Here is a 57,671-nt window from a genome sequence, read left to right on the forward strand (position 1 = left end):
GACTTGTCAGCTGGTCAGTGTCTTGACTAGAAATACAGGCTAAACCGTAGTCATCATAATGATATTGAGTTTTTATGTCATTTTTTACGGAAAGAAATGATAGAAGATAAATTTTTGAATCAAATTCGGCTGTGTCACTGCCTTTTATAAACTGATCCCACCCTGGCACTATATTACGGACCAGCTCTATTACGAAAAGAACATTTTTTTCTTCATATAAGATAGTTGCTTTTGATTCATGGCCAAGGTGAATGCGGGTGGCATCTCCGCCGGTAAATGTAATAGCATCAGCCAAAGCGAGGTCATTTAGCTCGATTCGGATGGTAACGATGCCAAGTTCATAGGGACAGAGGATCACGTCAACTGAGTGAATCTGGAACGGAATCATGCTGTCGTTAATCGCAATGGCGCTTTCGTCGGAAAGTTTCTTTGAGTATCTATGGTATCCTTTATCCTTTCCGGATGACGGGAACAGGATCTTATTAGTCATCGGGAGAAAAAATGACTCCAAATTTCGATGGGAAATCGTAAAACCCCCATAATATTTGTCTTCCTGTTCTAAATCATTTAATTGAAAGCTGGTAAATTGATGGTTTTCTAGACTTTTCCGCAGCTGCAGCTCACTGTCAGCCTTGTATGTAAAGGGAAGGAAAAATTGAAATAGAGCTTTCGAAACCTGCGTTTCTGTTGTTGTGAAATCCGCCATAAAAGATAATTCCCCTTCGTAAAATGTTTCTAAACTAAACATTCCCGAAATATTCCCACCTTAATCAAATAAAAAACGCAATCCAATGCCGGATGTTTAACCCTAGAATAATCTGCCAACTTCGTGGGAAATTAATGGAAAGCAGTCATGACAGTGTGGTGTAACGTACATGCCTATCCCAAAGGTTGAGTTAATTAAAGAAGACATACTAAGCAATATTCAAAGTTCCGAAGATTTGGTTTTTAAAGAGTACTTTACAAAGGAAAAATATCTTGAAGTTTTATATATTAAAACAATTAGTGATGAAGCGGTACTACACGATAATATCTTGAAGCCTTTTTTTGAAATTCAGGGAGCGGAGGAATTCTCGGCCTATCTTCAATCGCATCCGAAAGTCAGTAAGTACGAAACCGAGAAAAAAGCGATAGACGACCTGTTAAGAGGGGTTGCCATTATCTTTTTTCAAGATTTTGTTTTTATTTTTGACAGTAAAGTGGACCGGAATAATCAAGTCCAGGATACGACGGTCGAAACAACCATCCAAGGCCCGCAATCAGGGTTCAGCGAAAGCCTTCCAACAAACCTTGGACTAATCCGCCATCGCTATCCATCTGCCACCTTAACCGTTGAGTCCTCGAATGTCGGCTTGATTTCCAAAACCCAGGTTATGCTGGTTTATGATACAAAGCGCGCAAACAAGGATACGCTGGATCGGATAAGAGAGTTTCTGGCATCAATCGATGTCAATATGTTTCAGTCCGGAGAACAGTTATTGGATATTATTAAAAAGAGTTATCGGGCCTTATTTCCCATTATGCTGGCAACGGAAAGACCTGACCGGGCCGCGATTAATTTGGCGACAGGTAAAATTATTCTACTTGTCCATGGCTCCCCATTTGCCATTATACTCCCGACTGTAATGAAAGATTTTATGGTTTCAATGGCAGATATTTATCAAACCTATTGGGTTGGTAGGTTCCTGCAGGTAATCCGTTATATTGGCCTATTGATTAGCCTGATAACGCCTGGATTGTATGTTGCCGTAACCAGCTATAACCCAGAGTTATTCCGCGTTCAATTGGCGCTTTCCATTGCCGGGAGCAGAACGGCCTTCCCGTACCCATCGTTTGTAGAAGTGCTGCTAATGCTGTTTATGATGGAAATGCTCACAGAGGCAAGGATCCGTCTGCCAAAGGCGATCGGCCCGACTGCCACGACAGTAGGCGGTTTAATTTTGGGCAGGCGGCAACAGAAGCTGGGCTGGTCAGTAATATTATGATAATCATTGTCTCGGTTGTTGCAATTGCCAATTTTGTGGTGCCGATCAATGCCTTCAGCTTCTCCATTAGGGTGGTCAAATATTTTATTTTGCTATTGGGAACATTGTTTGGATTAGTGGGGGTTGTACTTGGCTTTTTCATGTTTGTTACCTATATGGTCAAGCTTGATAGTTTTGGTGAGCCTTATTTCACGTTAATACAAGACACAGCAAAGGATAAATAGGTCAACTGGGAGGGAGGCTGTTGAATCGGTATTTTTTATATTTAGTTGTTTGTAACATGATGATCAATGTTATTATGTTTGTTCCGCGAACCCTGCTTCAATCGGATTCGCTGCGCCTGGTTTATAGCCCAATTGAGCGGGTAATTTTTCTTTTCCTCATGTTTTATATAAGCATTTCCTTGTTAAGTATCTCGATTCACTGGCACGTAGCATTGGAATTGTTAAAGGGAATCAATAAAAATTGGGATTATAAAAAGATAAATTGGATTGCTATGGCAGCCTTCACTCTTATTTCAATAGCAGCAGTGGAAAAATTAAATACACTGCAGCTTAATAAAATAACGGTTTATTGGCTGATTGTTCGGTTGTTCATTGAAAGTGCCCTTGTAGTGATTACGGCTTTTTGGTTGAGGAGGCGGGCAGCTTGAGGAATAGGGGGTATTGGAAACAAATTGTAGTCATACTGGTTTCAATACTGTCCTTGACCGGATGCGGCTTTAAGGACATTGATAAGCGCTTGTTTGCTGTTACTATTGGTGTGGACGCAGCGAAGGACAGTTCAAAAAAATATTTGATCAGTCTTAAGTTTGCCATCCCAAGCGCTTCCAAGGAACAGCCAAATCAATTTACAGTTGTTTCCCAAGAAGCGGATTCTATGTCAGAGGCGATCAGAGCGATTAAAACAAAAGTTGATAAAGAAATTGATTTCAGCCATAACAAAGCCGTTATTTTTAGTCAGGAAGTTGCAAAAGGCGGAGGAAATGCCGGCATTTACTATTGGTTATCGCGAAGGCGGGATATTCAGCAAATTGCTTAGTTGGCTGTCTCCAGTTCAACAGCATTGGAAGCTCTTAAAGTAAGCCAAAGTTTGAACATTTGCCGTCAGATTCGATATTCCTTGCCCTTGGGAGAGATGGATCGGAAACACCATATGTGATTTCAGAATTTCTGTTTGATTTTAAAAAACGGCTGATAGAAAAGGGGCTCGATCCGATGCTCCCGGTTATTGAACCCAAAAAAGAGATATTCGAAATCAATACGGTCGGACTTTTTAATAAGAGCCGTCTTCAGTTAATCCTCTCCCAAGAAGAAACCAAGTTTTTAAGCTATTTTCTGAACCAGCAGGAAAAAAGCGCGTTATGGGCAAATAAAGGAGAAACAACATTTACAATTGACACCAATAAGGTAAAAACGAAATACTGGATTCTTACACCGAAGGGAAAACAGCCATACATAGATGTTCAAATTTTAATAGAAGGGAGAATTGAGGAAACCAGCCAGAAAATAGACAACAGCCAGCTATCCATATACGAAAAGGCAGCGGCAAAACAAGTGGAACAGCAAATGAAGGCATTGCTGGAGAAAATCCAATCAGCCAATCTTGACCCCATAGGGTTTGGCCTGCACTACCGTGCCCGCCATTTCAGCAAAAATGATTGGGAAGAGTGGAAGAAAATTTATCCAACCATAAAATTTAAGGTGAAATCCAAAGTCCAAATCTCAGATACAGGTCTAATTGAATAAACAAACAGGCAGCCCTTGGGCTGCCTTTTGTTTGCTAAACGGTTGGTGCCGTCTCTTTTTTACGCATTGCCTGCGGGATATAAACGCAGAATGGTTCACTTTCCAAATAATCGCCTGTTACGGCATAAGTTCTGGAGCGGGAACCGCCGCAAATTTTGTTATATTCGCAAACGCCGCATTTTCCTTTATAGTTGTCAGGCTGACGCAGTTCTTTAAACACTTTTGCCTCACGGTAAATTTCGGCAAGTGGAGTTTCTCTGACATTGCCACCGACAATCGGCAAGAGGCCGCTTGGCATAACATCGCCGATATGGGAAACGAAGGCAAAGCCATTTCCATCGTTAACGCCCTTTGGTGCCCGCTTTAACCCGTCATGCATTGAAGCGAAGTCGGTGGTAATCGTGTCCTCGTAGTGAATATCGCCTCTTTCAATCAAATGATCGCGCATTTTCTCCTGAAGGACAACGCGGCGGTAATGCTGGGCTGCAGTTGTCTTAATATCATACGGTGCTGTTTTGCTTAATTCATATAGCCAGCGGAATACCTTTTCATGTTCAGCAGGGGAAATACAGGCATCCAATTGGCCTCTTCCGGTCGGTACCAGCAAGAAGATATACCACATCACAGCGCCAAGTTCCCCGACAAGCTTCGACATTTGTTCAAGTGAATCATAGTTGTAACGTGAAATAACTGTATTGATTTGCACCGGCATTTCCAACTCATTCAGGTATTTGATTTTCTCAACTGTAAGATCGAATGACCCAGGTGTACCGCGGAAATGGTCATGAATTTCCGGTGTCGGGCCGTCGAGGCTGAAACCCCAGCGGGATAGTCCAACTTCTTTGGCGCGTTTCATTTTTTCGATTGTAACATTAGCAGTGGCACTTGGTGTCATCGAAACACGCATACCTTTTCTAACTGCATAATCCGCAAGGTCAAATAAGTCCTCACGCATCATGCAATCCCCGCCGGTAAATACCAGCATCGGATTATCCATTTCATAAATCTGGTCAATCAGATTGATTCCTTCCTCATGAGACAGCTCGCGAGGGTCAGGCGTAAGCTGTGCATCAGCACGGCAGTGAACGCACTTTAACTGACAAGCCCTCGTCACTTCCCAAATAACAATGAACGGGTTTTGGTCATAATCGATTGTCTTGCTCATTCCGTGTGGATGTCCTTTACTAATTCCTTGCATTTTCATCACCATGCTTTATTTGATTTTTGTATAGGAAAATATGTCTATAGGTTTATTATAAATTTGTTATTAAAATGTGCATGGCAGGTTTGTTACAATATTTCTACATTATGAAAGCTAGAAATAAAAAAATCCGCTTAGATGAAAGCGGATTTTTTTGTTAGCTAATTTTTTGTACAGACTGGTCGTTTTGATTTTCAATGACGATAATTTCTTTAAAGTAACTTTTAAGAATCAGCCATTTTGCTGGATAGGTAAACATGAAATCTTCAATTACCTGCTGGGAATAATGGATCAAGCAGTCAAATTGACTTTTGACCTTTTTTAAATCATATAAAAGGGCATGCGGAATGGTGTAATAGTCATTTAATTGATAGGGATTCAGCTTGATGGCTTGAATTTTTTGTTCTCTCATAAAATTCTCGATAGCATGTTCTTGCAATCTGATGCTTTCTTCCTTGGACAATCCGTTAATAGTGATACGGTCATTTATAAAATAAATTCCCTTCAATCAATAACACCTGCTTTTCAACCTTTTTTACTGTTATTGACAGGGATTGGTAGAAGTATACCTAAAAAAATAGGCCCGGCATATGCCGGGCTTCAAGCAACATCTATATAAAAGGGGGCGGAGGTTGAAGGGCTCTAACTGAGAACCCATTACCATCATAGCGGTTAAATATGAACAAACTATGAAGGAAGCATGAAGAGTTTAAGAAATATTAGACACGCTTTATTTTAAAAAGGTTTAGTGTTTCTCTTGAAAACCATAGGCTCATTATAAAACTCACGGTGCCTGTAAAGATTAGCACTTTCCCGACGGTTATTATACTTTCTGAGGAAATATTTTCACCAAAAATCAAGCCAAGGATAATGGTCGAAAAAATCGACCCTAAATAGCGGCAGGTTTGAAACAATCCCGATGTCGTGCCAACAATTTCCTTCGGGCTTTCCCTCAGCATCGCGACTTGCAGTACGACATTGCCAATACCATAGCTTAACCCCATTAGCGCCAAGATGAATCCTAACACCAGATAGGAAGCCCCAGGAAAAAAGAAGGTAAACGCAGTCGCGCCAATAATAGAAATAAACGCACCGATCATGATCGGTTGGTATACGCCTGCTTTATCAATCCACTTTCCTGCAATGGTTGAAATCAAAATACTGACGCCAGACATGAACAGCATCAATACTCCGCTTTTTTCAACACTTAAGCGCAGCACCTCTTGAAAATAGCTGGGGAGACCAAAAAATAAACAGTAAAAAAAGATATTTAACACAATAAACTGCAAATAAACCATTGTCAGTTGCGGATGGGTTTTAAAAATCCGAATATCGATAAAAGGTTCTCGAACTCTTAATTCCCGCCAGGCAAACAACCCAAAGAAAAATAGTCCTGCGAACCCCGTCAAGTAATGGACCTTTGCATTAAATGACAACAGAAACCATAATGTCAGTACCATTCCGGCCGCAAAAAATCCCATTCCCCAAAAATCAAGGCTTGAGAATAATCTACTAACAGTATCTCTGTCCCTCTTAACATCCTTAGGGAACATAAACCAGCCAAGGAGAAAACTGATCAGAACAAAAGGAAAGTTCACCCAGAAGATGGCCGGCCAGCTTCCCCAGACAATCAGGAAGCCTCCGATGGTCGGCCCGAGCGCCACCATTGCCGATGCAAAAATGGAGAGGACAGCAAGAGCAGAAGCTTGTCTTTCTTTAATATGCTCACGAATTAGCGCCATTCCTGAAGGATAAATCGCACTGCTGCCGATGGACTGAACAAGCCTCATGGCGAGCAGCATGAGGAATGTACCGGATAATGGGGCACCAAATGCCGAAAGCGCTACGAGACCAAGACCGATTAAAAATGTCTTTTTTCTTCCGAATATGTCTCCAATTTTTCCTGTAACAGGCTGGGCTACGGCACTTGCCAAATAAAAGCTGGAAATCAACCAGGACGCTGTTGCGAAAGAAAGCTGAAAATCTTTTTGAATACTGTGAAGTGCCAGGGCAATCATCGAAGAATTTAGTGGATTTAACATTGTCCCGGATGCAACGGCAGTAATAAATAGTGTTCTTTTACGTTTCAATTCTATTCATTCCTTTCATCTCTTCAGAGGAGAAAAAGGCATCTGTTTTATAGTTTGACTAGTTTAGCTTTTCCCACCGGCTTTTTAACTATTAAAGAAAATTACCATTCTAGGAATAGCCATCTCATCCATATAAATACGGTAGGAGTTTTTGTATTGGTTCATATTTATAGATGGCAAGTCTCCGGAGAGGGGGAAAGATGTTGAAGGTTGTTGGCAAAAGTGTCATCCGGAAAGAGGCTTACGACAAAGTAAGCGGAAGGGCAAAGTATACGAATGACTATCAATCCACCGGGATGTTGTCAGGGAAAATAGTCATCAGCCCCTATGGTCATGCAAAAATAGTCAATATCGATACATCAAGGGCCTGGAAGGTGCCCGGTGTCAGGGCCATTTTAGCGGGGAAGCATTATCCGCTGACCGGCGAGGCCATCCGCGACAGGCCGCCAATCGCTGTCGGTAAAGTTCGCTATCATGGAGAGCCCGTTGCACTTGTTGTTGCCGATACACCGACGCAGGCAAAAACGGCAGCCGACCTAATCCATGTTCAATATGAATTGCTTCCGGTGGTGAATTCACCGACACAGGCGTTTCAGCGGGATGCGCCTTTGGTTCATGAGCACCTCGGGGAATATGAAAAGGAAGAAGATTCTCATCCGGTGCCAGGCACGAATATCGCGACACATATCAAGATCCGCAAAGGGAACATGGAGCAGGGCTGGGCGGAAAGTGAAACAGTAGTTGAAGCGAGTATTTCGTTCTCGCCTTCCGACCATGCAGCCATGGAAACCAGGTGTTCTACAGCCGAGATTACGCCTGACGGCAAGATTATCATCATGACCTCGTCGCAGGCACCGTTTATGGTCAAACGATTGATTTCCATGTATTTTGATGAAGACATGGGCAAAATTATCGTCCATACGCCGCTCGTTGGCGGTGCATACGGCGGAAAGGCCTCCGTCCATCTAGAGGTGCTTGCATACTTGGCCTCGAAGGAGGTAGGCGGAAGACCAGTAAAAGTATGGAATACCCGGGAAGAGGACATGATTACTTCCCCTTGTCATATAGGACTTGATGCCACCGTCAAATTGGGGGCCGGACGTGACGGAAAACTAAAGGCGGCATTCATTCAATATTTATGGGATGGCGGGGCCTATTCTGACAAAGCCATCGATGTAACAAGGTCCGGCGCGGTGGACTGCACCGGCCCCTACCGCATTGACAATGTGTGGTGCGACTCCTACTGCATGTATACGAACCATCCATTTGCCGCTCCATTCAGGGGCTTCAGCCACTCCGAACTTTCGTTTGCCATCGAACGGACAATGGATCTTCTGGCGCAAAAATTAAACATGGACCCGCTCGAGCTGCGCTATATCAATGCCATCCGACCAGGAGATACAACACCTACGAGAGTGAAGTTAAATAGCAGTAACTTGGGTGATTTGCCAAGTTGTATTGAAAAAGTAAGAGAGTTAATCAAATGGGATGAGGGGCAGATCCAAGAAATCAATGAACGGCTCGTCAGGGTAAAGGGGGTAAGCTGCAGCTGGAAAACCTCCACAATCGACACTGATGCCCCGTCCGGTGCGATTTTGACATTCAACCGGGACGGAAGCATCAACCTAATGTCTGGTGTAGTCGAAATCGGGACCGGCACGAAAACCATTTTGGCACAAATACTGGCGGAACGGCTGAAAATGGATGTGGATAAAATCCATGTCCGGATGGAGGTCGACACACAAACTACACCTGAACATTGGAAAACGGTGGCAAGCCGTGGAACATATATGGGCGGCCGGGCTGTATTGGAGGCTGCAGATGATGTGATCCGCCAGCTAAAAGAGGTAGCCTCTTGTGCCTTAAGGGCGCCTGTAGAGGATTTCGAGGTGGCGGACAGCCGCGTCTTTTTGCGAGATGATCCTTCGATTGGGCTTCATTTTAAAGAGGTAGGCTATGGGTATAAATATCCGAACGGCAATACGATTGGTGGACAAATCATTGGCCGGGGCAATTTTGTATTGCGGCATTTGACCCATCTTGACCCGGAGACCGGAGCGGGGAAGCCTGGGCCGGAATGGACACCAGCAGCCTATGCAGTTGAAATTGAATTTGACCGGCGGGATTGCACCTACAGGATTTTGAAGGCTTGCTCGGTGGTGGATGCCGGCAAAGTCATGAATGAAAAAGCAGCCCTTGGCCAGGTGATGGGGGCCATGAGCATGGGGCTGGCATTTGCCGGCCGGGAAACATTTTATTTTGATGAGCTTGGCAGGGTATTAAACACGCAGCTCCGTACCTATCGGCCGCTCAGGTACGGTGAAAATCCCGACTACTTAGTCGGATTTGTAGAAAGACCGGCGCTTGATTCACCGTACGGGGCAAGGGGATTGGGCGAGCATGGCCTGATGGGAATGCCCGGCGCATTGGGCAATGCCTTGTCGATTGCTGCAGGTGTTCCGCTAAACAATCTGCCGCTGATTCCGGAGTTAATCTGGAAAGCAAGGAGGGGAACCCACCATGCTTCCCTTTGACTTTGATTACTACCGCCCGAAAAATTTGCAGGAGGCAGTGGAGCTTTATCGGCACTTGCGACAATCCGGCCGGCAACCAATGTACATTTCCGGTGCGACAGAGCTGATCACGCTTGGCAGGATTGATCTGGTTTTTACCGATGCCGTTATTGATATCAAGGATATTCCTGAGTGTCGAGAGATCGGTTTTGACGGTGATTATTTGGTTTTGGGAAGCGCCTTGACATTGACGGCAATCGAAGAGGCCAATCTGTTCCCGTTGTTGACCAAAACCTCAAGCGAGATTGCCGACCATACCGCCCGTGGAAAAATAACGCTGGGCGGCAATATTTGCGGACAAATATTTTACCGTGAGGCCGTATTGCCGTTTCTCCTCGCTGACAGTCAAGCTGTAATCATTGGACCGGAGGGGGTTAAGGTCCACTATATTGATGAACTTTTTCAAAAGACGCTGCAGCTAGGGAATGGTGAATTCCTTGTTCAACTGGCCACCGATAAGCGTCATGTCGATGTCCCATTCATTAGCATTAAGCGTCGCCAGCAATGGGAGACCGGTTACCCGTTAATTACGGCGGCCGCCCTAAAAATTGGCGGGGAAATACGTGTTGCCATCAGCGGGCTATGTCCGTTTCCGTTCCGTTCCAACCAGATGGAAGCCGCCATAAACAGGGATGGCTTGTCAGTAGAAAATAGGGTGTCTGCTGCATTAACCGTGCTTCCGGAGCCGATTTTGAATGATATTGAGGGATCAGCCGATTATCGGTTGTTTGTTTTGCAAAATCTGTTAAACGACATTTTGGCCGAACTAGATGGGATCAACTCATAATGGGAGGAGCGTTGCGACTTGGGCTTACAGTCATTAACCTTACACATAAATGGAGAAAAACGTGTTGTAAATGTCAGGTTTGCCGACACATTGTTATATGCGCTCCGCGGTAACCTGGGTTTGACCGGTGCCAAGCCAGGTTGTTTGAACGGGGATTGCGGGGCGTGTACAGTAAATGTAGATGGTTGGCCAATGAAATCGTGCTTGATGTTAGCGGTAGAGGCAGTAGGAAAGGAAGTAACAACAGTGGAGGGAGTGAAGGGAGAGCCAATCCAACATGCCTTTGTTGAGAACTTCGCCTTTCAATGCGGCTATTGCACTCCCGGGTTTATTATGAATTGCCGTTCATTAATCCAGCACCATCCCGATGCCGACGACGCCAAAGTCAAAGAGTGGCTTGAATCCAATATTTGCCGCTGTACTGGCTATGCCGAAATTCAACAAGCGGTGAAATCGGTGATAAATAAAGAATAAAGGGTGCCAATCGGCACCCTTTATTGGTTCTTTAATTGAAAGTAAGTATCCATCACTCTCCGGCCGATTTTAAAATTGAGCTGGTTGTTATTGTCTCCCTGGTAGGCCCAGGGAACTAATACGGCCATAGCCACCTCCGGATTGTTGCTAGGTGCATAGCTAACCAGGCTGAGATTTATGACAGAAGGGGGCTCTTTGCCAAATCTGTGCCGCTCCGGGCCATCATAAAAGGCTTCGGCGGTTCCAGTTTTTCCAGCGGGGGCGTAGGGAACATCTTTAAAATGTTTATAGGCAGTTCCGCCCGGCTCCTGCATCACCTTTTTAAAGCCTTTCTTGACTCGGTTGATCCATTCCTTTTTGACATCAATCGTATTCAGGACAACGGGATGAATCTCTTGCGAAACAGGTCCCAAATGCCCAGAATCATCGGAAGGATTGCGAATTTCCTTAACCACATGAGGCTGCATTCGATTGCCCCCATTGGCAATCGTGGATATATATTGTGCCAATTGCATAGTGGAATAGGTATCATACTGTCCAATGGCTAGGTCAAGCAAATAACCAGGAAGCCGGCTTTGGCCTTTAAAACCGGCTTGTTCATTAGGCAGGTCGATGCCCGTTCTTGTTCCAAGACCAAATGACGCAAAATGGTTTCTGATAATTTCAAAGGCATTATTGTTAAAATTGAGCGGCTGATCGTATTCATAACGTCCATTTCCAATTCTGATTGCTGTATGGAACATGTACACATTGGAGGATTTCTTTAAGGCATCCATTTCATTCAATCTTCCCAAATAAGCATAGGATTTTTTTACCTTTGTGTCTTTAATCTTAATACCGCTATCATCAAAGACCATTCCCGGAGAGATGGCACCTGTCTTATAGCCGGTTAAAATGGTTGCCCCCTTCACGGTTGAGCCCACATTATAGGTGGTGGTAAAGGTGCCAAGGGCATCGTCCTCCATCACTGGTTTTCCTGTCGCCCGGTCTTTGACAATTTTTTTTCCCGCCATTGCCAATACCTCCCCGGTAAAAGGCTCCAATAGCACAACATAGGCCCGGTCGGTTAACGCTGTTCCCGACATACGTTTCGCTGACCAAAGCTCCTCCTCAATAATCTGATCAACGGCTTTTTGCAGCTTCATATCCAATGTCAGGATAAGATCTTTACCTTTTTGGCCACTGGTAACAGGCATGGTTTCAATGACATTCCCGGTTTTATCGGTGATATTTTTCACTTTAGACTTATAGCCTCTTAATACTTCCTCATACTGCAATTCCAGTTGGCTTTTGCCAACCCGGTCATTGCGGCTGTAGCCCCTCGCCAAATAATAATCTAATTGGTCAGCGGGAAGCCCTTCTTCCGATTTGGTTACCTTGCCTAAAACAGAGCGTAAAGTATGTTCAAATGGATAGGCCCGTTCCCAATCCGTGGTGGTATCAACACCGGGCAGAGATTGAAGATTTTCGCTGACAACCGCAACTTCCTCATCGGTGACATCTTCGTTTTTAACTATTTGCGAGGTGAATTTATAGCCACTGGTAAATTCCTTGAATATCGCCATCACTTCAAGATCCTCATCAGTAAATGCCGCTAATTCTTCTGGGGTAATCCGGTCACGCTTTAATTTATATAGTTCACTGTCCGTTAATTTTTTTGCTATGTATAATTGCTTTTCTTCTTTCGTAATTTTGGCTTCGGCAAGTTTTGGGTTCTTCATGATCCAAAAATGACGCTTATCCATATCTGTTACTTTATCGGTTTTTTTATCAATCAGCTGGGCTAATTTCCCTGCGGTTTCAAGCATTTCTTTAGTGGTGAAGCCTTCATTTGTAAACGTAATCGCCCTAACCGGAACATTGTTTACGACCACTCTCAGGTCACGGTCAAACATGACTCCTCGCGGCACCGGATTGCTCACCGTCACATCTTCCTTCCGTTCCAGGTCCCGCTTAAAATTCTCCCCGTAAACAATCTGAACAAAACCAAGGCGCAAAATTAGAACGGAGAATAATAAAAACACGCTAAAAAAAAGCAAATTTAACCGAAAGGGAAAATGAGATTTTTTCTTTTTTTGGTCCTCCACAGAATGCCACTTCCTTTTTCGTACAGCTGTTTCCTTTTTAGTATGCCTGTTTCAACGAAAAATAAAATTTCTAAATCTTTAAAACTAATATTGACATCTGGCTTAGATGATAATATTCTATTAGTAACAAAATAGTTCCTTTTTAAAGGGGAGTAGCTGCTACAATAAAGTCGTCATTTCGAGGATTCTTCCTCCGGCTTTGTTGGCAACTTTAACGTTGTTAGCAAGACCTTTACTTTACAGGTAAAGGTCTTTTCTGTGTTTATTTAGGCCTTTACTGTAATCGGTAAAGGCCTATTTTTATGGCGAGAGGAATATTTTAAAAAACCGTACTATTAAGGAGGAAACATTCATGGATTTCGCACTATTATTGGAATATGGCTGGGTTTTACTTGTATTGGTGGCACTGGAGGGTCTTCTCGCTGCGGATAATGCATTAGTTATGGCGATTATGGTTAAACATCTGCCGGAAGAGGAACGAAAGAAGGCATTATTTTATGGGTTGGCGGGAGCGTTTGTGTTCCGCTTTGCCTCGCTATTTGCCATTTCTTTTCTTGTCGATGTATGGCAGGTTCAGGCAATCGGCGCCATATATTTATTATTCATGGCCGGAAATCATATTTTCCGAAAGCTATTCGTGAAAGGGAAAAACGAGCAAAAAACAACAGAAGTAAAAAAAGCAGGAGGCTTTTGGAGTACGGTATTTAAAGTTGAATTAGCAGATATTGCTTTTGCAGTCGACTCCATCCTTGCAGCAGTCGCAATGGCCGTCGTTCTTCCGAATACGCCGCTGCCAAATATCGGAGGACTCGACGGCGGCAAATTCCTGGTCATTTTTGCCGGCGGAATCATCGGCCTCGTGATTATGCGTTTTGCGGCAAACATGTTCGTACAGCTCCTGGAAAAAAAGCCCGGTTTGGAAATTGCCGCCTTTGCCATCGTTGGCTGGGTGGGCGTCAAGCTTGCCGTCTATACCCTATCACATCCGGCGCTGGCAATCCTTAGCGAAGAATTTGCCCACTCCACAGAGTGGAAACTGAGCTTTTATCTTGTTCTTGTTGGAATCGCGGCAGCAGGCTGGTTTTTTTCAAAGGATAAACAACCTAACGAGGCGGAAAATAAATCAACGGCATCTTAAAATAGTCATAATGGGCAATCCTTTATAACATGGGATTGCCCTCGATTGTTAAAAATATATCATTCTAAACATAAAAAGTGTTATGATTTATGGGGAAGCTATTATGGAATTGTTTATGAAAAGCTTATATTTATAAGGGTAATTGGAAAATGGAGTGATACATATTATTAAGAACAGTATTCCAAATTTATTTACGCTGTTTAATTTATTTTTCGGCTTTTTGTCGATCATGTATTCTGCACAGGGAGACTATAAAAATGCCGCCATCCTCATTTTAATCGGGATGATGCTGGACAGTATGGACGGGCGGATTGCTAGGATCCTGCGCGTGCAAAGTGAACTAGGCAAAGAATTGGACTCGCTTGCCGACGTTGTTACCTTTGGAGTTGCTCCGGCAATGATGGCCTATTATTCCTATTTTTCAAACTTTGGCATTTTCGGGATGGCGATTGCCGGGTTGTTTCCGCTGTTCGGTGCCTATCGGCTGGCCCGCTTCAATATTAATGCGGTCAAATCTTCACTTAAATATTTTACCGGGGTCCCGATTACTGCCGGCGGCGGATTGTTAACCCTATTAACACTGTTTCACGGAAAAATGCCTGCGTTCATTCTGCCAGTCTCATTTTTTGCCATTTGTTTCTTAATGGTCAGTACAATTAAAATACCAAGCTTAAAGGAAATTCCGCTCCCAAAATACGGCATTATTGTCACTGCCTTTTTGGCCTATGCGATTTACCTAAGTTTAACAAGAGAGCGCTATCCTTACTTTATTTACGTCGCCGTCCCGCTTTATATCGCCTTCATCGTGTTTCAGCAGGTGCGGCGTAAACGCAAGCGGAAAACCAAGTAATGTGGTGGCAGAATAGGAAAATGATTAAAAAAGCTGGTAATTATTACGAAATTTGTCTATTTTATATAGGTATGGGTTTACACCCGATTTTCGCAGAAAGAAGGAACAGCCATGAAAGTAAAAGTTAATCGAAGTGCGGCAAAAGCGTTGAAGGAAATGCTAGCTCAGGAGGAAGCACAAGGAAAATTGTTTAGAGTTTACGTGACAAGCGTTCACGGCGATCATGCCCATTATGACTTGATGCTTGATACTCCAACCGAAAATGATACTGTGGTCTCATCCGATAAGGAGATTGATTTCATCATTGAAAAAGGCAATGAATACTTAGAAAATATTTGGATTCAATACTTCCAGGTTCCCCAGGAAGAATGGGTCATTACCAATCCTGCCAAGGGCCACCACCACCATCATTAATGTTACGAAAACATTTGGACTCCGGTTCAAGTGTTTTCTTTTGTTTTTTAAAAGATTCAAAATTGTTGAAAAAGCTGCGCACTTTTTCATATAATCCAATTATTGCAACTTCAGACAAAAGGGGATTTTTCATGATTCGACGTTTCTTCTCTTATTATAAGCCGCATAAAAAGCTGTTCATCCTCGATTTTAGCAGTGCCGTGGTGGTGGCAGTTTTAGAATTGGCGTTTCCGCTTGCGGTCCAATGGTTTATTGATGACCTGCTGCCAGAGAGTGACTGGCCGGCGATTGTCTCGGTCAGTATTGGGCTGTTTTCATTATATTTAATAAGTACGTTTTTACAGTTTGTTGTGAATTATTGGGGACATAAACTTGGCATCAATATTGAAACAGATATGCGGCAGGAATTGTTTGAGCATGTCCAAAAGCAGTCATTCCGCTTTTTCGATAATACAAAAACAGGGCACATCATGAGCCGGATCACCAATGATTTGTTCGACCTTGGCGAGCTAGCCCATCACGGCCCTGAAGATGTGTTTATCGCCATTATGACGTTCATTGGCGCATTTTGGATTATGTTTACCATCAATGTCAAACTGGCGCTTTCCATTCTTTTGATTCTTCCGCTGTTAATCGTACTGGTTATTCTTTGCAATTTGAAAATGAACAAGGCCTGGTCCAATATGTATGCAAGTATTGCCGATGTAAATGCCCGGGTGGAGGACAGTGTCTCCGGCAGCCGCGTTGTGCAATCTTTTACAAATGAAGATTTTGAGATTGCCAGTTTTAGGAAAAACAACCAACGATATCGCGCCGCGAAACTGGGCGGTTATCGCGTCATGTCGTTCAGCCTGTCTGGAATTTACATGATGACCAGAATGATTACGATTATTGTGTTGGTTTACGGGGCATGGCTCAGTTTTACTGGTCAGCTTTCATATGGTGAGTTAGTCGGTTTTGTCCTTTATGTGAATGTTTTGGTTAAACCAATCGATAAAATCAGCGCGATTATGGAATTGTATCCAAAAGGAATGGCTGGGTTTAAACGGTTCATCGAACTGATTGATTCCGCGCCTGAGATCCAAGATACAAAGGATGCCGTGGAGGTTGCTTCGTTAAACGGAAATATCGTGTTTCATGACGTGTCTTTCCGTTATGATCGGCATAAAACAGTCCTAGAAGAGATTAATTTGGAAATTCGTGCCGGGGAGACGGTGGCCTTTGTTGGTCCTTCAGGTGCCGGCAAGACCACGATTTGCTCGCTGATACCAAGGTTTTATGATGTGACTAGCGGCGCGATTACGATTGACGGACTTGATCTTCGGGACATGACGAAAAAATCATTGCGTTCTCAAATCGGGATCGTCCAACAGGATGTGTTTCTGTTTACCGGAACCATCAGGGAAAATATCGCTTATGGAAAACGGAATGCTACTGATGAGGAGATTTATGATGCCGCCCGCCGCGCCCATCTTGAACAATTTATTGCCTCTCTGCCGGATGGCTACGAAACGGAAATCGGCGAGCGGGGCCTAAAGCTGTCAGGCGGCCAAAAGCAACGGCTGGCCATTGCCCGAATGTTCTTAAAAAATCCGCCGATTTTAATTCTAGATGAAGCCACATCGGCACTGGATACCGAGACAGAAAAGGTGATCCAAGAGGCATTGAATGAGCTGGCCCAGAATCGGACGACGTTAATCATTGCCCATCGTTTGGCCACCATCCGCAATGCTGACCGGATTGTCGTCATAACAGAGGACGGCATTGCCGAAGAGGGGGCCCATGATGAATTGATTGAACAAGGAGGTATATTTGCCAATCTTCACCGTGTACAATTTCAACAATAAACAGATGTGAACCTTGCGACCCGTTTCGCAGGGTTTATTTTTTGATTCATAACTATAAATATATTATGTCAACTAAGTTTCGCATTTTGGCTCTTTTTGATTAAAAATGGTAATCTTATATGTAGATTTCGTCTGAAGGGAGAATGGAAACAATTGAAAGAAGATATTATAATCAAGCTAATCGCACTTGATATGGATGGAACATTGTTAAATAATCAACATGAAATTTCCGATGGTAATCGACAAGCGATCAAGGAAGCGCAGGAGAAGGGCGTTCATGTGGTGCTAAGCACTGGGCGGTCTCTTCAAAACTGCCGGCCGCATGCTGATGAACTGGGACTGGCATCTTACTTAGTAACGGTCAATGGCAGTGAAATCTGGGATGAAAAGTGCGAGCTTGTTGAGCGCAATTTGCTGAAAACAGACCATATCGAATGGATGCTAGAGCTGGCCAAGCAGCACAATGCGACGTTTTGGGCAATCAACACCGAGCGAAATTGGCATAATGAAATTCCGGAGGATTTACATAATGTGGACTGGTTGAAATTCGGTTTTAATGTTCACGACGATGCTACAAGAGAATTAATTCTTCACGAGCTTAAGGCAAAAGGTGAATTTGAATTAACGAACTCCATGCCGCACAATATTGAGGTAAACCCAATTGGCATCAGTAAAGCGAAGGGACTCCAACTCGTCTGCGACCGGCTTGGCATTGAAATGAAAAATGTGATGGCCGTTGGAGACAGCTTGAATGATTTAGCGATGATTATGGAAGCAGGAATTGGTGTCGCAATGGGGAATGCCCAGGAGACGTTGAAGAAAGCGGCAGACTGGGTTACCGCAACAAATGAAGAGGATGGCGTGGCCCAGGCGATCCGGAAATGGGTTTTAAGCGAATAATAATTTTTTTGAATAAAAGCAGCCATCGCCGGAAAACCTATAAATAAGCTTTTTTTAAAAGCTTATTTATTTGTGGGAGGCTACAACGAAATGGAACGCGGAAAAGTAAAATGGTTTAACAGCGAAAAAGGGTTTGGCTTTATTGAACGTGAGGGTGGCGAAGATGTCTTTGTCCATTTCTCCGCCATTCAAGGCGAAGGATACAAATCTCTGGAAGAAGGTCAAGAGGTCAGCTTTGACATTGAAAATGGCCAGCGCGGGCCGCAGGCAGTAAATGTCCGTAAAGAATCTTAAGACTATGAATGAAACAGACTCTACTCAAGGAAGTCTGTTTTCTTCAATTTTGGCCGTTCACGTATGGGTGAGCGGCCTTTTTGTGTGTGCACTGTCGGTCGATTGGCATTTTTGCTATCAAGAGTAGGTCGGTTGACTTTTTGTGTGTCTATCATTGGGCGGGTTTTTTCAAAAAAGGAGTAATTTTGGGTTTGTTGTGTCCTCAAAAGGAGTTCTGAGCTTGAAATTGAGATTTTTTTTAAAAATTACTTAAAATTGTGGGCGCAGCCGGTAAATTTAAGTAGAAACCGGATGAATAATGTGAGTAACAAATTATATCTGCGATGTTTCGGCGGATATCTGCGCTAACCGAGAATATATCTGCGATAAATCCATTTTATCTGCGGAAAACCAAATATATCTGCGATAATTGAATTTTATCTGCGATAGCCTCTTTTTAAGACTTTCTCCAAGGGATTTCATCTGGATAATAGATCCGTCCCTTGTTGGTCCCCGAACAATTTAAATTGGCTGAACGGAGTAATCTTCCAGAAACATCCGGTGAATCAACCCGAGCGAACTCACGGAACTGCTTGTTAGTTATTGTTGGCCCAATCAACAAAAAATAATCTTGCAGAGCAGTGACCAGAGCATCTTCTTTCACGCATTTATCACAAGAGGGGCAAAACCAATTTTTATCCTTGCGTTGGATGGGAAGATGATTGCAGACCGGGCAATGGACCCCGAGCAGCAACTCCCACTTTTGGATTCCATATCTCTGAAGGATGGCAATAGTTGGAGGTGTATTGAGCTTTAACAGCAGTTTGCTTAACCTGCGGAGATCCTTCGGTGAGAGGATTTCTGTCTTGTAAAGATTTTCAAATGTCTTAATTTTATTGAATAGGCTCGGGGATTTACATATATGCTGCTGGACCTTGTAAGAATTTCTTCCGGTAAAATGGAGAATTGCATTGGTGTTACTAAAGACAACAAGGTAATCAATCAGGATGGCAGGAAAATTATATTCGGCCAACAGCTTCCTTATAAACCTCTGATGTCTCTCCACCTGCGCAATCGGATAAGGATAAGGTTTCTCCCGATCTTCTGTTTTTTGAACCAATTGTTCGGTGTCTGTGTCGATGAAAATTTTTGCAGTGTAGTTTTTTACGTCAATAATAATACCTCGTTGGGGTGATAGAAGGAAGGTGTCAATTTGGTGGTGAAAATCTCCGTCTTGAAAGTTTAGGTCGTGGAAAATGTGGTAATCTTTTTCCGGGAGAGCGCCCAAATAAAAGTCAATGGACTCTTCGCCCCAAAATCCTGACCGCCATTTCTCCAAATCTTCCATTATAATTGGCCGCTTCGGATGATTTTTTACAAGTCTTCGTAATAACGCCTCCAAAATGAGAATAATTAGAGGAATATACCGCTTTTTGATGATCAAATGAATCACTCCTTTTTTTGTTTGCTGATAGAATTCTAATTTTAGTTAGAGAATCCTGCCGAAATTTGTAGGATTTTATCAATTTTTTGTGACAATTTTATGGATAGAGGTTCGGCGAAAAATTATATCTGCGATGTTTCGGCGGATATCTGCGCTAACCGAGAATATATCTGCGATAAATCCATTATATCTGCGGAAAATTAAATATATCCGCGCAAAACCAAAATATATCCGCGGTCACCCTAAAACTACTATAATATAAAAAAAGGAGGCGGCTATTATGAACGAACAGATTGCGATTGTGACCGGGGCTTCGAGTGGATTCGGCTTGCTTACAACACTAGAGCTGGCCCGAAAAGGATTCAAAGTGGTGGCTACAATGCGGAATCCTGACAAGAGTCAGGGACTATTAAACGAAGCTAAACTGCACGGCCTTGAACAAAAGATCATTATCCACGAACTCGATGTCACCTCGGAAACCTCTATAAAAAAATTAACCCCGCTGCTGGAATCGCTTAACAGGGTCGATGTTTTGGTTAATAATGCCGGCTATGCAGCGGGAGGGTTTGTCGAAGAATTGCCTGTGGATGAATATAGAAAGCAATTTGAAACAAATGTATTCGGCGTAATTGCTGTCACGAAGGCTGTGCTGCCGTTTATGCGCAGGGAAAGGCGAGGAAAAATTATCAATGTCAGCAGCATCAGCGGAATAGTAGCGTTCCCGGGGTTATCGCCATATGTGGCCTCCAAGCATGCACTTGAGGGGTGGAGTGAAAGCCTCCGCCTGGAAATGATGCCTTTTGGCGTGGATGTTGTGTTAATTGAGCCTGGATCCTACCAAACCAATATTTGGACATCTGGCAAACAAGTAACGAGTTCTTCAGCAGAATCTCCATACTATGACTTTATGAGGAATTTAGAAAACTATATTGAATCGGGGAATGACCAGTTCGGTGACCCGCGTGACGTGGCCAAGAAAATTGCCGAGGTATCAATAATGAAGAGGCCGACGCTTCGCTATCCAATAGGAAAAGGAGTAAAAGCAATCATTATTCTGAAAAACCTTCTCCCTTGGAGACGCTGGGAAGCAATTTTTTCTAAACAGCTTCCAAAATAAACCATATTCCCTTTTTTATACTTAATTTATCCAACTGCATGAAAATGGAATTTTGTTCCAAGTTTTTCCGAAATAATATATTTTGAAAAAGTCGAAATTTTTTAGCAGGAATTTGTGGATATTGTGAGAATAATAGAAATAAGATAATACAAAAGGGGGGCTTCATTTGGATATAAAAGTAGTAGAGAAGGATAGCCTAAAAGTAGTAGGTATTAGTTGGAATGGAACATATTCACAGACGAGCACAATTCCCCGCATGTTCACAGAATTGGAGGAACGTCTGGAGGAAATTCCATATAAGGCGGAAGAACCTGTGCTAATTGCCCCATTTCATAGCCGGGAGACAGAATTTACCTATTATGTAACTGCGCCTGTTGAAAAAATTGAGCGGGTCCCTGCTGGCATGGTAGGTTTCACGATTCCACCAAAGAATTATGTTTTTACTACCTACCTCGGTAAACCCGAAGAAGTTGAAAATACATATCTTCAACTGTTCAAGTGGATGCAGGAATACGGTTATGATCATGACCAAAATGCTTTAAGCCTCGAAATTTATAAGGATAAACCACAAAATACCAGCGGAGAACTTCATTTTGAAATTTATCTGCCTGTAAAAGTATATAAGTAGATCTTGGAAATAACAGATAAGGAAAGGGAATGCCTCTTCTTTTTGTTATTTATGGGCAATAAATTTCCTATCTAATAATAAGTAGGGTATAATACTATAAAAGTAAAGTTTAATATGAATTCCTTCGGGGTCAGGTGAAATTCCGAACCGGCGGTGATGAAGCTTTAGCTTCTTAGTCCGTGACCCGGTTAACCTTTGGTTAAACGGTGGATCTGGTGAAATTCCGGAGCCGACAGTTAAAGTCTGGATGGGAGAAGGAAAAATGCAGGTTTAAGACTGGGCAAAAATTGTCCATTTTTAAGCCTTAATTTGCTATTGCCATTTTCTGACCCCTGAAGGAATAATCTTCAGGGTTTTTTTCGTTTAAAGGAGAACTAATGATGGATGATAAACACTACATGAACTTGGCGTTAAACCTTGCCAGAGGAACATTGGGACAAACCACGCCCAACCCTGTAGTCGGGGCAGTCGTTGTAAAGGACAATCAAATTATCGGGATGGGGGCCCATCTAAAAGCCGGCGAACCTCATGCGGAGGTACATGCGCTTCACATGGCCGGTGATAAGGCAAAAGGTGCAACCCTTTATGTCACACTTGAGCCATGCAGCCATTTTGGCAGGACTCCGCCATGCTCGGATTTGGTCACCAAAACGGGGATTAAAAAGGTCTTCGTAGCCACGACAGACCCTAACCCGCAAGTGGGCGGGCAGGGAATCGAGCGGATGAAGCGTGCCGGAATTGAAGTGGAGGTGGGATTACTTCAAGAGGAAGCCAGGGAATTGAACAAGGTCTTTTTTTATAACATCAGGACCGGGCTACCCTACGTCACTTTGAAATCGGCCGTAAGCTTGGACGGGAAAACTGCGACGGTTACAGGTGAGAGCATGTGGATCACCGGAGAAGCAGCGCGGGCCGATGTCCATCAATTCCGCCATCGTCATGATGCCATATTAGTTGGAGTTAATACGGTTCTTAAGGATAATCCGTCGTTAACAACGCGACTGCCAGCCGGCGGAAGAAATCCGATCCGCATTATCCTCGATACTAAATTACGGACACCGCTTGACGCAAATGTGATAACAGATAATCAAGCTCCTACTTGGATCATCACCGGAGCGGACGTGGATGCGAACCGCGAGGCGGCATTTCGCAAATCAGGGATTCACATATTAAAAATGGACACTAAACAAATTTCTATCAAGGAGATGTTGAAGGCGCTAGGCCAGCGAGGGATTAGTACCCTATTTGTCGAAGGGGGCGCTGAAGTGCATGGAAGTTTTTTGAAAGAAAGAGCTTTCCAGCAAATTATAGCCTATATCGCTCCAAAACTGATTGGTGGGAAGGGTGCTCCAACTTCCTTTGGCGGCGAAGGGATTGCCAACATTGCGGAGGTCGTCGATTTGACGATAAAGCAAGTGGGCATGATTGGCCCGGATATCAGAATTATAGCGGAACCAAGTTAGGAGAAGGTGTATGTTTACCGGAATTATTGAAGAAATTGGTGTAATCACAAATATTCAGCGGACGGGGTCATCATTTGTTTTAACAATTGGAGCCAAGAAAATTCTGGAGGATGTGCATCTCGGTGACAGCATTGCCGTGAATGGGGTGTGCTTGACAGTGACGTCGTTCACAGGTAATCGCTTCACCGTTGATGTAATGCCGGAAACCGTTAAGGCCACGAGTTTACAGTCATTGACCCGTGGATCCAAAGTCAATCTGGAGCGGGCGATGGCAGCCGGCGGCAGGTTTGGCGGTCATTTTGTCAGTGGTCATATCGATGGCACTGGAATTATCAAGAGGAAGGAATCACACGAGAACGCTGTGTATTATGAGATAGAAGCTGCCCCTGAATTATTGCAATACGTGATTTTAAGGGGATCGATTGCCGTAGACGGGACAAGCCTGACTGTATTCGGAGTTTCGGACGACAATTTTACATTGTCACTGATTCCCCATACGTTGTCGGAAACAGTATTGGGGCAGAAGGGTCCGGGTGACATTGTTAACCTGGAATGTGACATGATTGGTAAATATGTCGGCCATTTTTTGAAAAATCAATCAAGAAACCCGCAGAAGTCGAAATCCGGAATTACCGCCAGTTTTTTAGAGGAGAATGGCTTTTATTAAATTCAAAAAAAGGAGTGATGGATCATGTTTGATACCATTGAGGCTGCCCTTGATGAGTTAAAACAAGGGAAAGTTGTAATCGTGTGTGATGACGAGGATAGAGAAAACGAAGGGGATTTTGCGGCGTTGGCTGAAAAAGCTGTACCGGAAGTGATTAACCTGATGGTGACCCATGGGCGGGGACTTGTCTGTGTTCCGATCGAGGAAGAACTGGCGCAAAAACTCGACTTGATTCCGATGGTCTCGAAAAATACGGATCCGCATGGGACAGCTTTTACAGTAAGTATTGACCACGAATTTTCCACAACGGGGATTTCGGCATACGAACGATCGGCGACCGTTTTAAGCATGCTGGACCCTGATGCCAAAGGGGCTGACTTTAAACGGCCGGGCCATATTTTTCCGCTGATAGCCAAAAAGGGCGGGGTCTTAAGAAGAACGGGACATACCGAAGCGGCAGTCGACTTGGCAAAGCTGTGCGGGGCGAAGCCTGCGGGAGTCATTTGCGAAATTATGAATGAGGATGGCACGATGGCCCGTGTACCCGAACTGCGAAAAATTGCCGATAAACTAAATCTCAAAATGATTACCATTAAAGATTTAATTGAATATCGGAACAAAAAGGATAAATTGGTCAAGCGTGAAGTCGAAATTAAGCTGCCGACAGAATTTGGCGAATTTAGGGCATTTGGATATTCGAATCTCGTTGATGACAAGGAGCATGTTGCGCTAGTGAAGGGGGAAATCGATCCAGAACGGCCAATTTTGGTTCGTGTCCATTCAGAATGCCTAACCGGAGATGTATTTGGCTCTTATCGCTGTGACTGCGGCCCGCAGCTGCACGCAGCATTGAATCAAATCGAGCAGGCGGGCAATGGTGTGCTGCTCTATATGCGGCAGGAGGGCCGTGGTATTGGGCTGCTGAATAAATTGCGCGCCTACAAACTGCAAGAACAGGGCTACGATACGGTTGAAGCAAACGAAAAACTCGGTTTTGGCGCCGACTTGCGGGAATATGGCATCGGTGCCCAAATCCTGAAGGACCTTGGCATTAAAAAAATGATGCTGTTAACCAATAATCCGCGCAAAATCAAGGGTTTGAAAGGCTATGACCTCGAGGTTGTCGAGCGGGTGCCGCTGCAAATGGAAATGAAAGCGGAAAACGAACGTTACTTACGTACGAAACACGATAAGCTTGGTCACCTTTTACATTATTAAATTATTTGGAGGAATCGAACATGGGACATATTTATGAAGGAAATTTGGTAGGGACAGGTCTTAAAATCGGCATTGTTGTCGGGCGCTTTAATGAGTTTATTACTGGAAAATTATTGAGCGGTGCCGAGGATGCACTGCGAAGACATGGAGTAAGTGAAGCCGATGTTGACGTCGCCTGGGTTCCGGGAGCTTTTGAAATTCCGCTAATTGCACAAAAAATGGCAAATAGCAAAAAATATGATGCGGTCATCACACTGGGAGCGGTCATCCGCGGTTCCACTCCGCATTTTGATTATGTTTGCAATGAAGCGGCAAAAGGTGTTGCGGCAGTGGGATTAAACAGCGGCATTCCTGTTACCTTTGGTGTCCTGACAACTGATTCCATCGAGCAGGCCATTGAGCGGGCTGGAACAAAGGCCGGTAATAAGGGCTGGGAGGCAGCGACAACGGCCATTGAGATGGCAAATTTGTGCAGAGGCTTTGACCAATAAAAAAGGCACATTAGATGGAGGGGTAGGCTGTCAATAGCTGCTCCTCGAATTTTTATTATGCAAAAACATATACAAGGCAAATTGTTTATGACTATAATAGATTTAGCATAAAAAATATCTTTTAAAAAACAGGTGCTAAAGTCGGTGCTAGACTTTTAGCTTAATAGGGAAGTTGGTTAAAAGCCAACGCGGTCCCGCCACTGTAAATGCGAGCAACCTATACCATGCCACTGTCGTAAGATGGGAAGGCGTAGGGAGCGATGACCATGAGCCAGGAAACCTGCCTGTTTAAAAACACCGAAAACCTACGCGGATAGGGGAGTGTTACGCCAGAAACTTTATTTCGTTTGTTTCTTGCTATACATAACACTTCCTCCTTGATAAATAGGAGGATTTTTTTATGCCATTTTACAAAAGGAGAGGAAGTCAGATCATGAGAAACAAGAATTTGTGGTTGGTCATGCTGTTGGTGTTTTCCATTATTGCTAGTGGATTTCAAACACCAGTTCATGCGGCAAGCGAAACGAAACAAGCAACGATTACAGTAATCGGAACCGATCCGGAAAATCCTTTGGTACCTGAAACAACTGTCTCGTATAGTGAAAACATAACAGCTACAGAATTATTAATTCAGGTAGTTGGGGGAGACAAAGTTAATTCCCATTCGGGTTATATTTCAGGGATTAACGGACTTGAAGCGGAACAAACATACTTTTGGAACTTTTCTGTAAACGGAATTTCAAGCGGGGTAGGTGCTGGCTCTTATCTGGTCCAAAACGGGGACAAAATATTCTTTCGTTATACCGATTGGACGAAGCCGATTGAAAGTTCAGTAACATTAAAAGTGCTCGACCTTGAAGATAAGAATATTATTGAGCCAGCAGGATTTGCAGAATTTTTCGGAACGCCGAATGCTTTTCAACTTTTACAAGCAATACTTGGCCCAGATCAGGTAGGGTTTGAAGAAACAAAATGGGGAAAAATGATCCAAACGCTACAAGGGGTGAATGCTGATCCCGCGAAAAATTACTGGGCCTTCTTTGTCAATGGGGTAGCAGCTGATACAGGTGCTGAAGGCTATACGCTAAAAGCTGGTGACGAAATCAGCTTCCGGTTGACATCATTAACAGCTGCACCAGGAGATAGCGATAAAGAGGAAGCAAACCCTCCTGCAGCAACCTTTCCCAAAAAAGAGCTTGAAACCGCGTTAGATCAAGTAAGTCAATATGTTCTTAACTCCACAGTAGGTGAGTGGGAGGTTCTTGGGTTAAAACAAGCAGGAAAAACAATTCCTGCAGGCTACCTCGATTCGGTTAGGTCTGTTGTGAAAGACAAACAAGGTCAATTCAGGCTGATTACCGATACTGAGCGCTATTCTATCGGCATAGTCGCAGCTGGCGGTGATCCCACCAATATTGAAGGTTATAACCTTGTGGAAAAAATTTATAATGGTGACGTAACCAAGCAAGGAATAAATGGAGTTTTATATGCATTAATTGCCTTGGACAGCGGCAATTTCGAAGTGCCTGAAACAGCTTTATGGACCAGAGAAAAGCTGATGAACTATATCCTTGAACAACAAAATGATGATGGTGGCTGGGGCTGGTCAAAAGTTTCAAGTGATATCGATTATACAGCCATGGCACTGTCAGCACTTGCTCCCTATAAGGAGCAAGCAGGTGTAAAAGAAAAAATTCTTAAGGCAGTTCAATATTTGGAATTGCAATACCAAAATTCAAAATTTAATAGCAGTAACACAGCCGCCCAGGTGGTTGTTGCACTATCAGGACTTGGACTTGATGCGAATGGCTCTGCATTTACCAAGGATGAAAGCAGTTTACTCCAATATTTGTTATCGTTCCAAAATAGTGACGGTGGTTTTGCCTTCAACAAAATCGGGGGCCCAAGCAATCAGATGGCTACCACCCAAAGCCTGCAGGCATTGGCTGCCTATCAGCTTTTTTCACAGGGAAAAGGTTCTTTGTATAATTTAATCAGTACCGAGCAAAACCCTGGCAGTGAGCAAAATCCTGGAACTGAGCAGCCAAAACCAGAAACGCCAACTACTACTGAACAGCCAAAATCGGAAGTTCCAACTACCGAACAGCCTAAAGTTGATCAGCAAACTGACCAAACAACTAGCAAAGAAAATAAAACAGCCAGCAACAAACTTCCGAATACTGCTACCAATATATACAATTTGCTGGCAATAGGCATCCTACTTATGTTATTGGGTACCCTATATTATTTGAAACAAAAGAAGAGCAAGGCGTAAGAAATGTTTGGCCCTTCCTTATTTAAGAGGAGGGGTCTCTCAAGGAGGTCCATATCATGCGTATTAAATTTCTTGCCTTACTGTCCATCATTGTTCTGGCCTTTGGTTTAACTGCCTGTGGTTCTACTGATTCTTCCAAAGAGAAGAAGGAATCAAAACCTGAAACGACAGCCAAGCACGAAGAAACAAACAATTCTGTGGCGGATTCGTCAGCAGTAGAGGAGAAATCGGCCGATACAGCCTCCACTAAGACGACTGAACAAAACACAGACCAGGCAATTGTCCAGGATAAAGATGATTCCAAAACCCAATCATCAAACCAATCCAGTAATACCGGTTCGTCTTCTAAAAGTGCAGCCACAACTACCGCCGAGAAAAAGACAAATCAGACACAAAAAGCAAGTACGAATACAGCGGCCCAACCTGCACCTTCAGCACCAGCTACTAGTAATCCAGCAGCGCCTTCTGCAGCTGAGAGTCAAAAACCAGAAACAACGGTGACTTTGTCAATTGTTGGACCGGATAACCATGTTATTCTTTCAGCCACAAAGGTTAAAATTTCTGAAGGTGAAACTATTTTTAATATATTAAAGGGATTACGAGAACAATATGGCATTGAGGTAGCTTCAAGAGGAAGCGGAGCAACCGCTTATATTGAAGGAATCGAAGGCAACGATTTTAGCTACTTTGAATTTGACGAAGGTCCAACAAGCGGCTGGGTGTTCAAACAAAACGGCGCAAGCCTGACTAAAAGTGTTGGTGTCACGACAGTCAAAGATGGTGATCGGATTGAAGGCATTTATACGAAATAGTAAAGGGGGAAGCAAGTGATGGGAACAAGATTTGCACGATTCCATCCGCTTGTTTCCTTCCTTTTTTATGCCGGGTCCGTGATGCTGCTTATTCTGATGCTGCATCCGGTTTTCCAGGTAATTTCTGTATTCCTTATCATAGGCATCAATATCATCCATGATCGGTTGGCAGGATTAAGAAAGTGGAAATATCTCCTTCTTGTTACATTTGTCTTGATGGTTGTTTTAAATCCGCTGTTTAATGAAAGGGGCCGGCATTTATTGTTTATGGCCGGTGACCATCGGATTACATTAGAAGCTGTCCTGTACGGCGGAATGAATGCCTTCTCCATAATAGGCATTATCGCCGTTTTCATATCTTATAATGTCATTATGACTCCAAATAAGGTATTGTTTCTATTTTCCAAATTTCTGCCGCAATTTGCGGTATTGTTAATGCTGACATTACGATTCATCCCGTTAATGAGCAGGCGGATGGAGGAGATCTCGCTTGTTCAAAAGAGCAAAGGGATTATGGTGACCAATGGAAACTGGCGGACACGAGTAAAGACAGCATTTTCTTATGTGCAGGCATTATTAACCTATTCTTTGGAGGAAGCGATTCAAACTGCCGATTCGATGAAGGCAAGAGGCTATGGCACTGGACCGCGGACTTCTTACGAATTTTTTCGGATTCGTAGCAAAGATTCCATCGCTATTGTGATATTGACGTTACTTTTATCCATCATCATTTACGGCAGAAGTCTTGGTTACGGAGTTTTAACCATCTATCCGATGATGGAAGACTGGAGATTAGCAACTTGGGATACGGCCGTACTCATTTGTTATATATTGTATTTGAGCTTTCCGATTTATGTTGAAGCAGGTGAAGCATTCCGATGGCACTTATCGAATTAACTGATGTTACATTTACCTATCCGGACAGTTTACAACCGGCGATAACGAATCTTTCTTTACGTATTGAAAAAGGGCAATTTGTGGTTTTATTCGGTGCATCCGGTTCCGGAAAAAGCACCCTGTTGAAACTATTAAAAAACGAAATCCGCCCGCATGGGACATTAACAGGAAACATAGTGATAAACGGGAGCCCGATTCAAGATTCTTCCGGTTTATCTCAGGAGATTGGCTTTGTTTTTCAAGACCCTGAGAATCAAATTGTCGCAGACGATGTGCTGCATGAATTGGTATTTGGACTTGAAAATATTGGGCTGACTACAAATGAAATGAGAAACCGGGTGGCCGAAATGGTTCATTTCTTCGGGGCTGATGACCTTCTCCGGCGCAAATCCCATGAGCTTTCAGGCGGCAAAAAACAGCAAATCAATCTTGCATCCGCCCTGTTAATGCAGCCAAATATCTTGCTGCTTGACGAGCCAACCTCTCAATTGGACCCTGTAAGCACCCGCGAATTATTGGATATGCTAAAGCGCTTGAATGAGGAATTTGGAATGACGATTGTTCTGGCAGAACATCGGCTTGAAGAGGTGTTCACGTTAGCGGACACCATTATTATGATGGAAAAAGGGGAGGTCCTGATTGCCGGAGAACCGAGACAGGTACTTCCACAAATTTGGAATTCTAAGAATCGGGCTTATGTCCCCGGTATTCCCTCGTTATTTTTAAAAATGCATGAAAAAGGTTTGCTGCCCCTGACCGTAAAGGAAGGGCGGAATTGGATTGCGACAATTAAGCCTACCTTTTTAGCGACAGAAACAGAAAAGCAACAACAGCAAAGTAAAAACGTTATAAAGACGAAAGGGCTATCATTTCGTTATGAAAAAAGTCGTGAATTTGTGTTGGATGAGCTTGATTTTGCATTAAATAAAGGAGAATTTTATGCATTGCTGGGCGGAAACGGTTCCGGGAAATCCACCCTTATAAAAGCATTGGCCGGTCTGGTAAAGTCGGAGCAAGGAAAAATCTGGATTGATGACAAACCGATTAAATCATACAAAAACAATGATTTTACAAAATATATTGGGTATCTCCCGCAAAATCCCAAGCTGTTTTTTCTGCAAGATACAGTCGAAAGAGAACTTCACGCTACCATGGAACAATTTGGATTGACCGATTGGACGGAAACCGAAGCTCTATTGGAGGAATTGGGAATTGTCCATTTAAAAACAAACCACCCTTACGACTTAAGCGGGGGAGAAATCCAGAAGGCGGCACTGGCCTGCGTCCTGCTCCGCAAACCAAAAGTGCTGTTGCTGGATGAGCCGACAAAAGGGCTGGATCCCATTTCGAAAAAAAATCTGGCGAATATTCTTCTTTCAGTGAAGTCAAATGGGGTATCAATTCTCATGTCAACCCATGATGTGGAGTTTGCCGCGCAACATGCGACGAAATGCGGAATGATGTTCCAAGGGAAAATCACTTCTGAGGACAACCCGGAGAGGTTTTTCAATGGTAATTTTTTCTATACGACGATGATTCAGCGAATTTTCCGTGGGCAGGCTATGATGCCGCTTACTCTTGAGGAGGCCGCTCATTCATGCGTTTCAACCATATCCTGACTCCGGCTATCTTTTTGTTGCTTGCTGCAGGCTTGTTGATCATAAGTTATTGGTTTGAAGATTCTTATCTTTGGTTGAGCTTCAGCCTTGTTTTTCTCACTATTCTCTTTTTTTTGGTTCGGTTTGAGGGCAGAACAATTGAACCGAAGGAACTAGTATTATTGGCGGTATTGGCTGCGATTGCCGCGGTTGGGCGAATTCCGTTTGCAAGCATCCCAAGTGTGCAGCCGACAACATTTGTAATTATGATAGCCGGGCTAGTTTTTGGCGCGGAAAGTGGATTTGTCATTGGTGCTGTGGCAGCACTAGCCTCAAACATGATTATGGGCCAAGGCCCTTGGACACCGTGGCAAATGGTTTCATGGGGACTGGTTGGGATGACCGCAGGTGCTATGAAAAATACGCCAATCATGAACACAAAGCTAGGCCGGCTCGGATTTGGAATCGTTTGGGGCTTCCTATTCGGGTGGATCATGAATATTTGGGGATTTCTTGGGTTTGTCCAGTCGGGAGGTCCAATAGACCTTAAAGCATTCCTAGTATATATTGGCGCCAGCACCCTGTTTGATACGATGCATGCCGTCTCCAATGTCGTCTTCTTGCTATTGTTCGGTGATATTTGGATAAAAATTTTAACAAGGTTTAAACGGAAATATGGATTATTGGAATGAGGCTGTCGCATGACAGCCTCATTCTTTCAGGTTCCGCAGTCTTTCAATAACCGAATCCACTGACTCACCAATGTTATAGATTACTTTATTCAGCTTCTCTTTCCACTCAGGTGCACGCTCTTTAATGGTTTCCCCAATCTTCTTGGCATTTTCGTTCAGTTCTTTTCCTATTTCCTTCGCCTGGTCCTGGATTCCCCTGCCCGGGTTGGCTTCGCCCGCAAGACGGGCATTCACAGATACGACAGCAAAGGATGCTTCTGGCAGATATTGCACCGATGACCGCATGATTTCTTTAAAAATCGGCACGACATTCGAGGAGCTTGAGCTTGGAAGATAGTGCTCACGATCGGTTTGGTCATAGCCCAGCCAGATGGCTCCGACAAGATTAGGGGTATAACCGACCATCCATTGATCTTTAGTGCCGTTAACATCATTAAAGGGAAGCTGGGTGGAGCCCGTTTTTCCTGCAAGCTGAACCCCTGGAATATGAGCTTTTTGCCCCGTACCTGTTTCTACTACGTTTAGTAACATGGAAGTAATCTCGTCCGCAACCTTCTCCGACGTTACTTTAGTCGTTTTCGCTTCGTGCTCGGCAATGATATTTCCAGTCGGACCGACAATTTTTGTAATCAAATGACTGTCCTGCCGTTTGCCGCCATTTGGAAAGGCGGAAAACGCATTGGCCATTTGCAGCGGTGAGACCCCTTTGCTCATGCCCCCTAGTGCTATGGCAAGGTGTTCATCCCCTTTTTCCAAAGGAATCCCAAAGCGTTTTAACGAATCCAGTCCTTTGTTCAAGCCAATCTGATCCAACAGCCAAACCGCCGGAACATTTAATGAATCCTCCAAGGCCTTATACAGTGGTACTCGACCTTGGAAGGTTTTTGAGAAATTTTCCGGTTTATAGTTTCCAAATGAAACAGGTTCATCGACAAGTTCTGAATCATAAGTGTACCCTTCCTCAAGTGCAGGGGTATAGACGGCTAACGGCTTAATCGTTGAACCAGGCTGAGCTCTCAGTTGTGTCGCCCGGTTAAAACCCCGGAATACCTGCTCGCCGCGGCCGCCAACAAGGGCTCGGACACCGCCTGAAGCAGGGTCCAATAATACTGAGCCGCTTTGAACAATCTTTTCGCCTTTGCCCCTTGGGAATAATGATTTATTGGCATAAACTTTCTCCAGTCCTGTTTGGAGGTTTTGGTCAAGTTCGGTATAAATACGGTAACCCCTTGTTAATATTTCCTCCTGAGTCAGCCCGTACCTGGAGATGGCTTCATTCAGTACGGCATCGACATAATAAGGGTAGATTCGTTCCACGAAGGAACCGCCACCATCATACAGCCGGATTTTTTCTTTTTTTGCCTGTGCGTATTCCTCCTTGGAAATCATCCCGAGTTCCTTCATTTTCCCGAGTACGACATTCCTGCGCTCGATCGCTTTATCGTAATGTCGGTAAGGATTGTAATAATTCGGCGACTGCAACAGACCAGCCAGCATCGCAGCCTCACTAATGGAAACATCTTTAATATCTTTATTAAAATATTTTTTTGAGGCGTTCCCAATGCCCCAGGCACTGTTTCCGAAGAAAACCTGATTCAGATACATTTGCAGAATTTCATCTTTTTTATATACTTTTTCAATTTTAACAGCTAAAAATAATTCTTCCGCTTTTCGCTTATAGGTTTGTTCGGGTGATAATAAAGCGTTTTTGGTGAGTTGCTGTGTCAATGTACTTCCGCCGCCTGTAATCCGGCCAGCAAATAAATTGCTGAAGAAGGCACGGGCAATCCCTTTGATATCAAAGCCATTATGCTCATAAAACCGCTCATCTTCAATAGCGACGACAGCATTAGGTACATGTTTTGGCAGCTCTTCAATTTTGACGCCCTTTGTTCGATTGGTGGCAACATTCGTCGCTACCTTTTCAGTATGATCATAAATGATGGTAGGCTGGCTTAAGCCTTCCTTCAGTGATTGAACATTTGCCCTTGAGGCGAGCCAGCCAAAGTATGAAATCGTTGATAACACAACGACCAATCCCATTAATAACAGAATTTGTGTAAGATGTCTTCTTTTCCAGAAACGGACGATCATTTCCCAAAATGGGCGCAGCTTGTCCATAGTGATCTCCTAACCTTTAAAGGATTTTTGTTTTTTATATTATAAAGATTCTTATCAAAAAAGACCAACAAAAGCCTTTTTGTGACCATTTACGGATTATTGGGAAAAGTAAAATTTGAGAACCCATGATAATCGTGGACAACCATTTCCCTTACAAGCATATGTTAATAGAAAGGTAGATTAGCATTTTAGGAAGGGGATGGGACGATTGATCAACTGGAAGGTTCGCTTTCGTAACCGTAACTGGGTGATTGCCTTTATTTCGCAGATGTTTATCGTTGCGCAAATTGTCTTGGCCGGGTTGAATTCTTTAGGAATAACTGACTTTCAAATTTCGGAAGCGTTAGAGGATTGGGTGATTACCCTTGCCAATGCAGTCTTTGTCCTGTTGTCAATGCTCGGAATTGTTCAGGATCCTACGACCCGAGGATATGGTGATAGCCGACGGGCATTGCAATACAAAGAACCGAATTAGACTTATAAAGTCAGTTCCAACAGGAACTGGCTTTTCACATGTTCGATACTAAGAAGTTTGATAAAATAAAATTATAGAGCAGCAGAATGTCGGAATTCCTCACCAATTTTTAGAATAGGATGAAATATCCTTTTGGAAAAGAGGTTTTATAAAATGTGGTACTGGATTGCGGCATTTTTTGTGATATTAGTTGTGTTTGAGGAAGTAATCTATTATATCTTGAATCGTTATCTATTTGGTAAAAAGGTGCGTACGGACAGTAAATTGCGTGAGAGAATTATGCGCTGGATTAGAACTTGGAAATCGAAGAACGAGGAAGATATACGGCTGTAAAAACAAGACTCGCCTTCATCTACGACGGCGAGTTTTCATTTGCTTTTTTCCTCATTCTTTGAACAAATTTAATCACAGACTTAATCACATAATAACTAATAACCACTCCTAAAATGACATAGTTCGTTACCTCTGTTACTTTAAAAGGTTTTAGTTCTTTCCATAGGAGATCTGATAGTGGAAAACGCAGTGCTAAATCCATCAAAATGATGAGTGATAATGTGGCTGAAGTTAATATAAAAAAAACTAGTATTGTTTTCACTGCTTCCACCCTTTTAATCCACTTTTCTATATTGTTTCATTTCCTTCCTTTATTATGCAGTCCCCTGGTTAATCGACATATCCAGTTCCATGGATAAAACAAGTCTTTTTGGATAACATAACCATAATTAAAGCAAGTGAATAAACGGGGCTGAATTTGTGTGGCGAAACTATCCAACTTATTTAATAAAAAACAAAAATCAAAACAAAATGATAATCTTCGCCAAAAGCTGGATCCGTCTGCACCAAAAGAATTGGTGATTTGTCGGGATTATAAGGATAATATCAGCAGAATCAAAGAAGAAATGGGAAATAGTTCCGATTTGATCATTAGGGAACTGAAAATCGGTCCATACCCCGGGGCCCTTGTCTTTATTGACGGACTAGTTGATGGGAAGGGGATTAGTGATTTTCTGATTGAATCTATCATGAGTGCGGAATTACCTGATGACAATCCGGATTTTGATTTATTTCAATTTTTGTTGGACAATACCGTAGCCTTTGGTTCTGTAAAAACTATCAAAAATTGGAATGACCTTTATGATTCATTGTTATCTGGGTGTACGGTGATATTTTTAAATGGGTATAATAAAGCGATTAGTTGTGAGACAAGGGGCGGTGACAAACGCGCGATTTCAGAGCCGACCCAGCAGTTATCCATTCGCGGCCCAAAAGATTCCTTTACAGAGACGTTAAGGACTAATACCGCTTTAATCCGGAGGCGGATTAAAAGTCCTAACTTACAGGTTGAACCGATGAAGATTGGCACCGTAACCGGGACAGATGTGGCTATTCTTTATATTAAGGGCATCGCCAACGATAAAATTGTCAAAGAGGTCAGAGAACGGATCACTCGGATTAAGATCGATTCCATTATGGATTCAGGCTATTTGGAACAATTAATTGAAGATCAAACGTGGACGTCGTTTCCGACAACCTTTCATTCTGAAAGACCGGATGTCATTTCTTCTCAACTTCTCGAGGGGCGGGTAGCAATCGTTGTGGACGGGAGCCCGTTTGTTTTGAGTGTGCCGGCCATATTTGTTCAATTTTTTCAGGCACCTGATGATTATTATTCCCGGTTTGACCTTTCTACAAGCATCAGGTTATTAAGGATTTTGGCTTTTTTGATTGCATTGATTGGACCATCCCTATACATTGCAGCCACTACCTTTCACCAGGAGATGATTCCGACTACCCTTGCAATCGCCATTGCTGCGCAAAGGGAAAATGTGCCTTTTCCGGCATTTGTTGAGGCGTTGATGATGGAGATCGTCTTTGAAATATTGCGGGAAGCCGGTCTTCGTCTCCCGAGAGCTGTTGGACAAGCGGTTTCGATTGTAGGTGCATTAGTCATTGGACAGGCAGCTGTTGAGGCGAGCATTGTTTCCCCTGTCATGGTCATTGTCGTATCGATTACCGCGATAGCCAATTTTTCAACCCCGGTTTTTGCCATGGCCATATCGGCCAGACTGCTTCGCTTTGCCCTGATGATTTTGTCAGCCTTTATCGGCTTTTTCGGAATTATGATCGGCTTAATGATACTAACGATCCATTTGTGTTCTTTGCGGTCATTTGGTGTCCCATACATGATGCCATTAGCTCCATTCAATTGGGATGGTCAGCAGGATGTATTTATTCGCTTTCCTGTATGGGCAATGAAGAAACGGCCGAAGTTTATGAGCAAAGACAACCGGTTAAGAACCGGGACGAACCAGAAGCCTGAACCGCCAAAGGGGGATTCATCATGAAAAAAAGGATTGCAGCGGCACTGCTCACTTTAATGATCACTCCTGTGCTAGCAGGCTGCTGGAATCAGATGGAATTGACAGAATTGGCCTTTGTGCTGGCGATAGGAATCGATAAAGGAAAAAACGGAGACAAGTATGATGTTACGTTTCAAGTCGTGGTCCCATCCAATGTTGGTTCCGCCCAAAGTTCGGGTGGGGGTAAAGGGCCTCCTGTTGTTGTCTATAAAAGTTCAGGAAATACCTTGACGGAAGCCAGCAGAAGGGCTAAAAAAATGATTCCTCGAGTCCTTTACTTTGCGCATACGAATATCCTGATCATTGGCGAAGAGCTTGCCAAAGAAGGGATACTGGATATCATGGATGCCTTAGATCGGGACCCCGAACTACGGACAACTACTAACATGGTTATAGCGAAGAATGCCAGAGCGGAGGAAATGAATTCAGTCCTTACAAATTTGGATAAGCTTCCTGTCCTTAAATTTACGAAAACACTCGAAGCCACACAGCAAAGACTAGGCGAAAACTTTAAAATAAACATCGATGACGTCCTTTCGGGGATTGTCAGCCCAGGGAAAGAACCTGTGATCAGCGGTTTTTTCATTCAAGGGGAGGCAAATAAAGGGATATCCCAGGAAAATATTAATAAAACCAGACCTCCAACCATGGTAACCGCAGATGGGCTGGCGGTAATTAAAAATGGAAAATTGGCAGGCTGGCTGAATAATGAAAAAGCTCGTGGTGCGCTTTGGATGTTGAATAAAATGATAGGTACGTATGTCGATTTCAGCTTGAATGGAAAGAAAGATGCTGTAAGTGTTGCACCCTATTTAGCGGATACATCCATTTCGGTATCACTAAAGAATGGCAAGCCTGTTGCAACTGTTAACGTAAAAACCATCTTTAAGCTTAGTGAAATTAATACCAATTTTGACATTACCGACCCACTTAACACGGAAGTGCTCGAGAAAGCGGTCGCCAAACAAATCAAGCAAAGCATTGAATCGTCGATTCGGGAAGCTCAGAAACTAAAGGCTGATATATTCGGGATCGGTGAAAGACTGCATCGAAACAACCCTGAAAATTGGAAAAAAATGAAGAAAGATTGGAATAGCCACTTTGCGGAAATGGATTTTGAAATAAACGTCAGCACCTATTTCAGAGAGACTGGACTTCGAAATAATCCATTCTTTATGAATTTGGACAAATAACAAGTGGGGGATGGTCATGGAAAAAGCAAAAATCAGCGCTAAACAATTGTTTGTCGTTGTGGTCCTGTTTGAAATGGGCAGTGCCATCCTCGTCGGGTTGGCTAGCAGTGCAAAACAAGATGCATGGATAGCCATTTTACTAGGGATGGTCGGCGGGATCACGTTATTTCTCGTCTATCACCGTTTATTTGTGTTTTACCCTGACCTCCCGCTGACCAGTTATGTCCAGAAGATCGTTGGTAAATGGATGGGACGAATGCTGGCACTATTGTATATCGTGTATTTTATTTATATTGCGGGTCGTGTCCTGAGGGATTTTGGCGAGTTATTAACCGCTACCATCTATACCAACACACCGTTGATTTTTTTGATTACCATTTTAATGATTACCATTTCCTATGCAATACAAAAGGGATTTGAGGTGATTGCCAGGGTAGGGGAAATATTTTTTATTGTGGTATATTTAATGGCCATTGCCGGCTTTTTTCTGATCATTTTTTCAGGCCTGATCCATCTGGAGAATTTAAAACCGATGGTGGAAAACGGCTGGATGCCCATTATCAAAACCACATTGCGTGAAACGCTCAATTTTCCGTTCGGCGAGATGATTGTTTTCACCATGTTGCTGCCTTATTTAAACAAACCAGAGAAAGCAAGGGTGATGTGCATATCAGGCATGGTGTTGAGTGGCATTAATATTACTATTGCCTCTGTTATAAATGTTGCCACTCTTGGGGTCGATTTATTTGTCCGCGCTCCTTACCCATTGCTCGCCACGGTTAGCAAAATACAGCTGGCCCAATTTATTGAACGCCTTGATGTATTGTTTATGCTCTACTTAATGATTGCCGGTTTTATTAAAGTTGCCATCTTTTATTATGCAGCTGTGATTGGGACAGCAGATTTGTTTCATTTTAAGGATTATCGTAAATTAACCCTTCCTATTGGGACCATTGTGTTATTGGCGGCAATGTTCATGGCCCAAAACTATATGGAGCATATTAAAGAAGGGCTTGATGTGGTGCCCATTTTTTTGCACTGGCCGTTACAGATTATGATCCCTGTTCTTTTGCTGGTGATTGCCTATTTAAGAAAGAAGATAAGTCAAAAGCAGTCCCTGGCAGATGTATCGCAAACGGCTGATGGGGCAGATGCATAAAAAAACTGCCTAAAGGTATTATACTTTAGGCAGTTTTGTGATCGTTGTCTATTGGAATTTCTTGTGTCAGCGGCAGGCTGATGGAAACGGATGTCCCTTGATTTTTTTGACTGTTAAACTTGATCGTTCCCTTATGGGATTGAACAATTTTAAAGCTGACCGTCAATCCCAAACCAGTGCCTTTTTCCTTGGAAGAATAAAACGGTTCTCCGATTTTCTTTAACCTTTCATCGGAAATGCCGCAGCCATTGTCTTTAATCAAAATGGAGACTTGATCGTCTTCGTTCCTGTCCAAGACAATGGAAACCATACCGCCATTAATGGATGCTTCGATTGCATTTTTAATGATATTGATAAATAATTGCTTTAGTTGGTTCGGTTCACATTCAATAGGAAAATTTTCGTCAGGAAAATGTGATTCTATTCGTACATTATACAAGCTTGCTTCTGTCGATAATAAGGAAATAACATCATGTAATATTTTTTTTAGTTCAACAGTTGTAAATTTCACCAGCTGCGGTTTTGCCAGCAATAACAGCTCCCCAACAATGAAATTTATGCGATTTAACTCATCGTGCATAATTTGATAGTACATTTGGTGTTTGGGGTCTTCAACTTGCATTAGCTGCACAAAACCCTTTAAAGAGGTGAGCGGATTACGAATTTCATGAGCCACACTCGCAGCCAGTTCTCCGACAACCGACAGTTTTTCCGTCCTGCGCAGCCGTTCTTCCCGTTCCTCCAGTTGTTGCACCATGTCCCTTTTTTCCGTGATATCCCGTCCGATAACGACGAGCCCCTGTCTTGTACCATCCGGATTAAACAGCGGGACCTTTATGGTATCGAAAATTTTTGTTGACCCATCGTGAACAGGCAGAACCTCTTCAACTCGGGTAATTTTTTTATTTCTCCATGCCTCTTCATCGGTTACTTCACAGTTTATTAAGGCTTCACCATAAAAATTTGTATACTGTGCCAATTCTGAATCCTTTTTCCCGCGATAATCGATATGTTCAAGCTGAAACAATTTTAACCCAAATTCATTTGCTTCAATCCATCTGCCTTCTCCATCTTTGAAGTTGACAAAATCAACCATTGAATTGATTAAGGTAGAAAGTCGCTCTTGATCCTGTTTTGATTCATTTAATTCCTTGCTCTTGTTCATAAAGAAATAAAGAAATCCACCTGTAACAACAACATAAAATACTTCTTTCATCCTCTCCAGCTGCCAAACGAGGCCGGATGGGACAAAGTGATGAATCAAATAATTTGACGTGAAGATCCAAATTAAACTAGTAATAAAGTATAGAATAACCAGCCTTTTTTTTCTCATTCCGTACTCCTTTTCTTCAAGGAAGATCATTCAATTTAGATAGTTTCCTTCTATAATATATTACTAGACAATAGTTTATTAAGGAATAATATTTTTGGGAATTAGTATATTCTTTTTCCGAGAATCACGAGGTCCCTTTCAATATTATCCAATTCGGCCACACGTGGAAGATGAGCCCATTTTTCAAAGCCAAAGCTAGTAAAAAGGTTGATGCTTGGTTCGTTATGCGCAAAAATAAATCCGAGCAATGTTTTGATTTTCAGATTCCCGGAGGCATCGATTGCTTTTTGGATCAGATATTTCCCCAGTTTTTTGCCGCGGTAGTCAGGATGAATATAAATGCTGATTTCAGCGGTTGCATTATAGGCCGGCCGTCCATAAAACGATTGAAAACTAAGCCATGCGCAGATTTTCCCTTGGTCTTGGACTACCCATAACGGCCGAAAACCAGGAGTATGGTCATGAAACCAGCTCAGCCTGCTCTCTACGCTGACCGGTTCCGTATCGGCCGTAACCATTCTCCCGGAAATGGTTGTATTGTATATTTCAACGATTGCCGGCAAATCACTTAAACCGGCATCTCTTATTATATATTCTTCGAACATAATGTTTTCACTCCCAAGGGATAATAAATTTATAGTAAACCTTGAATTGGACTAAATCAATATAAGCTTTCGTAATAGGGAAAAACCTTTTCCCGGTATAATGTCCCCGAGAAAAGGTTTTTCGGTGTGAAAGCAGGGAACCTGCCTCCGGTTTACGTTTCTTCCGCCAATCACCCTACCAGCGGTGGGCCTTGGCATTGCTCCTTAAGATGATATAGGTTTGAGTGCCCCGAGTTTGGCCGTTTAACTGTGATTTCAGGTGTTTCGGCCTTGTCCAAGTATGGAGGAACTTTTCAGATTGTGCGTCAATTCCATCTCTGTAGCTCATCAAATCACCTCATCCTAGGATTTTGAAACGGATATTCGTTTAGGAATATCACAATTATCATTTGTCATGAGGCTGAAAAATAGTCAACATGGAAAAATTTATTTTTTTATCAAATTTAACTTGTATTTTCTGAAATTTCCAAATAGAATAAAATTACATACCAACCGGTAGGTATGTTTTGGAAAATCTAACATATTATTAATAGCAGCAAAATACTAGATTACCAGAAAAAATGAGGGAGTGAATGAAATGCATTTGCGTCTAACGGATGAACAAAAAATGGTGCAGCAGACAATTAGAAAGTTTGTTGAAAAAGAGCTAATGCCGCTCGAAAATGATGTGTTAAGAAATGAGCGGGAAGGAAAGCCTAGCCTGCCTGCCGGAAAATTAAAAGAACTCCAGTTAAAGGCAAAGGAAGCAGGTTTCTGGGGGATCAATACGCCGGAAGAGTACGGTGGCACCGATCTTGGCCAGATGATGATGGCACTCGTTTATATGGAAGTATCTAAAACGTTTGTTCCGTTTACCTTCGGCGGTTCAGCGGACAATATCCTTTATTATGGCAATGAAGAACAGAAGAAAAAATACCTCATTCCAACCATCAATGGCGAAAAGAAATCCTGTTTTGCGATGACTGAACCAGGTGCCGGTTCCGATACACAAAACATTAAGATGACTGCCGTGAAGGATGGAAATGAATGGGTATTAAACGGCGAAAAAACCTTCATTACAGGTGGAAATGAAGCCGATTTCGTCATGGCAATTGCCATTACTGACAAAGAAATGCATCAAAAAACAAAAGGCCGCGAAGGGGTAACCTGTTTCATCGTTGACCGTGATATGGGCTGGAAATCAGAGTATATACATACGATGGGCGAATGGGGGCCAGCCGGCTTGGTATTTGATAATGTACGCGTCCCTGAGGAAAATATTCTCGGTGAATTGCACAAAGGCTATAATCTTGGCCTTGAATGGATTGGCTTTGCTAGATGGATTGTCGGAGCAAGAGCTGTTGGTACGGCAGAACGCCTTCTGCAAATGGCGATTGATTACGCCAAAGAGCGAGTGACGTTCGGAAAACCTATTGCTGAGCGCCAGGCGATTCAATGGATGATTGCCGATAGTGCCGTGGACATTGAAGCAGCCAGATGGCTTGTACTAAACGCTGCTTGGACGTTAGACCAAGGCGAAGATAACCGTCACTTGGCTTCAATGGCTAAATTGTACGGGGCAAACATGGGGAATCGTGTTGTTGACAAGGTACTGCAAATTCATGGCGGAATGGGCTATACACGAGAATTGCCGATTGAGCGCTGGTACCGTGAAGCACGGCTTTGGAGAATTTACGATGGTACAGATGAAATTCAAAGAATGATCATTTCTCGTAACCTGATCAAAGGTCATGTGAAAATAGGTCAATATATTTAAAGGTTATTTTGAAAGCGTTATCTAATATAACTACTTGATAATATTTTTGAGGAGGAATACAGGGATGGCAGGAAGATTTGAAGGAAGAGTGGCATTTGTTACCGGGGGAAGCCGCGGAATCGGCAAAGGCATCGTCGAGCTTTTTGCGGAAGAAGGGGCAAAGGTTGCGCTGATTGACTTAAATGAAGAGGCATTAAGCGAAACCGCAAGTGAATTAAAAGAAAAAGGCTATGAAGTGTACGCAAAGGTCGCCAATGTTGTTGACCCTGAGCAAGTAGAGGCTGCCGTAAAAGAGGCTCATGATGCCTTTGGCCGGATTGATATTCTTGTCAATAATGCCGGAGTGATCCGTGATAATTTATTGTTCAAAATGACAGATGCCGATTGGCAGACAGTCATGGATGTGCATTTAAAAGGTTCCTTTAATGCCGCCCGTGCAGCCCAAAAATATATGGTTGAGCAAAAGTATGGCCGGATCATCAATATATCCTCCACCTCGGCACTTGGCAATCGCGGCCAAGCCAACTATGCAGCCGCAAAAGCAGGCTTGCAGGGCTTTACAAAAACGCTTGCTATTGAATTGGGCCGTTACGGCATCACCGCAAACTCAGTGGCTCCTGGATTTATCGAAACGGATATGACCAAGGCCACCGCAGAGCGAATCGGGGTTTCTTTTGAACAGATGATTCAAGCAAGTGTCGCGAGCATTCCGGTTGGCAGAAGCGGCAAGCCAGCTGATATTGCCAACGCTGTCGCATTCTTTGCCGATGAAAAGTCTTCGTTCGTTAATGGCCAAGTTATTTATGTTGCCGGCGGACCTAAGTGTTAATAATTAGGAGGTGAATCAAATTGTTCAAAGATCAAATTGGCAAGCAATCTGAAAAAGTAAAAAACGTGGTGGAACGCGGTGCGGTCAAGAAATTTGCCGAAGCCATCGGCGACCTTCATCCGATTTATTTTGACGAAGATACCGGACGGCTTTCCCGCTATGGAAAGAATATCGCCCCACCAACGTTCCCAAGGGTGTTCGATTACGGTGTGATTGAAGGCTTGCATCTGCCGAACAAGGGCTTGATTCATGGGGAGCAGTCCTTCCACTATGTTCGTCCGCTGTATGTTGGCGAGGAGGTTTATTGCTATTCCCAAGTGAAAAATTATTTTGAGAAAAAAGGGAATTTCGGAGAAATGGGCTTTTTGGTCGTTGAAAATGTCGGTGTTGATGGTGAAGGAAACACGATCTTCACCTCCAGTTCAACAGTCGTGATTTCTGAAGCGGTAAGGAAGGTGTTAACAAAATGAGTTCTCTTGCAGTATTACAGACAGGCGAATCGGTTCAGGAAATTCAGTTAGCGCCAGTTTCCAGACTGGACCTAATCAAATATGCCGGTGCGTCGGGCGACTTTAATCCGATTCATACCATTGATGAGGAAGCAGCCAAGGCCGGCCTGCCAGGAATCATTGCCCATGGCATGTGGACAATGGGGAATCTTGCCAAGTTGTTCACCGAGTATTATGAGGAAGGCTTCGTTAAAGATTATACAATCCGTTTTAGAGGAATGGTCTTTTTAAATGATGTCGTTACCCTTAAGGCCACATTGATCGAAAAACAAGGAAATGACCTCCGCTTTGATGTCCGCGCCGTGAACCAAAATGAGAAGGATGTTTTAAAAGGCGAGGTAGTGTACCAACTTTACTAACATGACTGACAGCTGAATTCGCAAGGCAAAACCCGGCACGATAGAAGGACCTCCCTCTTAATGCTGGGTTTCTTACTATAACCTGAATCTAGGGGATGATGGTATGACGGTCAAAATGAAATTGAGTTATAAGCCGCCTGTTTTTGCGTCTGTTGAAGAGGAACGGCTGCATTTAAAACAAAAGCTCGCTGCTGCGTTCCGCCTGTTTTCCAAATTTGGCTTTGATGAAGGTGTTGCTGGACATATCACGGCCCGCGACCCGGAACATAAGGACCATTTCTGGGTAAATCCCTTCGGTATGCATTTTAGCTTAATCAAAGCCTCGGATTTAATTTTATGTAACCATGACGGGGTAGTCGTGGAAGGGAATTATCCTGTCAACCGAGCAGCATTTGCGATTCACTCGCAAGTCCATCAGGCCCGTCCGGATATTATTGCCGCTGCCCATGCACATTCGGTTTACGGGAAAACATGGTCGTCACTTGGCCGCCTGCTCGACCCAATCACCCAGGATGCCTGCGCATTTTATCAGGACCATTCCCTTTACGATGACTTTAACGGCGTGGTCAAGGATATTGAGGAAGGCCGGCGCATCGGCGAGGCCTTAGCAGACAATAAAGCTTGCATTCTAAGGAACCATGGCTTGTTGACCGTCGGCAAATCTGTCGATGAGGCGGCTTGGTGGTTCATTACAATGGAGCGTTCTTGCCAGGCCCAATTGGTGGCGGAAGGGGTGGGTAAGCCGGTCATCATCGGTGACGAAGATGCCAAGGCCACCTATTACACAGTCGGAACCTCCGACGCCGGCTGGTTCCAATTCCAGCCATTGTGGAACCGGATCGTTAAGGAACAGCCAGATCTATTGGATTAAAATATTGGTCCGAAAGGCTGTAAGTAAGTTTTTCGGACCAACTACATATTACCTGGAGGAACGCAACATGAAAATAGGTGTAGCCGGAACTGGCGCGGTCGGCGGATATTACGGCGGCTTTTTAAAAAGAGCCGGCAATGAAGTGATTTTTTTTGCAAGGGGAACCAATTTGCGCCGTATGCAGGAAAAAGGATTAACAATCGAGGCAGGCGAGGATTCCTTCACCGTAACCGAACAATTCACAGACCGATATCAGGACTTTTCTGATGTTGACCTGCTGATATTTGCCGTCAAGGCAACCGCAACTGCAGAAGTCGCAGCCAATCTGCATCCATTTTTAAAGGAAACGTGCTTGGTCTTGACCCTGCAAAATGGCGTTGATAATGAAGAGATTCTTGCTGAAGTGTTTGGAAAAGACCGCGTGTTATCAGCGGCTGCTTATATTTCTGCCCACATCACGGCCGCTGGTGTCGTTAAGCAAATCGGCTATCCGCCAAAGCTTGTGATTGGAGCTCTCGACAGCAGTATGACCACTAAAGCTGCGGAGATTGCCGAATTGTTAAATGCTGCCGAAATCGAGGCCTTTCCAACCCGTGATATCTTAAAAATCAAATGGAAAAAGCTGATCTGGAATGTCACGTTTAATCCATTAACGGCCTTGATGGAAGTGAAGGTGGGCGCGATCTACGAGGATGAAGGTTTGAAAAGGACAGCAGTGGAAATTTGCCAGGAAGCGATAGCAGTCGCTAATGCAGCCGGAATTGAGCTTGATGATGATTACGATGAAACCATCATGGCACAAGGGAAAATGGCAAAGGATCATCACACCTCAATGCTGCAGGATAAGCAGAAAAGCAAACCGCTTGAACTGGAATCTATATGCGGGTACATCGTGAAAAAGGGTAACGCGTTAAAAGTTGAAACACCTGTCCTTGAAACCGTCTATCATCTATTAAACTATCAAACAAGGTAATGGAGAGGTGATAAGTTTGCAAATACGACAAGACCGCCCTTGGCTCGGGCATTATCCACCGTCAATCAATCTTGATTTTGAAATCCCGGAAAAAAACTTATATTCCCTTTTGGATGTTGCCGCAAAAAAATATCCTGAACACACTGCGATTATTTTTGAAAATGAAAAAATCAACTACTTACAGCTGAAAAACATGGTCGACAGGCTTGCGGGAGCATGGAAGCAGCTAGGTGCGGCAAAAGGAGAGCGCCTTGGCTTAATGGTGTCCAATCACCCGCTATATGTCGTCTCCTATTACGCGTCCTTGAAGCTTGGCCTGATGATTGTACAAATCAACCCGCACTATACCGTGAGAGAGCTGCTGGAAATTTTCAATGATGCTACGGTGACCTATTTGGTCACAGAGCCTGAATGTCTTGAAAAAGTGGCCCAAGTCGAGGATTACTCTTTTAAAGAAATATTTGTAACGGCTAATGGAACCGGATATCCAGGTTTGCCGGAATTAATCGAAAGAAGCGTTCCTTTGGCTCAAAACTGCCCGATTGAGGCGCAGAGGGATATTGCAGTCATTCAATATACCGGCGGCACAACCGGGAAAAAGAAAGGTGCAATGCTTACCCACTATAATTTAATCGCCAATGTCATACAAAGCAAGGCGCTTTACGGAGAACGCATGCTAACAGGTGCAGAAACCATTCTAACTGCCACCCCGCTTTACCATGTTTACGGGATGACAAGCGGCATGAATCTCAGTATTTACATTGGGGCTGCGAATCTGTTGGTCAACAAGTTTGAGGTGGAAAAGATCCTAAAGCAGATTGAAACATATCGGCCGACTCTCTTCCCGGGTGTCCCAAAAATGTATCACGCTTTCGCCCATTATCCGGACATTGAAAGCTACGATTTAACTTGTTTTAAAATGTGCACAAGCGGCTCGGCCCCCCTGCCGATCGAGATTATGAAGAAGTTCGAGCATTTAACCGGTGTCACTGTCGGTGAAGGCTACGGTCTGTCAGAAACCTCGCCCACGACCCACCGTAACCCGCCTGATGGCGTGTCAAAAATTGGCAGCATCGGGATTCCGCTCCCACAAACCGATTGCCGAATTGTCGATGATAATGGCGAGGATGTACCGGAAAGAGCGGTCGGGGAATTACTGCTCAAAGGTCCGCAGGTGATGCTTGGCTATTGGAATAAGCCGGAAGAGACGCAGAATGCCCTTCGTGATGGCTGGTTCTATACCGGTGATCTCGCAACGATGGACGAGGAAGGGTATTTCTATATTGTCGGCCGGAAAAAGGAAATGATTCTTGTTGGCGGTTTTAATGTCTATCCCCAAGAGGTGGAGGGTGTTTTATATGAACATTCGGCTGTACTGGAGGCCGCAGTTGTCGGAATCCCCGATAAGGAAATCGGAGAAATAGTTACTGCTTATATCGTTCCCAAACCGGGCATCAGTATTGATTTTGACGATTTGCGGGAGCACTGCTACCGGCATTTGACCCGATACAAAGTACCAAAGAAATTTGAGGTTCGTGATACGCTGCCAAGGAATTCAGTCGGAAAACTATTAAAGCGGATATTGGTGGAAGAAGCAACGAATAAGACAAAGGCATAATTGGGGGAATCCAGTAATGAACTTCGAATTAGATGAAGATATTCTTTTTTTAAAAAAGAATGTAAGAGAATTTATCCAAACAGAAGTCGAAGCTGTGGCGATACAAATTGAAGAAGACAACCAAATCCCACAACGAGTTATTAATCTGTCGAAGGAAATGGGCCTGTTCGGGTTAAGCATTCCTGAAGAATATGGCGGGCTTGGGATTGGCATGGTCGGAAAATGTGCGCTGTATGAGGAAATCGGCCAAACCCATAATGGCTACACGACGCTGATCGGCGCCCACACTGGAATCGGCAGCGTTGGAATTGTTGAAATGGGGAATGAACAACAAAAAAGAAAGTACCTGCCAGAGATGGCAAGCGGAGAGAAAATTGGCGCCTTTGCCTTGACCGAGCCTGAAGCGGGATCCAATGCCGCCAATTTAAAAACGACTGCGGTCAGAAAAGGCGACAAGTATATCCTAAACGGTCTGAAGCACTACATTACCAATGCCACCGAGGCAAGTGTGTTTACCGTCATGGCGGTCACGGACCCTGAAAAAGGGGCCAAAGGGATCACTTCGTTCATTGTTGAAAAAGATTTTCCCGGCTTCAAGGTGGGGGCAATTGAGAAAAAGATGGGCCTACGCGGTTCGCATTCGGCAGAATTGATTTTTGAAGATTGCGAGGTTCCTGTAGAAAATGTCCTCGGGACAGAAGGCCAGGGCTATGTCAATGCGTTAAAAATTTTGGCCAATGGCCGGGCAGGCTTGGCGTCTCGTAATCTGGGGTCCTGCCAGAAGCTGCTTGATATGTCAACAAGGTATGCGATGGAACGAATCCAGTTTGGCAAGCCGATTATCAAAAACCAGGCAGTCAGCCATATGCTGGCGGAAATGGCCGTGGAAATTGAAGCACTACGTTCATTTACTTATCGTGTCGCCTGGATGGTTGACCAAGGCATGAAAGTGATCAAGGAAGCGGCGATGCTGAAGCTTTACGGCTCTGAGGTTTATAACCGGGTTGCTGATAAAGCCGTGCAGGTCCACGGGGGAATTGGCTATATTGCCGATTATCCGATTGAGCGTTTCTATCGTGATGCCAGGATTACGAGAATTTATGAGGGTACCTCCGAGATTCAGAAGAACATCATTGCTGCCCAGCTGGAAAAAGAATATAGCTAAAAAGGAGGGGTTACATGGGAAACGATATTGTCATTTTAAGTGCAGTCCGTACACCTGTTGGAAGATATGGCGGAGCTTTAAAGAGCGTTAATTCCGGCCAATTAGGCGCAGTAGCTATTAAAGAGGCAATTAACCGAGCTGGAATTACCCCTGAACAAGTAGATGAAGTGGTATTGGGAGAAGTAAGGCAATCAACTGAATCCTCTAATGTCGCCAGGGTAGCGGCTTTAAGGGCAGGGGTCCCGGAAAGTGTTCCGGCGTTTACAATCAATCGCTTGTGTGCATCGGGAATGCAGGCGATCGCATCTGCCGCCCAGCAAATCGCTTTTGGTCAAGCGGAGATCGTCGTCGCAGGCGGAACAGAAAGCATGAGCAATGCCCCTATTTATTTGAGAAACTCCCGTTTTGGCGGCGACAATCCCAAACTGGTCGATTCCAATACCGAGGCTGGACAGCAGCCGCAAGAGATTTACGGCAGCGGACTTGGCATGGGCATCACCGCTGAAAACGTCGCTGAACGGTTTGCAATTTCCCGCGAAGACCAGGATGCATTTGCATTAGAAAGCCAGCGCCGTGCTGCAGCCGCAATCAGTGAGGGGCGCTTTGTAGATGAGATTGTGCCAGTCGAGATCAAAGGAAAGAAAGGTTCCGTTGTCTTTGCTGTGGATGAACATCCAAGACCCGAAACGACAAGGGAGGCGTTGGCCAGACTAAGACCCGTTTTTAAAGAGAACGGAACGGTTACCGCCGGGAACGCTTGCGGCCGAAATGACGGCGCCTGCGCCATGGTTTTAACAACTGGACAGCATGCTGAAAAATTAGGGTTGAAGCCATTGGCAAGAATCGTTGATTGGGCCAGTGTCGGCGTTTCGCCAGAGATCATGGGTATTGGACCGGTTCCGGCGGTGAAAAAACTGCTCCAACGCACTGGGCTGTCTTTGGATGACATTGGTTTAATCGAACTCAATGAGGCGTTTGCTTCACAAGCGCTCGCTGTCATTCGCGAGCTGAAGCTGGATCCGGACCGTGTCAATGTAAACGGCGGGGCGATTGCGTTAGGGCATCCGCTTGGTGCCACTGGGGCAAAAATCATGACAACGTTGATTTACGAAATGATTCGCCGCGGGGAAAAGCGGGGAATTGCCACGCTATGTGTCGGCGGAGGCCAGGGCATGGCAATCATGGTTGAATCAATAGATAACTAGAAAGGAATTTTCTTGTGAGAACGCCGGAAACGAAATCGACTTTTTTTGAGTACATGGGATTTAACAGCACCATCACTGATAAATTTGAATTGGCATTGCCGTTGCAGGAGCACTTGCTCCAGGAGGATGGCACGATTCATCCGGGCGTATTTTCCACGATGCTCGATATTACGATGGGTGCAACCGTCTCGTTCGCAACAAACTCGTTTGCGGCGACCATTAACCTGAATTGTTCATTTTTAGACCTTCTGCCAAAAGAAGCCTATCATGCTGAAACAAACATTTTAAAAGAAGAAGGAAAATATGTCACGGCAGAAGGGATGATTTACGATCAGAATCGCGGCTTGGTTGCAAAAGGAATCGGCACCTTTAAGACAACAACTAGAAAAGACATAGAGGAGGGAGGGGATTGTTAAAATTGCAATCAGAGTTTCAGCAAAGGCTTGAAAATAATCCATTTTTTAAACATATTGGATTTGAATTCTTCCAGGAGGAAGGCAGCGAAATTGTGCTGAAGCTTCCGCTAAAACAAGACTTGTTAAATACAAATAAAACGCTTCATGGCGGTGTCCATGCCTCTATGCTTGACGCCGTCCAGACCGTGGTTTTGCGCAACCTGTACCGTTGTAGCGTTTCTGCATTGAACTTGGACGTACACTATTTCGCCCCATCCGTGACCGGCAACCTGTTTGCTCGGGCAAAGGTGCTTCAACAGGGGTATAAGCTGGCAACAGTGGAAGCGGAAATAACCGATGAACAGCAGCAGCTCATTGCCAAGGGAACGGGAGTTTATAAAATTGCCAGATAAATAGTATTGGTCACAACAAAACTGTGCCGTGGCAGAAAATGTATAAAACTTTTTGAAATAATAGTACACTGCTATAGCTTTGACAAGGATTATTGGCTAGGGGTTAATGGGTAAGCTTGCAGTCTAGTAAATAAAATATGTTTCTACTATATTTTATGAAAAAAATGACGAAAAATGGATGTTGAATATTCGAAAAATTTCTAATATTATAGGGTTATCCACATACTAACTAGTTAGTATGTTAAACCCAAAGAGGAGTGGTATAGGATGAATTTTAGTTATACCGATAAGGTAGTGGAATTACAAAAAAAGCTGACTGACTTTATGGAAGAGTATGTATATCCGAATGAACAAGTTTATCATGACCAAATTGATAAAAATGATCCGTTTTCATCGGTTCCGCCGATTATGGAAGAATTAAAGGAAAAAGCCAAACAGGCAGGGTTGTGGAATTTATTCTTGCCTGAAAGCGAGTATGGTGCCGGTTTGACGAACCTGGAATATGCGCCGCTTTGTGAAATCATGGGCCGGTCCTCGATTGCTCCAGAAGTATTTAACTGTGCAGCACCGGATACCGGGAATATGGAGGTCCTTGTTCGCTATGGTAAGGAAGAGCATAAGGAAAAATGGCTGAAGCCGCTCCTTAATGGTGAGATTCGTTCCTGCTTCTCGATGACTGAGCCGGATGTTGCTTCCTCGGATGCTACCAATATTCAAGCAAGCATTATCCGCGATGGCGATGAGTATGTCATCAATGGCACGAAATGGTGGTCATCAGGGGCTGGAGATCCGCGCTGTAAAATTGCGATTGTGATGGGGAAAAACGACCCGGATGCTCCGACATATGAACAGCAATCGATGATTCTCGTTCCGCTGGATGCCCCTGGGGTAACGATTAAAAGAATATTGCCGGTATTTGGCTATGACCACGCTCCACACGGTCATGCCGAGATTGAATATAAGGATGTCCGGGTTCCGGCTTCCAACATGCTTTGGGACGAAGGAAAGGGATTTGCGATTGCTCAGGGACGTCTAGGACCAGGCCGTATTCACCACTGCATGAGGACGATCGGTGCTGCCGAGCGGGCGCTTGAGCTGCTGTGCAAGCGGGTTCAGGAACGGTCGGCATTCGGAAAAAAATTGGCAGAGCAAGGCGTTATTCAGGAATGGATTGCTGAAGCAAGAATTGACATTGAACAGGCGCGTTTGTTGACTTTGAAGGCCGCCTACATGATGGATACCGTTGGCAATAAGGAAGCAAAAGGCGAAATTGCCATGATTAAAGTGGTTGCCCCTAATATGGCGTTAAAAATCATCGACCGGGCCATTCAAGCGTTTGGAGCCGCAGGCGTCAGTGAGGATACACCGCTTGCCGCAAGCTGGGCCAATATCCGCACGCTCCGTTTGGCCGATGGTCCGGATGAAGTCCACAAGCGGGCGATTGCCAGATACGAATTGAAAAAATACCGTTAACGATCGTTTAGGAGGATTAGAGGATGCATATTAAACAACTGTTTGATTTGACTGGGAAGGTTGCGATTGTAACCGGCGGCGGCCGCGGTTTGGGCCAACAAATTGCCGAAGGCTTTGCCGAGTCAGGCGCCCATGTCGTAGTTTGTTCACGTAAATTGGAGGCTTGCCAAGAAGTAAGTGAAGAATTGAAAAAACTAGGCGTCGAAAGCCTTGCCTTAAAATGTGATGTGGCCAAACCGGAAGATGTCCGGAATGTGGTAGAGAAGACAATAGAGAAGTTTGGGCGGATTGATATTCTAGTCAACAACAGCGGAGCCTCCTGGGGAGCTCCTGCTGAAGAAATGCCGCTAGAGGCCTGGCAAAAGGTGATGAACGTTAACGTTACGGGGACGTTTTTAATGTCACAAGCGGTTGGCCGTGTGATGATTGAGCAAAAGGCCGGCAAGATTATCAACATTGCCTCTGTTGCCGGGTTGAAGGGGTCGAATCCAAAGTACATGAATGCGATTGGCTACAACGCCAGCAAGGGTGCCGTGGTCACTTTCACAAAGGATTTGGCGGTGAAATGGGGCCAGCATGGTATTTATGTTAACGCAATTGCACCAGGCTTTTTCCCGACAAAAATGTCCAAGGGCTTGCTTGACCAGGGTGGCCAGGCCATTTTGGAGGGAACGCCACTGCGCAAGTTTGGTTCGGATACCGACATCAAGGGGGTTGCCGTATTCTTGGCTTCACCTGCATCGGATTTTGTAACTGGGGATATTGTCGTCGTTGATGGCGGCGCGCATGCGATGTAATTTTTAAATTTCAGGGAGGAATGAAATTGAGTAATAGAGATGCAGTCATCGTTTCTGCAGTCAGAACGGCAATAGGCAGGCAAGGGGGCGCACTGGCAAGTGTTCCGGCCCATGTCTTTGGCGCAGAAGTGATCAAAGAAGCAGTAAAAAGGGCGCAGATTGCACCTGAAATGATAGATGACGTTATTTTTGGAAATGTATTATCAGGCGGAGGCAATATTGCCAGATTAACAGCATTACAGACCGGATTATCATTGGATATATCGGGAGTTACGGTTGACCGGCAATGCGGTTCCGGGATTAATGCAGTAAATCTGGCGGCTCAGGCGATTCGCGCCGGAGATGGGGATATCTTTGTTGCTGGCGGAGTGGAAAGCATGAGCCGGGCTCCATATTTGATGGAGCGCCCGGAAAAGGCTTATAGTGCAGCACCGCCAAGCTTTAAAAAGTCGCAGCTGTCACCAAAGGAAATCGGCGACCCGCCAATGGGCATCACCGCTGAAAACCTGGTAAAAAAATACAATATTTCCAGAGAAGAGCAGGACGAATTTGCCTTGAGAAGCCAGCAGCGTATGGCAGCTGCCATGGAGGAAGGCCGCTACGATGAGCAAATCGTGCCAATAGCCATTCCGGTCAGAAAAGGAGAGCCGATTGTCTTCAAGACAGATGAGCACCCTAGACCGCAAACAACATTGGAAGCATTGGCCAAGCTGCCGCCGGCTTTCTTGCAAGGCGGTACCGTAACTGCGGGAAGCAGCTCAGGATTAAATGATGCTGCATCGGCCCTTGTCATTATGTCTAGAGAAAAAGCAGAGGAATTGAATCTGACGCCGCTTGCAGTAGTCCGTCATTATGCTGTTGCTGGTGTAGACCCTAATATCATGGGAATCGGACCAGTTCCAGCAGTACGAAAAGTAATGGAGAAATCGGGGCTGTCATTAAAGGACATGGACATAATTGAGATTAACGAAGCCTTCGCGGCCCAAGTAATCGCCTGCAACCGCGAGCTTGAGATGGACATGGACAAAGTAAACGTTAATGGCGGAGCCATCGCTCACGGACACCCGCTCGGAGCAACCGGCGCCATCCTGATGACCAAAGCCTGCTACGAACTAAAACGCAGCGGCGGAAGATACGCACTTATCACCGCCTGCATCGGTGGCGGCCAAGGAATCGCAACAATCATCGAACGCGAATAACCAAGAACATCATCGTGGTGCCTGGGGCGCAAGAGCAAGATTTCCACTATTTAATAGGTAGGAAGGTGAGTATTGGTGTCAGGCACCAATAGCTGACTTCGCCTCATTTAAATAGTGGAACAACAGGAAATGGTGTCAGGCACCGCGATGGTTTAGGCTGAAAGGAATCGTCCTATGAAGCAGAAATTAATGGATGCGGGTATCCTGCTTTTTGATCAGAATGGGTTTAAGTCAACTTCGATTCAGGATATTGTCCAGATGATGGGTGTGACGAAGGGGACTTTTTATTATTACTTCAACAGCAAGGAGGAGTTGTTGAAGGAAATTCATTTGCAGTATATAGAGGGGCTGATCAAGCGGCAGGAGGAAATCTTATCAAATCCTGATTATGATTTTGTCAGAAAGTTGTATGAAATTATTTATATGCTTATTCACAAAATTAGAAATGATCTTTCTAGTGCCCGAATTTTCACAAGGGAAATGCGACACATAAGTGAAAAAAACGTGATTGAGATTAAGAAAAAACGCAGGCAGTTTCGCCTGAACCTACAAACATTTATTGAAGAGGCAATTGAACACGGAGACATAAAACAAGGCCTGCGACCCGATATTCTAACGATGGGAATTCTGGGCATCACCAATTGGAGTTACTACTGGTTTAATCCAAATGGTGAAGTGTCAGAAGATAAAGTGGCAGGGATCTTCCTTGATTTAATGTTAAACGGAATATCCCGAAATGACAGCGTTTACACTCGGGCTAAAGCAGATGCCTAGCAATCTAATAAAAAGGAGGATCCTGCTTGTTAACTCTTCATTTTGAACATTGGCCCAAAATCTCAAAATCTTTAAAAGTACCGGCAACCTCTCTTTATGATCACCTGAGGGTATCAGCAAGCCGTTATCCTGACCAAACAGCGATTTTCTATTACGGAAACGCATTGACCTACCAGCAATTGGACGAGGAAGTAAATGCTCTGGCTGGCTACCTTGAGCATAAGCTGAGTGTCAAAGCCGGGGATAAAGTGCTGTTGTTTATGCAAAACTCGCCGCAATTTGTGATTGGCTTCCATGCGATATTACGGGCGAATGCCGTAGTCGTTCCTATCAATCCAATGCTGGTTGCGAGTGAACTGGAATTCTACATCCGCGATTGCGGAATCAAGACAGCCATCGCCGGTCAGGAATTATACGAGCGGATTGGGCCATTATTGGGAAAAACCTCGCTTGAAAACCTGTTGCTGGCCGCCTATTCCGACTATAAAGGGGAAGGCTTTGATGCCATGCTGCCACAGGAGGTGGAAATGCCGCACCTCGTGATCAATGAATCGAACCATTATGACTGGCATGAGGCGATTGAGGCTAAGTTACAGCCGTCTGAGCACATCGCTAAAGCGGATGACCTCGCCGTCATGCCGTATACTTCCGGTACAACCGGCCTGCCAAAAGGCTGCATGCACACAAACCAGACCGTAAATGCCAACATCGTCGGGGCTTATCATTGGTCTTCAACAACGCCAAATTCCACCCATTTGACGACACTTCCGCTTTTCCACGTGACGGGAATGGTGCACAGCATGCTCATGCCGATTTACAGCGGCAGCCCAATGGTGATCTTAACGAGATGGAACCGGGATGCAGCGGTTGAGTTGATTAAAAATCTGGATTGTACCCATTGGGTGACGATTGCCACAATGGTTGTCGATTTCCTTGCCAATCCAAATTTGAAGGCGGAGGACATTGCTTCCCTTACCTCGATTTCAGGCGGCGGTGCCGCATTGCCGGAAGCGGTTGGCGAAAAATTGTTCAATCTTACTGGATTGAGATTTGTTGAAGGCTATGGTCTATCGGAAACGATTTCGCAAACTCACTTCAATCCGCCAAACCGTCCAAAAATGCAATGTCTTGGCGTGCCTGCCTTTGATGTGGATGCGAGAGTGATAGACCCGGCAACAGGGAAAGAGCTTGGCGTTGGCGAAATCGGCGAAATTATTGTCAATGGTCCGCAGGTCATGGTTGGTTATTATAACCGTGATGACGAGAACCGCAGTGCTTTCATTGAATTGGATGGAAAGAAATTTTTCCGGACTGGCGATATTGGCCGTTATGACGAGGAAGGCTATTTCTTTATCGTCGATCGCGTCAAACGGATGATTAATGCTTCCGGTTTCAAGGTTTGGCCGACAGAAGTCGAATCTTATCTATATAAACATCCAGCGATTCAACAGGCTTGCGTGGTCGGCGTCCCTGACCCAAGACGCGGTGAAACGGTTAAAGCGTTTGTCATCTTAAACAATGATTATGAGGACAAAGTCACTGCCGAGGAGATTATCGAATGGTCGAAACACCACATGGCCGCTTACAAATACCCGAGATTAATAGAATTTAGAAAATCGTTCCCAATGACCTCAAGCGGCAAGATTCTATGGCGCACCCTCCAGGAAGAGGAGAAGCAGAAGGTTGAAAAATAAAGTCCGATTGATGAATAGAATCGGGGGAGCGGTCCTGGATCAAAAAAGGACGGCTCCCACAATAGAAAGACACATTTTAAAGGGGGAGAGCTATGGAGATTCTCATTCAGCAATTGTTTAATGGTCTTACCATTGGAAGCGTGTATGCCCTTGTAGCTTTGGGATTAACGCTGGTTTATGGAATCTTGCACATTCCAAACTTTGCACATGGCGCTTTATATATGATGGGTGGGTACATAACCTTGACGATGATGACAAGATTCGGCCTTCATTACTGGCTGGCTATTTTTGTATCAATTATCGTTGTCGGTCTCCTCGGAGTGTTAATGGAAAGGTTCGTTTTTCACCCGCTTCGCGAGGCGCCGCCAATCCATGACAAAATTGCCGCCATCGGGATTCTCTTGTTTCTCGAAGCTTTCGCCCAATTTTACTGGGGGGCTGAATACCAAAGCATGCCGACTCCATATGGGCAAATAGTGGAAGTTTTTGGCCTAACCTTAACGATGCAGCGGATTTTGATTGTTGTTGCAGCAGTAGTCGTCATGTTTATTTTGTACCTGTTCCTGAAAAAGACTTTTACAGGGGCGACCATTATTGCGATGTCGCAAAACCGTGAAGGAGCCAATCTTGTCGGGATTAACACCAACAAGGTTGCCATGCTGACATTCATGATTTCCGGAGGGCTTGCTGCGATTGCTTCCTCACTGTCGGCGCCGATTAATCTTG

General features: G+C 44.1%; 56 protein-coding genes, 1 pseudogene and 2 riboswitches (2 of these 59 cut by a window edge). Of the genes and pseudogenes, 46 read left to right on the top strand and 11 right to left on the bottom strand.

What is annotated here, in order from left to right; translation table 11 throughout:
• A protein-coding gene (locus M3234_RS04865; RefSeq protein WP_262303629.1) for a hypothetical protein crosses the window boundary here: on the bottom strand, positions 1–706 show its 5' portion. The gene continues 575 nt to the left of window position 1, outside the view; 706 of the gene's 1,281 nt are visible here — the first part of the coding sequence; its start codon is at positions 704–706; its stop codon lies off the left edge, out of view.
• A gap of 169 nt (positions 707–875) precedes the next feature.
• Here M3234_RS04865 and M3234_RS04870 point away from each other — a divergent pair.
• The 4 genes and pseudogenes from M3234_RS04870 to M3234_RS04885 all read left to right on the top strand — a co-directional run bounded on the left by M3234_RS04870 (position 876) and on the right by M3234_RS04885 (position 3,733).
• Positions 876–2,209, top strand: a pseudogene (locus M3234_RS04870) (spore germination protein).
• Between the two features lie 20 nt (positions 2,210–2,229).
• Entirely contained in the window at positions 2,230–2,637 is a 408-nt protein-coding gene (locus tag M3234_RS04875; RefSeq protein WP_262303630.1) for a hypothetical protein, read from the top strand.
• Complete coding sequence (locus M3234_RS04880; protein ID WP_262303631.1) at positions 2,634–3,026, top strand: Ger(x)C family spore germination protein; 393 nt, start codon at positions 2,634–2,636, stop codon at positions 3,024–3,026. Before M3234_RS04875 ends, M3234_RS04880 begins: the two co-directional genes overlap by 4 nt.
• A gap of 116 nt (positions 3,027–3,142) precedes the next feature.
• Positions 3,143–3,733 carry a Ger(x)C family spore germination C-terminal domain-containing protein gene (locus M3234_RS04885; RefSeq protein ID WP_262303632.1) on the top strand — a complete coding sequence of 197 codons (591 nt, stop codon included), beginning with the start codon at positions 3,143–3,145 and terminating at the stop codon, positions 3,731–3,733.
• Positions 3,734–3,767: 34 nt separating this feature from the next.
• Here the strand turns inward: M3234_RS04885 and M3234_RS04890 are convergent, their stop codons facing one another.
• The 3 genes from M3234_RS04890 to M3234_RS04900 all read right to left on the bottom strand — a co-directional run bounded on the left by M3234_RS04890 (position 3,768) and on the right by M3234_RS04900 (position 6,976).
• Positions 3,768–4,931 carry a TIGR04053 family radical SAM/SPASM domain-containing protein gene (locus M3234_RS04890; RefSeq protein WP_262303633.1) on the bottom strand — a complete coding sequence of 388 codons (1,164 nt, stop codon included), beginning with the start codon at positions 4,929–4,931 and terminating at the stop codon, positions 3,768–3,770.
• Positions 4,932–5,091: 160 nt separating this feature from the next.
• Positions 5,092–5,442, bottom strand: a complete 351-nt coding sequence (locus M3234_RS04895) for a hypothetical protein (RefSeq protein ID WP_262303634.1) — start codon at positions 5,440–5,442, stop codon at positions 5,092–5,094.
• Positions 5,443–5,653: 211 nt separating this feature from the next.
• The gene (locus M3234_RS04900) at positions 5,654–6,976 is read right to left on the bottom strand and encodes an MFS transporter (protein WP_285858313.1); all 1,323 of its coding nucleotides are present in this window, start codon (positions 6,974–6,976) and stop codon (positions 5,654–5,656) included.
• A gap of 248 nt (positions 6,977–7,224) precedes the next feature.
• On the opposite strand from M3234_RS04900, the gene M3234_RS04905 reads away from it, so the two are divergent.
• The 3 genes from M3234_RS04905 to M3234_RS04915 are packed head-to-tail and all read left to right on the top strand — an operon-like array spanning position 7,225 to position 10,858.
• Entirely contained in the window at positions 7,225–9,558 is a 2,334-nt protein-coding gene (locus tag M3234_RS04905; RefSeq protein ID WP_262303635.1) for a xanthine dehydrogenase family protein molybdopterin-binding subunit, read from the top strand.
• Entirely contained in the window at positions 9,545–10,384 is an 840-nt protein-coding gene (locus M3234_RS04910) for an FAD binding domain-containing protein (protein WP_262303636.1), read from the top strand. Before M3234_RS04905 ends, M3234_RS04910 begins: the two co-directional genes overlap by 14 nt.
• Positions 10,385–10,402: 18 nt before the next feature.
• A complete protein-coding gene (locus M3234_RS04915) occupies positions 10,403–10,858 on the top strand; it encodes a (2Fe-2S)-binding protein (RefSeq protein WP_262303637.1) in 456 nt (151 codons plus the stop codon).
• Positions 10,859–10,878: 20 nt separating this feature from the next.
• Here M3234_RS04915 and M3234_RS04920 read toward each other — a convergent pair whose 3' ends face one another.
• Positions 10,879–12,945, bottom strand: coding sequence for a peptidoglycan D,D-transpeptidase FtsI family protein (locus M3234_RS04920; RefSeq protein ID WP_262303638.1), 2,067 nt, complete (start codon positions 12,943–12,945; stop codon positions 10,879–10,881).
• Positions 12,946–13,297: 352 nt separating this feature from the next.
• Between M3234_RS04920 and M3234_RS04925 the strand changes: the two genes are divergently transcribed.
• The 6 genes from M3234_RS04925 to M3234_RS04950 all read left to right on the top strand — a co-directional run bounded on the left by M3234_RS04925 (position 13,298) and on the right by M3234_RS04950 (position 18,388).
• Positions 13,298–14,083: a TerC family protein gene (locus M3234_RS04925; RefSeq protein WP_262303639.1), complete on the top strand. Its 786-nt coding sequence runs from the start codon at positions 13,298–13,300 to the stop codon at positions 14,081–14,083.
• Positions 14,084–14,237: 154 nt separating this feature from the next.
• A complete protein-coding gene (pssA, locus tag M3234_RS04930; RefSeq protein WP_262303640.1) occupies positions 14,238–14,933 on the top strand; it encodes a CDP-diacylglycerol--serine O-phosphatidyltransferase in 696 nt (231 codons plus the stop codon).
• 111 nt (positions 14,934–15,044) lie between these two features.
• Positions 15,045–15,347, top strand: a complete 303-nt coding sequence (locus M3234_RS04935) for an iron-sulfur cluster assembly accessory protein (RefSeq protein WP_262303641.1) — start codon at positions 15,045–15,047, stop codon at positions 15,345–15,347.
• 131 nt (positions 15,348–15,478) lie between these two features.
• Entirely contained in the window at positions 15,479–17,194 is a 1,716-nt protein-coding gene (locus tag M3234_RS04940; RefSeq protein ID WP_262303642.1) for an ABC transporter ATP-binding protein, read from the top strand.
• A 153-nt stretch (positions 17,195–17,347) separates the two neighbouring features.
• The gene (locus tag M3234_RS04945) at positions 17,348–18,094 is read left to right on the top strand and encodes a Cof-type HAD-IIB family hydrolase (protein WP_285858270.1); all 747 of its coding nucleotides are present in this window, start codon (positions 17,348–17,350) and stop codon (positions 18,092–18,094) included.
• A gap of 90 nt (positions 18,095–18,184) precedes the next feature.
• Entirely contained in the window at positions 18,185–18,388 is a 204-nt protein-coding gene (locus M3234_RS04950) for a cold-shock protein (RefSeq protein WP_066308488.1), read from the top strand.
• 436 nt (positions 18,389–18,824) lie between these two features.
• Here the strand turns inward: M3234_RS04950 and M3234_RS04955 are convergent, their stop codons facing one another.
• Entirely contained in the window at positions 18,825–19,811 is a 987-nt protein-coding gene (locus M3234_RS04955; RefSeq protein ID WP_262303643.1) for an NERD domain-containing protein, read from the bottom strand.
• A gap of 280 nt (positions 19,812–20,091) precedes the next feature.
• Here M3234_RS04955 and M3234_RS04960 point away from each other — a divergent pair, with 280 nt between their 5' ends.
• The 11 genes from M3234_RS04960 to M3234_RS05010 all read left to right on the top strand — a co-directional run bounded on the left by M3234_RS04960 (position 20,092) and on the right by M3234_RS05010 (position 31,669).
• Positions 20,092–20,928: an oxidoreductase gene (locus M3234_RS04960; RefSeq protein ID WP_262303644.1), complete on the top strand. Its 837-nt coding sequence runs from the start codon at positions 20,092–20,094 to the stop codon at positions 20,926–20,928.
• A 166-nt stretch (positions 20,929–21,094) separates the two neighbouring features.
• Positions 21,095–21,556: a GyrI-like domain-containing protein gene (locus M3234_RS04965; protein WP_262303645.1), complete on the top strand. Its 462-nt coding sequence runs from the start codon at positions 21,095–21,097 to the stop codon at positions 21,554–21,556.
• Between the two features lie 116 nt (positions 21,557–21,672).
• Positions 21,673–21,819: riboswitch (FMN riboswitch) on the top strand.
• A 117-nt stretch (positions 21,820–21,936) separates the two neighbouring features.
• Positions 21,937–23,019, top strand: coding sequence for a bifunctional diaminohydroxyphosphoribosylaminopyrimidine deaminase/5-amino-6-(5-phosphoribosylamino)uracil reductase RibD (gene ribD, locus M3234_RS04970; protein WP_262304116.1), 1,083 nt, complete (start codon positions 21,937–21,939; stop codon positions 23,017–23,019).
• A gap of 10 nt (positions 23,020–23,029) precedes the next feature.
• Positions 23,030–23,686 carry a riboflavin synthase gene (gene ribE, locus M3234_RS04975; RefSeq protein ID WP_262303646.1) on the top strand — a complete coding sequence of 219 codons (657 nt, stop codon included), beginning with the start codon at positions 23,030–23,032 and terminating at the stop codon, positions 23,684–23,686.
• Between the two features lie 24 nt (positions 23,687–23,710).
• Positions 23,711–24,904, top strand: coding sequence for a bifunctional 3,4-dihydroxy-2-butanone-4-phosphate synthase/GTP cyclohydrolase II (locus M3234_RS04980; RefSeq protein ID WP_262303647.1), 1,194 nt, complete (start codon positions 23,711–23,713; stop codon positions 24,902–24,904).
• Positions 24,905–24,924: 20 nt separating this feature from the next.
• A complete protein-coding gene (ribH, locus tag M3234_RS04985; protein ID WP_262303648.1) occupies positions 24,925–25,395 on the top strand; it encodes a 6,7-dimethyl-8-ribityllumazine synthase in 471 nt (156 codons plus the stop codon).
• A 113-nt stretch (positions 25,396–25,508) separates the two neighbouring features.
• A riboswitch (cobalamin riboswitch) is annotated at positions 25,509–25,697 on the top strand.
• A gap of 131 nt (positions 25,698–25,828) precedes the next feature.
• Entirely contained in the window at positions 25,829–27,670 is a 1,842-nt protein-coding gene (locus tag M3234_RS04990) for a DUF4430 domain-containing protein (protein ID WP_262303649.1), read from the top strand.
• Positions 27,671–27,726: 56 nt separating this feature from the next.
• Positions 27,727–28,482 carry a DUF4430 domain-containing protein gene (locus tag M3234_RS04995; protein ID WP_262303650.1) on the top strand — a complete coding sequence of 252 codons (756 nt, stop codon included), beginning with the start codon at positions 27,727–27,729 and terminating at the stop codon, positions 28,480–28,482.
• A gap of 18 nt (positions 28,483–28,500) precedes the next feature.
• Positions 28,501–29,379, top strand: a complete 879-nt coding sequence (locus M3234_RS05000; protein WP_262303651.1) for an energy-coupling factor transporter transmembrane component T — start codon at positions 28,501–28,503, stop codon at positions 29,377–29,379.
• Positions 29,361–30,998: an ABC transporter ATP-binding protein gene (locus M3234_RS05005; RefSeq protein WP_262303652.1), complete on the top strand. Its 1,638-nt coding sequence runs from the start codon at positions 29,361–29,363 to the stop codon at positions 30,996–30,998. The genes M3234_RS05000 and M3234_RS05005 overlap by 19 nt, the downstream gene beginning before the upstream one ends.
• Positions 30,977–31,669 (top strand): ECF transporter S component, encoded by a 693-nt coding sequence (locus tag M3234_RS05010; protein WP_262303653.1) that lies wholly within the window; start codon positions 30,977–30,979, stop codon positions 31,667–31,669. The genes M3234_RS05005 and M3234_RS05010 overlap by 22 nt, the downstream gene beginning before the upstream one ends.
• 18 nt (positions 31,670–31,687) lie before the next feature.
• On the opposite strand, the gene M3234_RS05015 is transcribed toward M3234_RS05010, so the two are convergent.
• Complete coding sequence (locus tag M3234_RS05015; RefSeq protein ID WP_262303654.1) at positions 31,688–33,790, bottom strand: transglycosylase domain-containing protein; 2,103 nt, start codon at positions 33,788–33,790, stop codon at positions 31,688–31,690.
• A gap of 208 nt (positions 33,791–33,998) precedes the next feature.
• On the opposite strand from M3234_RS05015, the gene M3234_RS05020 reads away from it, so the two are divergent.
• Complete coding sequence (locus M3234_RS05020; protein WP_262303655.1) at positions 33,999–34,265, top strand: phage holin; 267 nt, start codon at positions 33,999–34,001, stop codon at positions 34,263–34,265.
• A 153-nt stretch (positions 34,266–34,418) separates the two neighbouring features.
• Positions 34,419–34,598: a hypothetical protein gene (locus M3234_RS05025; protein ID WP_262303656.1), complete on the top strand. Its 180-nt coding sequence runs from the start codon at positions 34,419–34,421 to the stop codon at positions 34,596–34,598.
• Positions 34,599–34,617: 19 nt separating this feature from the next.
• Here M3234_RS05025 and M3234_RS05030 read toward each other — a convergent pair whose 3' ends face one another.
• The gene (locus tag M3234_RS05030; RefSeq protein WP_262303657.1) at positions 34,618–34,869 is read right to left on the bottom strand and encodes a YczF family membrane protein; all 252 of its coding nucleotides are present in this window, start codon (positions 34,867–34,869) and stop codon (positions 34,618–34,620) included.
• Between the two features lie 151 nt (positions 34,870–35,020).
• Here M3234_RS05030 and M3234_RS05035 point away from each other — a divergent pair, with 151 nt between their 5' ends.
• From M3234_RS05035 to M3234_RS05045, 3 genes are read left to right on the top strand one after another with little or no spacing between them, the layout of a single operon-like run.
• Entirely contained in the window at positions 35,021–36,610 is a 1,590-nt protein-coding gene (locus M3234_RS05035; RefSeq protein ID WP_262303658.1) for a spore germination protein, read from the top strand.
• Positions 36,607–37,818 carry a Ger(x)C family spore germination protein gene (locus tag M3234_RS05040; protein ID WP_262303659.1) on the top strand — a complete coding sequence of 404 codons (1,212 nt, stop codon included), beginning with the start codon at positions 36,607–36,609 and terminating at the stop codon, positions 37,816–37,818. Before M3234_RS05035 ends, M3234_RS05040 begins: the two co-directional genes overlap by 4 nt.
• Before the next feature lie 16 nt (positions 37,819–37,834).
• Positions 37,835–38,977, top strand: a complete 1,143-nt coding sequence (locus M3234_RS05045; protein WP_262303660.1) for a GerAB/ArcD/ProY family transporter — start codon at positions 37,835–37,837, stop codon at positions 38,975–38,977.
• A 25-nt stretch (positions 38,978–39,002) separates the two neighbouring features.
• Here the strand turns inward: M3234_RS05045 and M3234_RS05050 are convergent, their stop codons facing one another.
• The 3 genes from M3234_RS05050 to M3234_RS05060 form a co-directional block, all read right to left on the bottom strand.
• Positions 39,003–40,310 carry an ATP-binding protein gene (locus M3234_RS05050; RefSeq protein WP_262303661.1) on the bottom strand — a complete coding sequence of 436 codons (1,308 nt, stop codon included), beginning with the start codon at positions 40,308–40,310 and terminating at the stop codon, positions 39,003–39,005.
• 101 nt (positions 40,311–40,411) lie between these two features.
• Entirely contained in the window at positions 40,412–40,915 is a 504-nt protein-coding gene (locus tag M3234_RS05055; protein WP_262303662.1) for a GNAT family N-acetyltransferase, read from the bottom strand.
• Positions 40,916–41,090: 175 nt separating this feature from the next.
• Positions 41,091–41,243, bottom strand: coding sequence for a YpzG family protein (locus M3234_RS05060; protein WP_262303663.1), 153 nt, complete (start codon positions 41,241–41,243; stop codon positions 41,091–41,093).
• Between the two features lie 249 nt (positions 41,244–41,492).
• Between M3234_RS05060 and M3234_RS05065 the strand changes: the two genes are divergently transcribed.
• From M3234_RS05065 to M3234_RS05145, 17 genes are all read left to right on the top strand, one after another.
• Positions 41,493–42,671, top strand: a complete 1,179-nt coding sequence (locus M3234_RS05065) for an acyl-CoA dehydrogenase family protein (RefSeq protein WP_262303664.1) — start codon at positions 41,493–41,495, stop codon at positions 42,669–42,671.
• 64 nt (positions 42,672–42,735) lie between these two features.
• Complete coding sequence (locus M3234_RS05070; protein WP_262303665.1) at positions 42,736–43,500, top strand: beta-ketoacyl-ACP reductase; 765 nt, start codon at positions 42,736–42,738, stop codon at positions 43,498–43,500.
• A 20-nt stretch (positions 43,501–43,520) separates the two neighbouring features.
• Complete coding sequence (locus M3234_RS05075; RefSeq protein WP_262303666.1) at positions 43,521–43,970, top strand: MaoC family dehydratase N-terminal domain-containing protein; 450 nt, start codon at positions 43,521–43,523, stop codon at positions 43,968–43,970.
• A complete protein-coding gene (locus M3234_RS05080) occupies positions 43,967–44,368 on the top strand; it encodes a MaoC/PaaZ C-terminal domain-containing protein (RefSeq protein WP_262303667.1) in 402 nt (133 codons plus the stop codon). The genes M3234_RS05075 and M3234_RS05080 overlap by 4 nt, the downstream gene beginning before the upstream one ends.
• A gap of 103 nt (positions 44,369–44,471) precedes the next feature.
• Positions 44,472–45,239, top strand: a complete 768-nt coding sequence (locus tag M3234_RS05085) for a class II aldolase/adducin family protein (RefSeq protein ID WP_262303668.1) — start codon at positions 44,472–44,474, stop codon at positions 45,237–45,239.
• Positions 45,240–45,306: 67 nt separating this feature from the next.
• Positions 45,307–46,212: a ketopantoate reductase family protein gene (locus M3234_RS05090; protein ID WP_262303669.1), complete on the top strand. Its 906-nt coding sequence runs from the start codon at positions 45,307–45,309 to the stop codon at positions 46,210–46,212.
• Between the two features lie 16 nt (positions 46,213–46,228).
• Positions 46,229–47,830, top strand: a complete 1,602-nt coding sequence (locus M3234_RS05095) for a long-chain-fatty-acid--CoA ligase (protein ID WP_262303670.1) — start codon at positions 46,229–46,231, stop codon at positions 47,828–47,830.
• Positions 47,831–47,846: 16 nt separating this feature from the next.
• Entirely contained in the window at positions 47,847–48,995 is a 1,149-nt protein-coding gene (locus tag M3234_RS05100; protein ID WP_262303671.1) for an acyl-CoA dehydrogenase family protein, read from the top strand.
• Between the two features lie 14 nt (positions 48,996–49,009).
• A complete protein-coding gene (locus M3234_RS05105; protein ID WP_262303672.1) occupies positions 49,010–50,200 on the top strand; it encodes a thiolase family protein in 1,191 nt (396 codons plus the stop codon).
• A 14-nt stretch (positions 50,201–50,214) separates the two neighbouring features.
• Complete coding sequence (locus M3234_RS05110; protein ID WP_262303673.1) at positions 50,215–50,616, top strand: PaaI family thioesterase; 402 nt, start codon at positions 50,215–50,217, stop codon at positions 50,614–50,616.
• Positions 50,610–51,008, top strand: coding sequence for a PaaI family thioesterase (locus tag M3234_RS05115; RefSeq protein WP_262303674.1), 399 nt, complete (start codon positions 50,610–50,612; stop codon positions 51,006–51,008). Before M3234_RS05110 ends, M3234_RS05115 begins: the two co-directional genes overlap by 7 nt.
• Positions 51,009–51,275: 267 nt before the next feature.
• Positions 51,276–52,481: an acyl-CoA dehydrogenase gene (locus M3234_RS05120; RefSeq protein ID WP_262303675.1), complete on the top strand. Its 1,206-nt coding sequence runs from the start codon at positions 51,276–51,278 to the stop codon at positions 52,479–52,481.
• Between the two features lie 23 nt (positions 52,482–52,504).
• Positions 52,505–53,278: an SDR family oxidoreductase gene (locus tag M3234_RS05125; RefSeq protein ID WP_262303676.1), complete on the top strand. Its 774-nt coding sequence runs from the start codon at positions 52,505–52,507 to the stop codon at positions 53,276–53,278.
• Between the two features lie 20 nt (positions 53,279–53,298).
• The gene (locus M3234_RS05130; RefSeq protein ID WP_262303677.1) at positions 53,299–54,477 is read left to right on the top strand and encodes a thiolase family protein; all 1,179 of its coding nucleotides are present in this window, start codon (positions 53,299–53,301) and stop codon (positions 54,475–54,477) included.
• Between the two features lie 174 nt (positions 54,478–54,651).
• Positions 54,652–55,251, top strand: coding sequence for a TetR/AcrR family transcriptional regulator (locus M3234_RS05135; protein WP_262303678.1), 600 nt, complete (start codon positions 54,652–54,654; stop codon positions 55,249–55,251).
• Between the two features lie 26 nt (positions 55,252–55,277).
• Entirely contained in the window at positions 55,278–56,945 is a 1,668-nt protein-coding gene (locus M3234_RS05140; protein WP_262303679.1) for a long-chain fatty acid--CoA ligase, read from the top strand.
• A 92-nt stretch (positions 56,946–57,037) separates the two neighbouring features.
• A protein-coding gene (locus tag M3234_RS05145; protein WP_262303680.1) for a branched-chain amino acid ABC transporter permease crosses the window boundary here: on the top strand, positions 57,038–57,671 show its 5' portion. Its footprint extends 233 nt past the window's final position; 634 of the gene's 867 nt are visible here — the first part of the coding sequence; it begins with the start codon at positions 57,038–57,040; its stop codon lies beyond the right edge, outside the window.

The organism is Neobacillus niacini, assembly GCF_023715785.1.
Classification (GTDB): Bacteria; Bacillota; Bacilli; order Bacillales; family Cytobacillaceae; genus Neobacillus; species Neobacillus niacini_E.

Bases quoted from the DNA above. Each gene is read 5' to 3' on its own strand.
- M3234_RS05100 (WP_262303671.1), top strand. From the start codon at position 47,847: ATGAACTTCGAATTAGATGAAGATATTCTTTTTTTAAAAAAGAATGTA.
- M3234_RS04900 (WP_285858313.1), bottom strand. From the start codon at position 6,976: ATGTTAAATCCACTAAATTCTTCGATGATTGCCCTGGCACTTCACAGT.
- ribD (WP_262304116.1), top strand. From the start codon at position 21,937: ATGGATGATAAACACTACATGAACTTGGCGTTAAACCTTGCCAGAGGA.
- M3234_RS04935 (WP_262303641.1), top strand. From the start codon at position 15,045: ATGAAAGTAAAAGTTAATCGAAGTGCGGCAAAAGCGTTGAAGGAAATG.
- M3234_RS04905 (WP_262303635.1), top strand. From the start codon at position 7,225: ATGTTGAAGGTTGTTGGCAAAAGTGTCATCCGGAAAGAGGCTTACGAC.
- M3234_RS05120 (WP_262303675.1), top strand. From the start codon at position 51,276: ATGAATTTTAGTTATACCGATAAGGTAGTGGAATTACAAAAAAAGCTG.
- M3234_RS05025 (WP_262303656.1), top strand. From the start codon at position 34,419: ATGTGGTACTGGATTGCGGCATTTTTTGTGATATTAGTTGTGTTTGAG.
- M3234_RS05060 (WP_262303663.1), bottom strand. From the start codon at position 41,243: ATGAGCTACAGAGATGGAATTGACGCACAATCTGAAAAGTTCCTCCAT.
- M3234_RS05050 (WP_262303661.1), bottom strand. From the start codon at position 40,310: ATGAGAAAAAAAAGGCTGGTTATTCTATACTTTATTACTAGTTTAATT.
- M3234_RS04925 (WP_262303639.1), top strand. From the start codon at position 13,298: ATGGATTTCGCACTATTATTGGAATATGGCTGGGTTTTACTTGTATTG.
- M3234_RS05130 (WP_262303677.1), top strand. From the start codon at position 53,299: ATGAAATTGAGTAATAGAGATGCAGTCATCGTTTCTGCAGTCAGAACG.
- M3234_RS05065 (WP_262303664.1), top strand. From the start codon at position 41,493: ATGCATTTGCGTCTAACGGATGAACAAAAAATGGTGCAGCAGACAATT.
- ribH (WP_262303648.1), top strand. From the start codon at position 24,925: ATGGGACATATTTATGAAGGAAATTTGGTAGGGACAGGTCTTAAAATC.
- M3234_RS05085 (WP_262303668.1), top strand. From the start codon at position 44,472: ATGACGGTCAAAATGAAATTGAGTTATAAGCCGCCTGTTTTTGCGTCT.
- M3234_RS05070 (WP_262303665.1), top strand. From the start codon at position 42,736: ATGGCAGGAAGATTTGAAGGAAGAGTGGCATTTGTTACCGGGGGAAGC.
- M3234_RS05105 (WP_262303672.1), top strand. From the start codon at position 49,010: ATGGGAAACGATATTGTCATTTTAAGTGCAGTCCGTACACCTGTTGGA.
- M3234_RS05080 (WP_262303667.1), top strand. From the start codon at position 43,967: ATGAGTTCTCTTGCAGTATTACAGACAGGCGAATCGGTTCAGGAAATT.
- M3234_RS04990 (WP_262303649.1), top strand. From the start codon at position 25,829: ATGAGAAACAAGAATTTGTGGTTGGTCATGCTGTTGGTGTTTTCCATT.
- M3234_RS05135 (WP_262303678.1), top strand. From the start codon at position 54,652: ATGAAGCAGAAATTAATGGATGCGGGTATCCTGCTTTTTGATCAGAAT.
- M3234_RS04950 (WP_066308488.1), top strand. From the start codon at position 18,185: ATGGAACGCGGAAAAGTAAAATGGTTTAACAGCGAAAAAGGGTTTGGC.
- M3234_RS04940 (WP_262303642.1), top strand. From the start codon at position 15,479: ATGATTCGACGTTTCTTCTCTTATTATAAGCCGCATAAAAAGCTGTTC.
- M3234_RS05055 (WP_262303662.1), bottom strand. From the start codon at position 40,915: ATGTTCGAAGAATATATAATAAGAGATGCCGGTTTAAGTGATTTGCCG.
- M3234_RS05125 (WP_262303676.1), top strand. From the start codon at position 52,505: ATGCATATTAAACAACTGTTTGATTTGACTGGGAAGGTTGCGATTGTA.
- M3234_RS04980 (WP_262303647.1), top strand. From the start codon at position 23,711: ATGTTTGATACCATTGAGGCTGCCCTTGATGAGTTAAAACAAGGGAAA.
- M3234_RS05010 (WP_262303653.1), top strand. From the start codon at position 30,977: ATGCGTTTCAACCATATCCTGACTCCGGCTATCTTTTTGTTGCTTGCT.
- M3234_RS04910 (WP_262303636.1), top strand. From the start codon at position 9,545: ATGCTTCCCTTTGACTTTGATTACTACCGCCCGAAAAATTTGCAGGAG.
- M3234_RS05040 (WP_262303659.1), top strand. From the start codon at position 36,607: ATGAAAAAAAGGATTGCAGCGGCACTGCTCACTTTAATGATCACTCCT.
- M3234_RS05000 (WP_262303651.1), top strand. From the start codon at position 28,501: ATGGGAACAAGATTTGCACGATTCCATCCGCTTGTTTCCTTCCTTTTT.
- M3234_RS05090 (WP_262303669.1), top strand. From the start codon at position 45,307: ATGAAAATAGGTGTAGCCGGAACTGGCGCGGTCGGCGGATATTACGGC.
- ribE (WP_262303646.1), top strand. From the start codon at position 23,030: ATGTTTACCGGAATTATTGAAGAAATTGGTGTAATCACAAATATTCAG.
- M3234_RS05045 (WP_262303660.1), top strand. From the start codon at position 37,835: ATGGAAAAAGCAAAAATCAGCGCTAAACAATTGTTTGTCGTTGTGGTC.
- M3234_RS04995 (WP_262303650.1), top strand. From the start codon at position 27,727: ATGCGTATTAAATTTCTTGCCTTACTGTCCATCATTGTTCTGGCCTTT.
- M3234_RS05015 (WP_262303654.1), bottom strand. From the start codon at position 33,790: ATGGACAAGCTGCGCCCATTTTGGGAAATGATCGTCCGTTTCTGGAAA.
- M3234_RS04960 (WP_262303644.1), top strand. From the start codon at position 20,092: ATGAACGAACAGATTGCGATTGTGACCGGGGCTTCGAGTGGATTCGGC.
- M3234_RS04890 (WP_262303633.1), bottom strand. From the start codon at position 4,931: ATGCAAGGAATTAGTAAAGGACATCCACACGGAATGAGCAAGACAATC.
- M3234_RS05005 (WP_262303652.1), top strand. From the start codon at position 29,361: ATGGCACTTATCGAATTAACTGATGTTACATTTACCTATCCGGACAGT.